The organism is Micromonospora sp. NPDC007230, from assembly GCF_042869115.1.
Lineage (GTDB): Bacteria > Actinomycetota > Actinomycetes > Mycobacteriales > Micromonosporaceae > Micromonospora.
Genome location: NZ_JBIAFE010000016.1, coordinates 115344 through 173014, shown reverse-complemented (window position 1 = coordinate 173014; position 57671 = coordinate 115344). Strand labels below are relative to the sequence as shown.

Annotated in this window: 47 protein-coding genes (2 of these 47 cut by a window edge); 18 read left to right on the top strand and 29 right to left on the bottom strand. The window is 73.3% G+C overall.

All coding sequences use genetic code 11. The features are described 5' to 3' along the window. Both ACFYML_RS22825 and ACFYML_RS22820 read left to right on the top strand, forming a co-directional pair. Window positions 1-133, top strand: partial view of a glucose 1-dehydrogenase gene (locus ACFYML_RS22825; RefSeq protein ID WP_387422574.1) — the end only. The gene continues 635 nt to the left of window position 1, outside the view; 133 of the gene's 768 nt are visible here — the last part of the coding sequence; the start codon falls outside the window, past its left edge; it ends in the stop codon at window positions 131-133. Between the two features lie 174 nt (window positions 134-307). Next, the gene (locus tag ACFYML_RS22820) at window positions 308-838 is read left to right on the top strand and encodes a cyclophilin-like fold protein (protein WP_387422573.1); all 531 of its coding nucleotides are present in this window, start codon (window positions 308-310) and stop codon (window positions 836-838) included. 93 nt (window positions 839-931) lie between these two features. Here ACFYML_RS22820 and ACFYML_RS22815 read toward each other — a convergent pair whose 3' ends face one another. Both ACFYML_RS22815 and ACFYML_RS22810 read right to left on the bottom strand, forming a co-directional pair. Continuing rightward, window positions 932-2215 (bottom strand): hypothetical protein, encoded by a 1284-nt coding sequence (locus ACFYML_RS22815; protein ID WP_387278564.1) that lies wholly within the window; start codon window positions 2213-2215, stop codon window positions 932-934. 248 nt (window positions 2216-2463) lie between these two features. Continuing rightward, the gene (locus tag ACFYML_RS22810) at window positions 2464-3141 is read right to left on the bottom strand and encodes a Crp/Fnr family transcriptional regulator (protein WP_387422572.1); all 678 of its coding nucleotides are present in this window, start codon (window positions 3139-3141) and stop codon (window positions 2464-2466) included. Window positions 3142-3366: 225 nt separating this feature from the next. Here ACFYML_RS22810 and ACFYML_RS22805 point away from each other — a divergent pair, with 225 nt between their 5' ends. Next, window positions 3367-4434 carry an LLM class F420-dependent oxidoreductase gene (locus ACFYML_RS22805; protein WP_387422571.1) on the top strand — a complete coding sequence of 356 codons (1068 nt, stop codon included), beginning with the start codon at window positions 3367-3369 and terminating at the stop codon, window positions 4432-4434. Window positions 4435-4486: 52 nt separating this feature from the next. On the opposite strand, the gene ACFYML_RS22800 is transcribed toward ACFYML_RS22805, so the two are convergent. From ACFYML_RS22800 to ACFYML_RS22710, 19 genes are all read right to left on the bottom strand, one after another. Then, the gene (locus tag ACFYML_RS22800; protein ID WP_387422570.1) at window positions 4487-5815 is read right to left on the bottom strand and encodes an NtaA/DmoA family FMN-dependent monooxygenase; all 1329 of its coding nucleotides are present in this window, start codon (window positions 5813-5815) and stop codon (window positions 4487-4489) included. 66 nt (window positions 5816-5881) lie between these two features. Beyond that, a complete protein-coding gene (locus tag ACFYML_RS22795) occupies window positions 5882-6562 on the bottom strand; it encodes a peroxiredoxin-like family protein (protein ID WP_387422569.1) in 681 nt (226 codons plus the stop codon). 34 nt (window positions 6563-6596) lie between these two features. Next, window positions 6597-7850, bottom strand: a complete 1254-nt coding sequence (locus ACFYML_RS22790) for a cytochrome P450 (RefSeq protein WP_387422568.1) — start codon at window positions 7848-7850, stop codon at window positions 6597-6599. 5 nt (window positions 7851-7855) lie between these two features. After that, entirely contained in the window at window positions 7856-9418 is a 1563-nt protein-coding gene (locus tag ACFYML_RS22785; protein ID WP_387422567.1) for an AMP-binding protein, read from the bottom strand. 2 nt (window positions 9419-9420) lie between these two features. Further along, complete coding sequence (locus ACFYML_RS22780) at window positions 9421-10155, bottom strand: class II aldolase/adducin family protein (protein ID WP_387422566.1); 735 nt, start codon at window positions 10153-10155, stop codon at window positions 9421-9423. Then, a complete protein-coding gene (locus tag ACFYML_RS22775) occupies window positions 10155-10886 on the bottom strand; it encodes a 2-hydroxychromene-2-carboxylate isomerase (RefSeq protein WP_387422565.1) in 732 nt (243 codons plus the stop codon). Before ACFYML_RS22775 ends, ACFYML_RS22780 begins: the two co-directional genes overlap by 1 nt. Further along, entirely contained in the window at window positions 10883-11821 is a 939-nt protein-coding gene (locus tag ACFYML_RS22770; RefSeq protein ID WP_387422564.1) for a thioesterase family protein, read from the bottom strand. The genes ACFYML_RS22775 and ACFYML_RS22770 overlap by 4 nt, the downstream gene beginning before the upstream one ends. After that, window positions 11818-12615, bottom strand: coding sequence for an alpha/beta fold hydrolase (locus ACFYML_RS22765; RefSeq protein WP_387422563.1), 798 nt, complete (start codon window positions 12613-12615; stop codon window positions 11818-11820). The genes ACFYML_RS22770 and ACFYML_RS22765 overlap by 4 nt, the downstream gene beginning before the upstream one ends. Beyond that, window positions 12612-13667 (bottom strand): beta-ketoacyl synthase N-terminal-like domain-containing protein, encoded by a 1056-nt coding sequence (locus ACFYML_RS22760; protein WP_387422562.1) that lies wholly within the window; start codon window positions 13665-13667, stop codon window positions 12612-12614. The genes ACFYML_RS22765 and ACFYML_RS22760 overlap by 4 nt, the downstream gene beginning before the upstream one ends. Next, complete coding sequence (locus ACFYML_RS22755) at window positions 13664-14782, bottom strand: beta-ketoacyl synthase N-terminal-like domain-containing protein (RefSeq protein ID WP_387422561.1); 1119 nt, start codon at window positions 14780-14782, stop codon at window positions 13664-13666. The genes ACFYML_RS22760 and ACFYML_RS22755 overlap by 4 nt, the downstream gene beginning before the upstream one ends. Before the next feature lie 3 nt (window positions 14783-14785). Beyond that, entirely contained in the window at window positions 14786-15859 is a 1074-nt protein-coding gene (locus tag ACFYML_RS22750; protein ID WP_387422560.1) for a beta-ketoacyl synthase N-terminal-like domain-containing protein, read from the bottom strand. Continuing rightward, window positions 15856-17061, bottom strand: a complete 1206-nt coding sequence (locus ACFYML_RS22745; RefSeq protein ID WP_387422559.1) for a beta-ketoacyl-[acyl-carrier-protein] synthase family protein — start codon at window positions 17059-17061, stop codon at window positions 15856-15858. The genes ACFYML_RS22750 and ACFYML_RS22745 overlap by 4 nt, the downstream gene beginning before the upstream one ends. A gap of 3 nt (window positions 17062-17064) precedes the next feature. After that, a complete protein-coding gene (locus tag ACFYML_RS22740) occupies window positions 17065-17319 on the bottom strand; it encodes an acyl carrier protein (protein WP_357441751.1) in 255 nt (84 codons plus the stop codon). Beyond that, a complete protein-coding gene (locus ACFYML_RS22735) occupies window positions 17309-17860 on the bottom strand; it encodes a 3-hydroxyacyl-ACP dehydratase FabZ family protein (RefSeq protein ID WP_387422558.1) in 552 nt (183 codons plus the stop codon). Before ACFYML_RS22735 ends, ACFYML_RS22740 begins: the two co-directional genes overlap by 11 nt. Beyond that, entirely contained in the window at window positions 17857-18318 is a 462-nt protein-coding gene (locus ACFYML_RS22730) for a 3-hydroxyacyl-ACP dehydratase (RefSeq protein WP_387422557.1), read from the bottom strand. Before ACFYML_RS22730 ends, ACFYML_RS22735 begins: the two co-directional genes overlap by 4 nt. Next, complete coding sequence (gene fabG / locus ACFYML_RS22725) at window positions 18315-19055, bottom strand: 3-oxoacyl-ACP reductase FabG (RefSeq protein WP_357441758.1); 741 nt, start codon at window positions 19053-19055, stop codon at window positions 18315-18317. The genes ACFYML_RS22730 and fabG overlap by 4 nt, the downstream gene beginning before the upstream one ends. 163 nt (window positions 19056-19218) lie before the next feature. Beyond that, window positions 19219-20412: a CaiB/BaiF CoA transferase family protein gene (locus tag ACFYML_RS22720; protein ID WP_387422556.1), complete on the bottom strand. Its 1194-nt coding sequence runs from the start codon at window positions 20410-20412 to the stop codon at window positions 19219-19221. 1 nt (window position 20413) lies between these two features. After that, the gene (locus ACFYML_RS22715; protein WP_387422555.1) at window positions 20414-21589 is read right to left on the bottom strand and encodes a steroid 3-ketoacyl-CoA thiolase; all 1176 of its coding nucleotides are present in this window, start codon (window positions 21587-21589) and stop codon (window positions 20414-20416) included. Beyond that, entirely contained in the window at window positions 21586-21819 is a 234-nt protein-coding gene (locus ACFYML_RS22710; RefSeq protein ID WP_387422554.1) for a ferredoxin, read from the bottom strand. Before ACFYML_RS22710 ends, ACFYML_RS22715 begins: the two co-directional genes overlap by 4 nt. Window positions 21820-21956: 137 nt before the next feature. On the opposite strand from ACFYML_RS22710, the gene ACFYML_RS22705 reads away from it, so the two are divergent. From ACFYML_RS22705 to ACFYML_RS22685, 5 genes are all read left to right on the top strand, one after another. Beyond that, the gene (locus tag ACFYML_RS22705; RefSeq protein WP_387422553.1) at window positions 21957-23588 is read left to right on the top strand and encodes a (2,3-dihydroxybenzoyl)adenylate synthase; all 1632 of its coding nucleotides are present in this window, start codon (window positions 21957-21959) and stop codon (window positions 23586-23588) included. Between the two features lie 12 nt (window positions 23589-23600). Beyond that, complete coding sequence (locus ACFYML_RS22700; RefSeq protein WP_387422552.1) at window positions 23601-24983, top strand: NAD(P)/FAD-dependent oxidoreductase; 1383 nt, start codon at window positions 23601-23603, stop codon at window positions 24981-24983. Window positions 24984-25006: 23 nt separating this feature from the next. Then, entirely contained in the window at window positions 25007-25498 is a 492-nt protein-coding gene (locus ACFYML_RS22695) for a VOC family protein (protein ID WP_357441769.1), read from the top strand. Beyond that, window positions 25495-26703, top strand: a complete 1209-nt coding sequence (locus ACFYML_RS22690; RefSeq protein ID WP_387422550.1) for a cytochrome P450 — start codon at window positions 25495-25497, stop codon at window positions 26701-26703. The genes ACFYML_RS22695 and ACFYML_RS22690 overlap by 4 nt, the downstream gene beginning before the upstream one ends. Before the next feature lie 65 nt (window positions 26704-26768). Then, window positions 26769-28178: an NAD(P)/FAD-dependent oxidoreductase gene (locus ACFYML_RS22685; RefSeq protein ID WP_387422548.1), complete on the top strand. Its 1410-nt coding sequence runs from the start codon at window positions 26769-26771 to the stop codon at window positions 28176-28178. 97 nt (window positions 28179-28275) lie between these two features. On the opposite strand, the gene ACFYML_RS22680 is transcribed toward ACFYML_RS22685, so the two are convergent. Continuing rightward, on the bottom strand, window positions 28276-29364 hold the full coding sequence (locus ACFYML_RS22680; protein ID WP_387422547.1) for an MBL fold metallo-hydrolase: 1089 nt from the start codon (window positions 29362-29364) through the stop codon (window positions 28276-28278). 150 nt (window positions 29365-29514) lie between these two features. Here ACFYML_RS22680 and ACFYML_RS22675 point away from each other — a divergent pair, with 150 nt between their 5' ends. The 3 genes from ACFYML_RS22675 (at window position 29515) to ACFYML_RS22665 (ending at window position 35489) form a co-directional block, all read left to right on the top strand. Further along, a complete protein-coding gene (locus ACFYML_RS22675) occupies window positions 29515-31041 on the top strand; it encodes an aldehyde dehydrogenase family protein (protein WP_387422546.1) in 1527 nt (508 codons plus the stop codon). A 44-nt stretch (window positions 31042-31085) separates the two neighbouring features. After that, window positions 31086-31322, top strand: coding sequence for an acyl carrier protein (locus tag ACFYML_RS22670; RefSeq protein ID WP_073834367.1), 237 nt, complete (start codon window positions 31086-31088; stop codon window positions 31320-31322). Between the two features lie 249 nt (window positions 31323-31571). Beyond that, complete coding sequence (locus ACFYML_RS22665; protein ID WP_387422545.1) at window positions 31572-35489, top strand: amino acid adenylation domain-containing protein; 3918 nt, start codon at window positions 31572-31574, stop codon at window positions 35487-35489. An 84-nt stretch (window positions 35490-35573) separates the two neighbouring features. On the opposite strand, the gene ACFYML_RS22660 is transcribed toward ACFYML_RS22665, so the two are convergent. After that, window positions 35574-36599, bottom strand: coding sequence for an acyl-CoA dehydrogenase family protein (locus ACFYML_RS22660; RefSeq protein ID WP_387422544.1), 1026 nt, complete (start codon window positions 36597-36599; stop codon window positions 35574-35576). 203 nt (window positions 36600-36802) lie between these two features. Between ACFYML_RS22660 and ACFYML_RS22655 the strand changes: the two genes are divergently transcribed. Continuing rightward, window positions 36803-37156 (top strand): VOC family protein, encoded by a 354-nt coding sequence (locus ACFYML_RS22655; RefSeq protein ID WP_073834315.1) that lies wholly within the window; start codon window positions 36803-36805, stop codon window positions 37154-37156. A gap of 88 nt (window positions 37157-37244) precedes the next feature. On the opposite strand, the gene ACFYML_RS22650 is transcribed toward ACFYML_RS22655, so the two are convergent. Beyond that, on the bottom strand, window positions 37245-38519 hold the full coding sequence (locus tag ACFYML_RS22650; RefSeq protein WP_387422543.1) for a condensation domain-containing protein: 1275 nt from the start codon (window positions 38517-38519) through the stop codon (window positions 37245-37247). 155 nt (window positions 38520-38674) lie between these two features. On the opposite strand from ACFYML_RS22650, the gene ACFYML_RS22645 reads away from it, so the two are divergent. From ACFYML_RS22645 to ACFYML_RS22620, 6 genes are all read left to right on the top strand, one after another. Further along, window positions 38675-39874 (top strand): cytochrome P450, encoded by a 1200-nt coding sequence (locus tag ACFYML_RS22645; RefSeq protein WP_387422542.1) that lies wholly within the window; start codon window positions 38675-38677, stop codon window positions 39872-39874. 52 nt (window positions 39875-39926) lie between these two features. Continuing rightward, complete coding sequence (locus ACFYML_RS22640) at window positions 39927-41084, top strand: acyl-CoA dehydrogenase family protein (protein ID WP_387422541.1); 1158 nt, start codon at window positions 39927-39929, stop codon at window positions 41082-41084. A gap of 30 nt (window positions 41085-41114) precedes the next feature. Then, window positions 41115-42218, top strand: a complete 1104-nt coding sequence (locus ACFYML_RS22635) for an acyl-CoA dehydrogenase family protein (protein ID WP_387422540.1) — start codon at window positions 41115-41117, stop codon at window positions 42216-42218. A gap of 35 nt (window positions 42219-42253) precedes the next feature. After that, window positions 42254-42601: an MmcQ/YjbR family DNA-binding protein gene (locus ACFYML_RS22630; protein WP_357441789.1), complete on the top strand. Its 348-nt coding sequence runs from the start codon at window positions 42254-42256 to the stop codon at window positions 42599-42601. Window positions 42602-42667: 66 nt separating this feature from the next. Further along, window positions 42668-43684, top strand: coding sequence for a methyltransferase (locus tag ACFYML_RS22625; protein WP_387422539.1), 1017 nt, complete (start codon window positions 42668-42670; stop codon window positions 43682-43684). Continuing rightward, window positions 43681-45306 (top strand): AMP-binding protein, encoded by a 1626-nt coding sequence (locus ACFYML_RS22620; RefSeq protein ID WP_387422538.1) that lies wholly within the window; start codon window positions 43681-43683, stop codon window positions 45304-45306. The genes ACFYML_RS22625 and ACFYML_RS22620 overlap by 4 nt, the downstream gene beginning before the upstream one ends. 7 nt (window positions 45307-45313) lie before the next feature. Here the strand turns inward: ACFYML_RS22620 and ACFYML_RS22615 are convergent, their stop codons facing one another. The 5 genes from ACFYML_RS22615 to ACFYML_RS22595 all read right to left on the bottom strand — a co-directional run. Further along, window positions 45314-46081 (bottom strand): thioesterase II family protein, encoded by a 768-nt coding sequence (locus ACFYML_RS22615; protein ID WP_387422537.1) that lies wholly within the window; start codon window positions 46079-46081, stop codon window positions 45314-45316. Beyond that, window positions 46078-47211, bottom strand: a complete 1134-nt coding sequence (locus ACFYML_RS22610; RefSeq protein WP_387422536.1) for a Gfo/Idh/MocA family oxidoreductase — start codon at window positions 47209-47211, stop codon at window positions 46078-46080. The genes ACFYML_RS22615 and ACFYML_RS22610 overlap by 4 nt, the downstream gene beginning before the upstream one ends. Next, complete coding sequence (locus ACFYML_RS22605; RefSeq protein ID WP_387422535.1) at window positions 47208-48326, bottom strand: saccharopine dehydrogenase NADP-binding domain-containing protein; 1119 nt, start codon at window positions 48324-48326, stop codon at window positions 47208-47210. The genes ACFYML_RS22610 and ACFYML_RS22605 overlap by 4 nt, the downstream gene beginning before the upstream one ends. A gap of 79 nt (window positions 48327-48405) precedes the next feature. Beyond that, entirely contained in the window at window positions 48406-53529 is a 5124-nt protein-coding gene (locus ACFYML_RS22600) for an amino acid adenylation domain-containing protein (RefSeq protein ID WP_387422534.1), read from the bottom strand. Beyond that, a protein-coding gene (locus ACFYML_RS22595) for an amino acid adenylation domain-containing protein (protein ID WP_387422579.1) crosses the window boundary here: on the bottom strand, window positions 53526-57671 show its 3' portion. Its footprint extends 2361 nt past the window's final position; only the last 4146 of its 6507 coding nucleotides appear in the window; the start codon falls outside the window, past its right edge; its stop codon occupies window positions 53526-53528. The genes ACFYML_RS22600 and ACFYML_RS22595 overlap by 4 nt, the downstream gene beginning before the upstream one ends.

Genomic DNA, 57671 nt, shown 5'->3' with positions numbered 1-57671 from the left:
CGCCAACCAACCCATCAACCGGCTCGGCGAACCCGAAGAGATCGCCGCTGCGGTGTTGTGGCTGTGCAGCCCCGGTGCCAGCTTCATCATCGGCGTCGCACTTCCTGTCGACGGCGGCTACACCGCCCGCTGACATCGCGCCTCTGACCAGCCGACAGTGGCGAGATCGTCTGCCGGGCGGCCGTCAGAGGTGCCCTGCCAGTACGTCTCTCGACAGGGACTCCCTGCGTGCGGAGGAGGCAGGTTGGATAGCAGCGGACTGTCCACGGCCAGAACGGACGAGGCCTGACTGGAAGGGTTTCATCGCATGCGGATGAAGAATCTCAGGGCGGCGGCAGCGCTCGTGCTGACCCTTTCCCTCGCCGCGTGCGGTGCGCCTTCCACCGGCGAGGCCACTCCCACCGCCGCGCCGGGTTCCTCGTCAGCACCCCGGAGCAGCACAAGCATGTCACCGCCCAGCACCGATCAGGCCATTGTGGGCACGGTTGTCCGGTTCACCGCGGGCTCGGAGGCGGTGGACGTGACCATCAGTGAAGACAGCCCCGCCACCCGTGACTTCCTGAGCATGTTGCCACTCACCCTCACGCTCGAGGAATTCAATGGCCGCGAAAAGATCGCCGATCTTCCGCGAGCTTTGAGGTACGAGGGATCGCCAGGTTCAGACCCGAAGGACGGCGACCTCATCTACTTCATTCCGTGGGGCAACATCGGCTTCTACTACAACACCGCCGGCATCGGGTATTCCGATCAGACCCTCCACCTCGGCACGTACGACGCCGACGTCGAGGAACTCGAACGCCTCGAAGGCCAAGAGGCGACCGTAGCGATCGTGCGCTGAACCCAACACTCCGCCTTCCCCTCCTGATCGCAATCCAGTAGCCCAGGAGCGCCGGGACGCCGGGCCCGCACGGGCCCGGCGTCGTCGGGCGGGTCAGCCGGCTGCGGTCTGCCGAGCGAGCATCTTGACGTCCTCGGCGCGCCGGCGGCGCCAGCCGCGCCACAGGTTGCGGCCCCACATCGCCAGGCCGCCACCGTTGAGCAGCCCAGCCAGCACCGCCACTGTTGCGAAGTCGGCCGACGAGAACCGCGTCGGCTCTCCCATCGCCAGCAGCACGAACTGTTCGAGATAGACCCACAGCACCGGCAGGATCGTGAACACCAGGGCGAACAGTGAGAAGATCCGGCCGAACACCCAGATCGCTCCGTATACCCGCACCTTGCGCATTTCGTTGCGCGGGATACCCGCCTGCGAGACCACCTTGTCTCGGCGGAAGGTCAACCGCTTGATCCCGTTGGACAGGAACCGCTCGGTGTCCGACATCAGATTGCGGCAGTTCAGGGCAGTCGCGATCACGTAATAGATATCGGTCCGCAGGTAGAAGAAGAACTGGAATCCGATGCGCACCAGAAAGGTGAGCAGAGCCGCACTGGCCAGCAGGACCGACCAATTGGGCGCATCGAGGACGCCGTGCCGGGCGGCGAACAGGAACGCGACCAGCAGGGAGCTGAAGAACGCGTCCACGAAGAACCCGGCGAGGAATGCCTTGTACCGCGCGCGCTTCGATGCCATCCAGATGCCGCTGATGTCCGTCTGAGCGACCAGGATGTACATCAGGTTGCTGATGCCGAGGGTCGCCGACACACCCACGGAACGAGCCGCCAGCGCGTGCGCGAATTCGTGCAGCGACAGCCCGATCATCGCCAGCGTGACGCTGACCACGGTGAGCACCGCGAAGTTTCCGCCTGTGAACAGCAGCGCCCGCGCGCCGGGCAGCAGGCCCGGATCGCTGGCCGCCATCACCACGCCGGCCAGGATGACCGCGAGGCCCGGCACGATCACGGCAGGACCGGTGAGTCGGCGCGCGGTGGCGGGCGAGATCCAGTCGAAGCTCCACCGCTTGATCGCCTGATGCCCGTGCTCGTGGGCGGGTTCGGTGGCGGGGGCGGGCTCACCGCCGCGGGTGACGAAACCCTCGTCGGCCAGCACGGCGACGAAATCCTCGATGTCCGCGCTCTCGCCGTGCTTACGCTCGTAGATCCGGGCGGTCTCGGCGATGGTCCGGCCCTCGGCGAGCGCATGCAGAATGTCCAGCCCCTCGGCCGGAATGGCGAGATAGACCTTGCGGTCGGTGTCGCCGATGATGACCTCCGCGCCGTCAGTGGTCGAGACGAACGGGCGGACGGTGACGACGGAGTCAGCCGTGTTGACGGCCATGGGGTGATCCCTTCACTTCTGCGGTGCAGACGGCGCTCGGCGGGAACCGGGCGATTGCTCGCGCCGGTTCCCGCCGATCATCGGGCCTTGTCAGGCGGCGGACGGAACGCAGTCCGCGGCGGCGCTGGTCTTGATCGGCTCCAGCTTGCGAACAACAAGCTTCTTCATGGCTAACCTCCCTTACGAGTGAGCTGTTGCAAGGCATCTTCTACCGTTGCCCGCCCGGCAGTCTGCTCACTAATGAGCAGTCAATGCGCTGCGGTCGCAATCCACTCGGAAAGGCGCTCGTCGTGCACCGTCAAATGTGACCGAGGGGTGAAATCCACCATTTCCAGTTCGCGGAATCGCTTGAGGAACTGGCCGACTCGGGTCCGCGTGGTACCGACCATCTCGGACAGGTCCTCCTGGGTGAGGGCGATGTCCACCCGGGTGCCATACGGGCCGCGCCGGCCGAAGCGCTCGGCCAGATCCTGCAGGCGCACCGCGAGGCGCAGTTCGCTCGGCATCGTCACCATGTCCGCCACCACCTTCTGCTGGTGCTGCAGACGGATGCTGAGGTGACGTGCGAGCACGCCGGCGGAGCCTTCGGCGGTCAGCACGGCGGCGGCGCGCGCTGCCGGGATCCGCCGCAGCACGGTACGGGTCAACGCGATCGCGGACTCCAGCCGCTCCAGTCCGAGCAGGGCGGTCTCGCCGAACAGGTCACCCGCCAGGTGCACTGACAGCAGGCAGCGTTTGCCGCTCGCGGCTACCATCTGGGTTTTCACCTGGCCACGCTCGACGACGTAGACGTGGGCATCGGGTGATCCAGCACGGTAGATGTGATCGTTGCGGGAGAGCTCGATCAGCGAGGTCCCGGGCACTCGCCCGGTCAGCGCCCGGAGATCCGAGATGTTGAGTCTCGGCAGGGGCTCGGCTTGTGTCACGTCGGCTCACCTTCCGCCCGGCACAGCACACGTAGAGGAAACCACATCCTCGCCCATGGATACTAGCTAAGCCTGCTAAACACTAGAGAACACGAGGAGGCGGCCCGCCTGATCGTCGACCGGTTCTGTCTGCTCGGACACCGGCCCCGGAACTTGTGGAAACCCTTCCGGATGACGTAGGAAGGCTTGCACATACTCATACATACGACCTCGGGAGCGTCGCCGATGCGGCTGGGCATGCCTCTCAACTATCGCGCCGGCATCACCGACATCGCCGACGAGCTGGTCGACTTCGAGCAGGCGGGCCTGGACCTGGTGCTGGTGGCCGAGCTGTACACGTTCGACGCCGTCAGCCAGCTGGGGTTCATCGCCGGACGGACCCGGCGGCTGGGGATCGCCTCCGGGGTGATGCAGCTGTACACGCGCACCCCGACGCTGATCGCCACCACGGCCGCCGGGCTCGACCACGTCTCATCGGGCCGGTTCACCCTCGGCCTGGGCACCTCCGGCCCGCAGGTCATCGAGGGGTTCCACGGCGTGCCGTTCGACGCGCCCGTCGCCCGTACGCGCGAGGTGATCGACGTCTGCCGCCGGGTCTGGCGCCGGGAGCGGCTGGTCCACCAGGGCACCCACTACCGCATCCCGCTCCCCGCCCACGAGGGCACCGGCCTGGGCCGACCGCTCAAGCTGATCAACAAGCCGGTCCGGGAACGGATCCCGATCACCCTCGCCGCCATCGGGCCGCGCAACGTCGAGCTGGCCGCGGAGTTGGCGGAGGGCTGGCAGCCGGCCTTCTTCTACCCCGAGCGGTCCGCCGCGGTGTGGGGCGAGAGCCTCGCCCGCGGCGCCGGGCGGCGCGACCCGTCGCTCGGGCCGCTCGACGTGAACGTCAACGCCCTGCTGGCGATCGGCGACGACGTCACCCACCTGCGCCGGCTGGCCCGGCAGGAGCTGGCGCTCTATCTCGGGGGCATGGGCGCGGTGGGCGCGAACTTCTACAACACCCTCGCGGCGCGGTACGGGTTCGGCGCGGCGGCCCGCACCGTGCAGGAGTTGTACCTGGCCGGGCGACGAGACGCGGCGGCCGAGGCGGTGCCGGAGGAGTTGGTGGAGGGCACCTGCCTGATCGGGCCCGCCTCCTGGGTGGCCGAGCGGCTGGCCGCGTACCGAGAGGCGGGGGTGAGCACCCTCAACGTCACCCCGCTGGCCCGCACACACCGGGACCGGCTGCGCCTCGTCGAGCGGCTGCGCGACCTGCTCGCCGAGCCGTCTGCGACTGGCGACCCCCGTTGACCACGAACGACTGGCTACCCGCGTGCGCCCACGCGCCGTCGGCGCTCGGCCGTCAGGCGTCCGGGCCGAAGTAGCGCTGCCGCAGCGTCTCGCCCTTCCGGTAGGCGGTGCGGAACATGCCGCGCCGTTGCAGCTCCGGGACGAGCAGGTCGCAGATGTCGCCAAGGCCGTCCGAGGGGCTGCACGGGATCAGGTTGAAACCGTCGACGTCGGCGACCTCCAGCCACTGCTCCATCCGGTCGGCGATCTCCTCGGCCGTGCCGAACAGGGTCATCGGCGCGTCCCGGCGGGCCCGCCGGGGGCGGGACACCAGGTACCGCACGTCGCCGATGGTCCACGACCGCTCGGGGCTCAGCCCGCGCAGGAAGCCCAGGAACGACTGGCTGCCCTGGTTCTTCACCTCGTCGACCGGGGTTTCATCCGGATACGCGGCCAGGTCGATGTCCATCCAGCCGCACCACTTCGCCAGTTGCCCCTCCGGGCTCCACAGGTCGTGATACTGCGCCGCCTTGCGCTTCGCGTCCGCCCGGTCGGCGCCGACCATCACCATGGTGCCCTGTAGGGCGCGCACGCCGCGCGGGTCGCGTCCCGCGTCGGCCACCCGCTGGCGCAGCCGCCGGACCGTCTCGGCCCCGCTCTGGGGATCGGCCATGGTCAGGAAGATCACCTCCGCGTGCCGGGCGGCGAACGCCATCCCCCGGCCCGACGCGCCCGCCTGGTACAGCACGGGTGTGCGCTGCGGGGACGGCTCGCACTGGTGCGGCCCGCGTACGGTGAACCAGTCGCCCCGGTGGTCGATCGCGTGCACCCGCGACGGGTCGGTGAAGACGTCGGCGTCGGTGTCGCGGACTACCGCGCCGTCGTCCCAGCTGCGCTCCCAGAGCGCGCGGACCACCTCGAGGTACTCGTCGGCCCGGTCGTAGCGCAGGTCGTGGTCCAGATATTCGCCGAGCCCGTTGTCGGTGGCCGAGCGCAGATACGAGGTGACGATGTTCCAGCCGATCCGGCCCCGGGTGAGGTGGTCGAGCGTGGAGAACAGCCGGGCGCACTCGTACGGCTGGTGGTAGGTGGTGGAGTATGTGACCGCGAAGCCCAGGTCGGTGGTCGCCAGCGCCGCCGCGGCGACGACTGGCACCGGGTCGATCGAGGGGATCTGCACGGCGTGCCGGACCGCGGTCGCCCACGACCCCTGGTAGACGTCGTAGGTGCCGTGGATGTCGGCGAAGAACAGCGCGTCGACGCAGGCGGCCTCCAGCCGCCGGGCGACCGCCGCCCAGTAGTCCAGCGACCGGTAGCCGGTGCCGGTGGCGTCGCCGGGCGCGCGCCACATGCCGACGAACTGGGGCGACGGCGAGCATTCGGTGAACACGTTGAGATGCATGTTTCCCCCTTCGCGAGGGTCGCGCCGCCACCCGGCGCAAGGTGGCGACGCGACCGGTGACGCTGGTCAGGACCGGACCGAGCGATCCGGGCTCAGGCGTTCGATGGCCGCGAGCAGGTCGGCCGGCTCCGTTCGCTCCCAGTGGCGCGCGTACGCCGTTGCGAAGCGCAGCACGCCGTCGGTGTCGGCGAGGAACACCCCGGGCATCGTCATGCTGTTGCTGTCGTCGCCGTTGATCTTCGAGAAGTCCATCCCGAAGCTGCCCCACACGTCGAGCAGGTCCTGGTTCATCCTGTAGGTCAGGTTGAACCGCGCGGCGTAGACGTTGCCCCGGTCGCTGAGGATTCGGTACGAGAGATTGTTGCGGCGGATGGCCGCGCGCAGCATGGGCATCGTGACGGGCGAGATGGCCACCAGGTCGGCGCCGAGTTCCTTGATCCGCGGGTAGACCTCCTCCAGCGCCTCCAGCTCGAAGTTGCAGTAGTCGCACCAGACGCCCCGGTAGAAGACCACCGCGAGCGGCCCCCGGGACAACAGGTCTGCGGAGGAGATGAGCTCGCCGTTTTCGTCGGGCAGCTCGAAGGACGGGAACGGCGCGCCCACTTTCAGCACCCGGTCCTCGGCACCCGAGGCGGCCAGTGCGTGCGCCTCCCGGTAGATCACCTCGAGGTGGTCTGGTGTGATCGGTGGCACCTCGCCCGCCTCCTGGCGGGACTTGTACTCTCGCAGCCGTTCGTTGAGGGACATCGAGCTCTCCTCTCCGCTGGTCCGGCCCTGGATCTCAGGTCCAGCCCACAGGCATCGACTTGATGCCGTTGACAAAGTTGGACTCCAGTCGGACGACCGGGCCCGTGGTGGCAAGTCGAGGAAGGTGCGGGACGACGGCGTCGAGCAGCGCGGCCATCTCCATCCGCGCCAGGTGGGCGCCCAGGCAGAAGTGCGGGCCCATGCCGAAGCTGAGGTGCGGGTTGGGTGCCCGCTCCAGGTCCACCCGATGGGGGTCGGCGAAGACCGCGGCGTCGCGGTTGGCGGAGGCGTAGAACATGACGACCTTGTCGCCCTCGGCGATCTTTGTGCCGGCCAGGGTGGCGTCCCGGGTGGCGGTCCGGCGGAACTGCATGATCGGGGTCACCACCCGGAGGAACTCGTCGACGGCGGTGGCGGTGGGCAGCGGCGCGCCGAGCCAGCGCCGGCGTAGCGCTTCGTCGTGCAGCAGCAGGTGCAGGGCGCCGGAGATCAGGTGGCGGGTCGTCTCGTTGCCGGCGACCACCAGCAGCAGCCAGAACTGGCAGAACTCCCGGTCGGTCAGCCGCCGCCCGTCGACCTCGGCGGCGGCGAGCAGGCTGATCAGGTCGTCGCGGGGCGCGGCCCGCCGCCGTACGGCTACGGCCAGCGCGTATTGGAACGCCTCCGCGAACGTCTGCCGGTAGACCTCGACGTCGCCGCCGCCGTACTCCGGGTCGTCGAAGCCGACCAGGTTGTTGCTCCAGCGGTACAGCAGATGCCGGTCGCCGCGGGGCAGGCCCAGCAGGTCGGCGAGCACGAGCAGGGGCAGTTCCGCCGCCAGGTCGGTGACCGCGTCGAACGTGTCCCGCTGGCGCACGGCCTCGACGAGGTCCCGGGCGTGCCGGGTGACGGTGTCGGCGAGCGAGCGCACGGCGCGCGGGGTGAACACCGAGGTCACCAGGCGGCGGATCCGCCCGTGCTGCGGGGCGTCCATGTTCACCAGCAGCTGCCGCATGAATTCCAGGTCCGCCGGGGTGCGCGGGTCGTGCAGGAACGCCCCGCGCAGCGCGGAGGAGAACACCTCGGGCTGCCGGGACACCTCCACGACCGCCTGGTGGGTCGTCGCCGCCCAGAACCCGGCACCCCGCTGCTGGATGCGGCCGGCCGAGCTGTGCCGCCACAGCGCCGGCTCCGGCACCCACCCGACCGGCTCCTCGCGGCGGCGCCGGTCGAACTCCTCGTGCGGCACCCCGCCGGCGTAGGTCGCGGGGTGGGCGATGTCGACCGGGGCCGACCGCGTGGCTGGCATGTCCTTCAGCGCTCCCATCGGTCGTCCCCGCAGAGCGTGCGCAACTGGTCGAGGCGGACCTTGCCGGTCGGCTCGCGGGGGACGGCGTCGACCGACCGCCAGCAGCGGGGCACCTTGAACCCGGCCAGGTGGCGCCGGCAGTGGGCGTCGAGCGCCGACCAGGACCGTTGACCGCCGCCCGGTTTCCACTCGACGACGGCGGCCACCCGCTCGCCGTACTCGTCGTCGGGGACGCCGAGCACGACGGCGTCGTGAACGTCCGGGTGCCGCAGCAGTATCTGCTCGACCTCGGCCGGGTAGACGTTCACGCCCCCGGAAACGATCATGTTCTGGGCGCGGCCGGTGAGGTACAGGTAGCCGTCGTCGTCGAGGTGCCCCACCTCGCCGTACGTGAACACCCCCGGCGCGAGGTGCGCGGCGCGCGTCTTCTCCGCGGCGTTGTGGTAGCGGAAGCCGCGGCCGGGCCGGCGGATGAAGATCCGGCCCCGCTGGTGCGGGCCGAGCTCGCGGCCGTCGTCGTCGACGACGAGGATCTGGTTCGGCGGCACGGCCCGCCCGACGCTGCCGGGGTGGGCGAGCCAGTCGGCCGAGTCGATGAGGGTGACCACTCCCCCCTCGGTGGCCGCGTAATATTCGACCAGCACCGGGCCCCACCAGTCGATCATGCGGCGCTTGACGTCGGGCGGGCAGGCGCCCCCGCCGTGCCAGATCCGGCGCAGGCTGGCTCCCGAGAAGCCGGCCCGGCTGGCCTCGTCGAGGCGCAGCATCCGCACGAACTGGGTCGGCACGAGATGACACTCGGTGATCCGCTCGGCGTCGATGGCGGCCAGCGTCGCGACAGGGTCGAACCGTTCCCGCAGCACCAGTGCGGCCCCGTTGAGCAGCGGCAGCAGCGCGAAGAACAGCTGGGCGGAGTGGTACCAGGGCCCGACCAGCAGGACCCGGCCATCGGTGGGCACGCCGAGCGTGCCGGTGGCGTAGTCCAGCAGGCGGGTGGCCCGCTCGAACGGCGCCCCGGTGACGAACAGCCCGTTCAGCACGCCCTTGGGTCGTCCGGTCGTGCCCGACGTATAGATCATCAGCTGCCCGCACTTCTGCGCCAGCGGTGGGGCGTGCGGGTCGAGCGCCGCGAGCGCCGGCTCCGCCGCGGCAAGGCCGTACGCGTCGCGGTCGCCGGTGACCAGTGCTCGCACGGTGCCCGCCTCGGCCGCCGCCTTGGCGCCCACCTCTGCCCGGGGCGGGTCGACCAGGAGCAGCCGGGCGCCGGAGTCCTGCAGCAGGTACGTCACCTCCGGCGCGGTGAGGTGCCAGTTCAGCGGAACTGCGGTAACGCCCGCGTGCAGGCAGGCCAGCAGCGCCTCCACGGCCTCCCGGCGGTTGCCGAGCATCAGCGCGACCGCGTCGCCGGCGGCGACCCCTACCCCGGCGAGCAGGCCCGTCCACCGGTTGACCCGGCGGGCCAGCCCGTCCCAGCTGAGGGCACCGGCCTCGTCGGCGAGCGCCGGCGCGTCGGGGGCGGCGGCGACGCGGGCGGCGAGCAGGGCGGGCGGTAGCTCCACGCGCGGCATCCTCAGTCCAGCAGGTCCGGGTGGCGGCGCAGGACACCCTCGTACAGCGGCTTGAAGTTGTACCGGCCGATGCCGGGCGAGCCGATCACCTCGCGGGTCCGCTCGGCCTCCTCGTGGTCGATGAGCACCGGCTTGCCGGCGGCCTCGGCGGTGAGCTGCACCTGGCAGGACCGTTCCATGGCGACGAACCACCAGGCGGCCTCCTCCACGGTCCCGCCCACGGTCAGCAGGCCGTGGTTGCGCAGGATCGCGGCCTTGGCCGGGCCCAGCGCGTCGGCGAGGCGCTTGCCCTCGCGCTCGTCGAGCACCACCCCGCTGTAGTCGTCGAAGAGGGCGTGGTCGCCGTAGAAGGCGCAGGCGTCCTGCGTGATCGGGTCGAGCAGGCGGCCCAGGGTGGCGAACGCCCGGCCGTACACCGAGTGGGTGTGCACGGCGCAGATGACGTCGGGCCGCGCGGCGTGCACCGCCGAGTGGATGACGAACCCGGCGGGGTTGATCCGCCCGTTGCCGGCGAGCACCTGCCCGTCGCTGTCGACGAGCAGCAGGTCCTTGACTTTGACGTGGCCGAAGTACATGCCGAACGGATTGATCCAGAAGCAGTCGGGCCGTTCGGGGTCGCGGGCGGTGATGTGCCCGCCGGCGCCCTCGTCGTAGCCGAGTTCGGCGAACAACCGCAGCGTCGCGGCCAGCCGTTGCATGCGCTGCTGCCGGATGGCCTGTGTGTCGAGGGGAAACATCATCCACACCCGCCCGTCGTGTCGGTGTCGTAGCCGCCGGAGGTCACGATGGCCTCCGCCCGGTCAGGAAGCCCCGCGTCGTCCGTCCCGGCGCGAACGGGAATGGGGGGCGCGTCGGGCCGCCACAGCCGCAGGAACCCGTCGAGGCGGTCCAGTCCCCAGAACCGGTGCCGCCCCCACTTCAGGTACGGGATCCCGAAGACGTCGTCGAGGTAGGCGCGTTCGAGGCAGGCCGCGCCCTCCGCCCGCAGCTGTGGGTCGTCGACCGCGTCCGTGACGACCTCCGGGTCCAGGCCGCTGCGCTCGGCGCACCCGGCCACCACCTTCGGCTCGCAGATGTTCTCGCCGCGTTCCCATCGGGCGGCGACCACCTCGTCGTAGAACGCCTCCGCGCGGCCCGCGCGGCGGGCCGCCAGCCAGCCCAGGTGCGGCACCTCCCAGTGCGGGTCGACGTCGATCGGCCACGCCATCGGCACGCCTTCGCCCTGCACCAGCCGTTTCGTGTCCATCAGCAGATAGAGGTGCTTGGCCCGGCTCATCTGCACGTAGTGGAACTCCGCGCCGCGCTCGTCGAGGGCGGCACAGGTGCGCGCGTCGGGGTCCCAGTAAGGGAACCAGTCCAGCTCCGTGAAGGCCTGGGGCACCGCTGCGCGCAGCCGGCGGATGGTGAGCCAGCTGTACGGGCTGCGGAAGGAGAAGAAGAGCCGCGGGCGGGCGGGCGGGCGGGTCACGGATGCCCCCCGGTGAGGATCGCGCACACCTCGGCGTCGAGCCGGGCGAGCTGACCGGCGTTCGGTCCCCGGCTGATCGCGTACCCGTGCAGGATGCTTGCCGTGGCGACCAGCACCAGCCGGTCGTCGCGCTGGACGTAGCAGTCCATCCGGCCGCTGAACATCATCGACCGCAGCACGTCGTCGACCTGGAAGACGGTGTGCACCGTCTCCTCCATGTGGGCCGGCTCGGCCAGGCGTACCCGGGCCCGCGACACCACCGGGATCCACGCGCGTTCCCGCAGCATGCGTCCGACGGAGATGCCCCGGTCGGCGAGGAACCGGTCGACGACCTCCTCCAGGGCGCGCACGAAGCCGGAGTGCTGCACTCGGTCGGAGAAGTGACAGTAGAAGTACGGCGCCCGCCAGGACCACAGGAAGGCCGCCGAGCCGGCCGGGGTCAGCACGGAGACGGGGTCGGCGCCGGCCGGCAGTGGTAGCTCCGCGCGCAGGCCGGTCGCCGCGCCGAGTCCCGGGGCCTCCCATGTCGCGATGGCGGCCGGGGCGGGCCGGTGCACCGGCGCGTCGGTCTCGGGTACCAGGGCGACCGTGACGTGTCCCCGTAGCACCACGACGTCCTGCCCGTCACGGCTCACCGACAGTTGCACCCGCAGCCGGTTCCCGGTGCCGGCGACCACCTCCGCGCGGACCTCGTCGTCCACCTCCAGCACGGCGGGCAGCTGCACCGAGCAGTCGATGATCTCGGTGCCGAGGCCGTGCTCGTGGAAGAGCGCGCGGGCGCCGTGACCCTGGTCGAGCAGCCACTGCAGGACCGCCTCCTCTACCAGGTACATGAAGTGTTTGAAACCGATCCAGGTGCGGATGTTGGCGCCTTCGTAGCGCGGCCGGGCGGACAGGACGCTCGGGGTGGGCGGGTGCGGGGCGAGGGTTGTCACGTGGCTGCTCCTTTGGGATGACCGGTGACGACGGGGATCGCGTCGACGAAGGCCCGCAGGCGGGACGCGACATCCTCGGGCTGGCGGGCGTAGCAGAAGTGGTCGTAGCCGTCGCCGACCGACAGCGATGCGTGCGGCATGCCGTCGGCGAGGGTCCGTGCGGCCGCCGGGGACAGGGTCGGGTCGGACCCGCCGGCGAGCACCAGCACCCGGGCCGTCACCCGGTCCAGCCGCAGTGACGCGCTGGCGCAGAACTGGTCGAACACGGTCAGGAAGCCGGCGGGGCCGACCCGGTCGACCGCCTTGGCGATCATCAGGTCCACCACCTCGGCCTCCATGGCTCGCAGCCGCTTGCCGAGTCGGCTGCGCAGCGAGTCGTGGATGTGCCGTTCGAAGGCCCGTCGGGCGCGTTCGAACACCCGCCAGGTCACGGCGACGTCCGGCGGCCGGTACAGCGGGCAGATCAGCATGACGGTGTCGGGCACCCGTTGGTCGCGGACGCAGAGCAGTTCGAGCAGGGCGTTGGCGCCGAAGGAGTGGGCCACGAGGAGGTCCGGGCGCCGGCCCAGCCGGTCGAGGCCGTCGGCCAGCCACTGGGCGGAGGGGCGGCGCCGCCACTGGTAGTCGTTGCCGGGCCGCCACGGCAGGTCGAGGGCGACCGGGGACCACGCGGGCGGCAGTGCGTGGCTCAACGGCAGCCAGCTCTCCCAGGAGTCCTCCAGCCCGTGGACGAAGGCCACGAGCGGGCCGCCCGGCGTGGGCCGGCGCAGTTCCCGTACGGCCGGCGTCGTCACGGCTGCCTCCCGGTTGTGGTGGCCGGGGTGAGCAGGGCGCTACGCCAGCCGTCGTCGTCGCCGCCGCAGAGCACCGCGACGCCGTCCGCGCCCTCGGCGACGAGCCGCGCGGCCAGCGCCGTCTGGAGCACTCCCTGCGCGCCGTAGCAGTCGCCCCACGCGGCCGCGGGGTCGAGGTGGCCGGGGCCGACCACGACCCGGGGCCCGGCCGGCCACGGGGGTACGTCCGCGCGGCGGCGGACGGCCGGCCCGACCGTCAGGGTGGCCAGCGGGGCGGCGGCCCGCGCGGCGGGTTCGAGGACCACGCAGGCGGCCCCGGCGCGCAGCGGCGGCGCGGCGGTGCCGGCGGCGGGGCCCCGGCGCACCGCGACGGCGGTCTCGTCGTCGGGTTCCGCGCCGACGACCAGCACTCGGTCGGCCCGGCCGGCACGCAGGAGCAGGGCGCCCAGGGCGAGCGCGTCCAGGCCGGCGGTCTCGCCGGAGCAGACCATCAGGTTCGGCCCGCCGAGCCGGAACCACAGCGCGACACTGCTGGCGATGACGTTGCTGGACGCGTTGGGCGCCGCCATCGGGCTGACCCCCCGGCTGCCCTCGCGGGCGACGGCGCGGGTCACGTCGATGACCGTGCCGACGTTGCCGAGGTTGCTGGCGGCCACGACAGCGGTGCCGGGGTCGAGGGTGGCATCGGGGCGGACGCCGTCGGGCAGGCCCAGGGCGCGGTGCACGGCGCACAGCGCGAGCCGGGTGGCCGGCTCCTTGTACAGCAACCCCTTGCGGCCGAGCAGGGTGTGCGCGCGATCGGACGGGCAGGCGGGGTCCACCGGCGGCAGGCCGGCGACGGCCGCGCCGAGTGCCGAGGTCGCGCCGACGCGCCCGCCAGGTGAGGTCGGCGCCGCAGCGCACGGCGTGGTCGTGGACGCCGGCGGCGCGGGCAGGTGAATGCTCCAGGAGGTGACCGCGACGGCGGTGGCCGGGGTGGATCGCGGTGCGGCGCCGACGGCGAGCGGGGCCGGCGCCGCACCGGCGGCCGGCGGGGCCGGCGTGCCGGTCACGGCGCCTCCACCAGGGTCACCGCGTTCACGCCGCCGAAGCCGAAGGCGTTGACCTGGGCCAGGGTGACGCCGCGGCGGGCGCGGACGTCCCGGACGAAGGTGAGCCCGTCGCCCTCGGGCAGGGGGTCCACCAGCCCGACGACCGGCGGCACCATGCCGCTCGCCAGGCACCGCAGCGCCACGTCGAGGTTGGCCAGGGCGGCGGCGCCCGACAGGTGGCCGACGGCCCCCTTGACGGCGGTGATCAGGGGCGCTCCGGGCCGGGGCAGGCACCGCAGCAGCGCGGCGCACTCCGTGGGGTCGTTCAGGGCCGTGCCGGTGCCGTGGGCCACCACCAGGTCCACCTGTTCCGGGCCGCGGCCGCTGCGCGCCCAGGCGTCGCGCATCGCCCGGCAGATGCCGTCCAGATCGGGAGCTGTCTCGTGCACGGCGTCGCAAGACAGCCCGGTGGCGAGCAGCCGGCCGACGGCCGGCCCGGTCCAGTCCTCGGGGACCACGACGAGCGCGGCGGCGCCCTCTCCGAGCAGCACGCCGGTGCGGTCGCGGTCGAACGGGCGGACCTGGGCGGTGGGCGTCGGGGCGACCTTGCCGATCATCGCGAGCATGGAGGCGGTCATCGTGTCGGCGGCGCCGACGACGACCGCGTCGGCCTCGCCGGCGTCGACCAGGTCCTGGGCGAGCGCGAGGGCGTGCCCGCCCGCGCTGCACGCGTTGGCGATGGTCACCACCTCGGCCAGGCCGGGCGCGGCGTCCCGGACGGCGGGCCCGAAGTGCAGGCGGGACGGGGCCGTGGCGGCGCCGGTGAGCGCCAACTCCTCGACCGCGGCGAGTTCCCGCAGCCCGGTGCCGACGAGCGCCACCACCCGGCCCCGCCGAGGGTCGACGGCTGCCCGCGCCAGCGCCTCGGCGACGCACTCCCGCAGCCAGGCGCCGGCCCGCAGCGCCGCCCCGGGGGCGGGCTCGTCGATCTGGTAGCCGGCCGTCACGTTGAGCCGGCCGGCCAGCGGGTGTCGCAGCTCGCGCACCCCCGTACGGCCGTCCAGCAGCGCTGCGAAGGTGCGCGCACCGTCGCCGAGACAGGTGCGCAGGCTGCTCGCCGCGATCAGCGCCGGCACGGGCTACCGCCGGACCAGGGCGGCGCCGACGCCGCCGTCGGTGCCCTGGGCCGTGAGCAGGACCAGGCCGGACGGGAGCCGGTCGCCGTGGCCGGGCAGCCGCAGCGCGACGGCCAGGGCGAGGGCGGGAGTGGCGGCCCCGCAGTCCCCCGCCGCCCGGCTGACGACAAGGTCGGCGGGCCGGTGCCCGCCGAGCGCCCGCAACGCGGCAGCGCGCTGCGGGCGGCGGCCGGAAACGGTGGTCTCGTTGGTGACCAGGAGAGTGACGTCGGTCGGGGCAGTTCCCGCGACGTGCAGGGCACGGGCGACACAATCGGTGAGCGCCTGCTCCGCCGTGCCGTCGGGGCCGTACCCGGTCGCCACGGCGCAAACCGCGGCGCGCCCGGCGGAGCCGGCGTCGCTGCCGATCACGAACACGCCGGAGCCCTCGCCCGCGGCGACCTCGCCGCCCGCCGGGCTCAGCGCGGATGCCCAGGCCCGGTGCGCCGAGAACTCCTCCACCGCGCCGACGAGCATGGTGTCGACGTAGCCGCGGCGGATGGCGTTGCCGGCGTATCGCAGGGCGTTGAAGAAGGCCAGCGGCCCGCCGGTGACCGTGGCGTTGATCCCCTTGAGCCCGTGTCGGATGGCCGCCTGGCCGGCGGCGCAGTTCATCACGGTGTTGGGGAACAGCATCGGGTTGACCAGGTACGGCTTGTCCTGGACAAGGGTCTCGCGGGTGTAGTCGCTGGTGGACTTCAGGCTGCCGACGGTCGTGCCCAGCACCACGCCGACGCGGGCCCGGTTGGTGTCGTCCACCGTCAGCCCGCTGTCGGCGAGGGCGTCGCCGCAGGCCACCACGGCCAGGGCGGTGGCCCGGTCGTAGAAGCTCGTGCCGCGCCGGCCGAGCCGTGCCCGCACGTCGAAGTCGGTGAGGGCGTGGCCCTCGGCGCGCGGCAGCGGTTCGGTGACGATCCCGCCGACGGGAACGCCCGGATGGCGTTCCCCGGCGAGGGCGGCGACCCGTCGAGCGAGCGCCTCCGGTCGGTCACCGGCGGCGCTCAGCGCCGCGAGGCCGTTGATGGTCAGCGGGGTCATCGGGCGGCTCCGAGCAGCACGATCGCGTTGTTCCCGCCGAAGGCGAACCCGTTGTTCTGCACGAGCCGGACGGTGGCCGGCCTGGCCATGTTCGGCACGGGATCGATGTCGGCCAGCTGCGGGTCCGGGTGCGACCAGTTGATCGTGGGGGGCAGGAAGCCCTGGTCGATCGCCAGGGCGGAGGCGATCGCGCCGAACCCGCTGGCGGCACCCATGGTGTGCCCGATCATCGACTTGATCGAGCTCATGGGCGGCGGTTTCGGCCCGAACACCGCCAGCACGGCCTGCGCCTCGACCAGGTCGTTGGCCGGGGTGCCGGTGCCGTGGGCGCAGATGTAGTCGACCTGGTCCGGGGTGACGCCGGCGTTGCGGTGGGCGATGCGGATGCACTCGGCGATGCTGTCCCGGTCCGGAGCCACCGGATGGTTGGCGTCGCAGTTGAGGCCGTAGCCGAGCACCTCCGCATAGATGTGCGCGCCCCGCGCCTCGGCATGCTCCCGCGTCTCCAACGCCAGCACCGCGCCGCCCTCGCCGGTGAGGATGCCGGAGCGATCCCGGTCGAACGGCGAGCAGGCGCTCTCGGTGAGGGCGCCGAGCCGGTAGAACCCGGCGTGCGCCCAGCGGCAGACCGAGTCGGCGCCGCCGGCGAACACCACGTCCGCCTCGCCGGTGACGAGCAGGTCGTAGGCGTACCCGATGGCGTAGTTGCTGGCGGAGCAGGCGGTGGCGAGAGTCAGCGACTCGCCGCGCAGGCCCAGCTCCTCACTGACCGCGTGGGCCAGTCGGCCGGCGGGCAGTTGCTCGACGAGTTGCGCCGGCACCGCGTCGAAGCCCGCCTCGACGAGCCGCGCGGTGAACGCCTCGACGACGACGGACTCCCCGCTGGTGGTGCCGATCACGGCGTGCGCCCGGCCCCGGTCCACCGTGTCCAGGTCCAGTTTGGCGTCGTCCGCCGCGAGCCGTGCGGCGGCCGCCGCGAACTGGCTGGACCGGCCCCACCGTTCGGGCGGCAGCCGGTGCAGCCAGGCGGCGGGGTCGAAGTCGCGGACCTCACCGCCGTTGCGGTGCGGGAACCCGGACGGGTCGAAGCTGGTGATCCGGGAAATGCCGGACCGGCCCGCCCGCAGGGCCGCGCCGAACGCGGTCACTCCCGTTCCGATGCTCGACACCGGGCCGAGGCCCGTCACGACCACGCGCCGCACCGTTCAGTCCTGCCAGCCGGCGTGCCGAGCGACGGCGTCGTAGGTGGCCTTGAGGTTGCGCAGCTCCGGAAGCTCCGACTGCGGGATCTCCACCTTGAACTCCTTGTCGATGCGGGCCAGGATCTCGATGGCGCGCAGCGAGTCCGCCTGGTATTCCTCGGCGAAGTCCCCGGTGTCGGTCAGCTCGTCGGTCTCGACCTCCAACACCTCGGCGATGATCTCCCGGAGCTGCTCGTACCGCTCATTGTCACCGGACATGTCGGCCTCCTTGGGCACTGGTGTTAGCGGGGATGGTGCGGTCGGCGCCCGTGCCGGTGCGGCCGGGTGCGGGTTCGGCGACCGCGGCGCGGGGGCGGCGGGCGGCGATGAGCGAGCCGACGGTGGCGATGCGCCGCTCGCCGGCCCAGCTCTCGCCGGTGGCGAAGGCGGTGTCGGCGACAACGCGTTCCAGGCGTACGACGTGCCGGACGACGTCGCCCGGGTACGCCCGGCCCTCGACGGTGTAGTCGCGGGCACCCACGAAGAGCAGCACGGCGTCGTCGGTGAGCCGGTGCGACGGGGCGGAGCCGTCCAGCCACAGCAGCGCGGCGCTCTGCCCGAACGATTCGATGAGCAGCGATGCCGGGTAGGCGTAGTCCTCGGCGGTGGCGTCGTCGCCGAGATGGGCGTAGCAGGGCTCCGTCGCGGTGATCGCCTTGACCGTTTCGATGACGACCCCGGGCTCCAGACTGGTCACCCGGTCCACCAGCAGCAGCGGGTGGCGCTGTGGCAGGGCGGCCCGGATCTCGGCGGCGTTCACGCGCCCGCTCCGGCGTCGAAGACGGCGCGCAGCTGGGCGGTGACCGTGCCGTCGTGCCGCCGGCCGGTGCCGCGTACCGTCCAGCCGGGCTCCGCCGGGGAAGCGGCGCCAGCGGCGGGGGTCGCCGGATCCACGTCGAGGATGAGCTCCATCTCGTCACCGCCGAGCAGCGCCGCGAGAAACCGGATCGAGGTGACCGCGCGCAGCCGGGGGGCGCCGGGCACGGCCTGGGCCATCGCCTGGCACAGGGTCTCGACCACGAACACGCCCGGGTAGATCGGCTGGCCGGGGAAGTGCCCGGCCAGGTTCGGGTCGCGGGGGTCGACGGCGACCCGGGCGGTGACCGTCCATCCGCCGCCACGGGGAGCGACCCGGAGCCGGTCAACGGCCGGCAACGGGGCGGCGCAGGGAACGGGGGCAGCGGGCCGCCAGGCCGGCGCCGCGGTCGCGGCGGTCACAGGGTCATCCCCCCGTCCACCTGGAACACCTGGCCGGTGACGTAGCCGGCCTGGTCGGCGAGAAGGAAGTCCACCATCGCCGCGACGTCCTCGGGGCGGCCGAACCGGCGCAGGCCGATCATGCCCAGTGCCCGGTCCCGGGCCTTGGCGTCCAGCGCGTCGGTCATGTCGGTCTCGATGAACCCGGGCGCGACCACGTTGACCCGTACGCCGTAGGGGGCGAGCTCCTTGGCCAGCGACCGGCTCAGCCCGATGATGCCCGCCTTGCTGGCCGCGTACGCGGTCTGGCCGGCGTTGCCGTGGATGCCGGCGATCGAGGAGAGGTTGACGATGGCCCCGGCGCGGCGCTTCATGAACCGGAAGGCCATGGCGCGGCAGAAGTTCCAGGTGCCGCCGAGGTTGGTGTCGATGACCGCCTCCCAGTCGGGGCGACGGGCCAGCACCAGCGGGCTGTCCCGGGTGATGCCGGCGTTGTTGACCAGCCGGCTGATCGGGCCCAGCCGCCGCTCGGCCGCGGCGATGAACGCGTCCACGGCCGCGTCGTCGGCGACGTCGCAGGGAGCGAAGTAGCTGGGCACCCCGGTCGCGGCGACCTGCGCCTCGGTCTTCTCGGCGGCCTCACTCGGGTTGCTGTAGCAGCAGGCGAGGCCGTAGCCCTGCTCGGCGAGCCGGACGGCCACCGCACGGCCGATACCCCGTGAGGCGCCGGTCACCAGTGCCAGCGGTTGCTCGCTCACACACGCCTCCTTCGCCCGCCGCGCCCACGCCGGGTGCCCCCGATCGGCGACGGGAACTCGTATCCCGTGCTCCTATGTTGAAGCATCTTCGGCTCGACATCAATAGATGCACCAGGAGACACGGAAGACACTCGTAGATACTATGCAGACAGCAGCGAAAAGCCTATGACCCGTCGGGGCGCGGGGCGGCGTCCCCCAGCACGTCGCGGCTGTCCGCGCCGGCAGCCGGCGCGCCCCGGCGGATCCGGGTCGGCGTGCGGGAGAACTTCACCGCCGGGCCGGTCAGCGGCGCGGTGGCACCGTTGTGCAGCACCGTCGGCTGGAGCATGTCCCGCTCCCGCACGTGCGGATCGGCCGCGACCTCGGCCAGCGTGCGCACCCGCTCGGCCACCAGGCCCGCGGCGCGGAAGGCCGCCATCACCTCGCCGACCGGGCGGGGCCGGCACCAGGCGGCCACGAGATCGTCGACCGCGCCCCGGTTCTGCCGGCGCTGCGCGCCCCGCCCGTAGCCCGGCGCGCGGCCCAGCTCCGGCCGGCCGATCGTCTCCGCCAGCGCCCGCCAGTGCTTGTCGAGGGCGACGGACAGGTAGATGTCGCCGTCGAGACAGCGGTAGACGTTCGACGGGACCGCGAAGTCGGTCTGGTTGCCCCACCGCGCCGGCGGCGCACCGGCCGCGGCCAGCGTCAACAGGCCGCAGCTGCTGGCGAGCAGGCTGTCGAGCATGGCCACGTCGACGTGCTGCCCCTCGCCGGTGCGGTCGCGGTGCGCCAGGGCGGCCAGGGCGCCGACGGCCGCGTGCAGGCCGGCCAGCTCGTCGGCGAGGAACGTCGGCGCCCGGACCGGGCGGCCCGCCGGGTCACCGTTGAGCGACATCCAGCCGCTCGCGGCCTGCACCACCGGGTCGTATGCCGGCCGGTCGACGTCCGGGCCGTATTGTCCCCAGCCGGTGATGGAGACGACCACGATGTCCGGCCGGACGCGGCGGCAGTCGGCGTAGCCGACGCCCCAGCCGTCCAGCGTGCCGGGCTTGTAGTTCTCCACCACGAGGTCCGCATCGCGCACCAACTCCAGGAACGCGTCCCGACCGGCGGGCTGCCGCAGGTCCAAACCCACGCTGCGCTTGTTCCGGTTCACCGTCTCACGGAACCAGGACAGCCCCGTGCCGGGGATCTCCGGCGGCACCTCGCCGTCGCGGCCGTACGGCAGCTCGACCCGGACCACGTTCGCGCCCATGTCGGCGAGCACGCTCGTGGCCAACGGGCCCGACCACACCTTGGTCACGTCCAGGACGGACAGGCCGTGCAGGGGGCCGTCCCGGTCGTCGCGGGCCTCCCGGTAGAACTCCTCGCGCCGCACGTCACACCCGGGCCAGGATCGTCGCGGTGCCCAGCGATCCCCCGCAGCACATCGTGACCAGCGCCGTCTGCGAGTCGCGGCGCTCCAGCTCGTGCAGCGCGGTGACGAGCAGCCGGGTGCCGCTGGAGCCGAGCGGATGGCCCAACGCGATCGCCCCGCCGTTGACGTTGACCCGCTCCAGGTCGGTGTCGTGCTGCTGCGCCCAGTTGAGCACCACGCCCGCGAACGCCTCGTTGACCTCGACCAGGTCGAGGTCGGCCAGGGTCATGCCGGCGCGCTCCAGCGCCCGGCCGGTCGCCGCCACCGGCCCGTCGAGCAGGTAGTACGGATCGGCTCCCGTGACCACCTGGGCGACCAGCCTCGCCCGGGGCCGCAGCCCCAGCGCCCGGGCCCGGGCGCGGGACATCCACAGGATCGCCGCCGCCCCGTCCGACACCTGGGAGGTGGTGCCGGCGGTGTGCACGCCATCGGGCACGTTCGGCGCGAGCTTGGCCAGGCCCTCCATCGTGGTCTCGCGCAGCCCCTCGTCCCGGTCGACCCGGCGGCGCCCGCCGGAGCTGACGTCGCCCGGCACCGGCGCGTCGAGACCGACCAACTCCCGGTCGAAGCGCCCGGCCGCCCAGGCCGCCGCGGCCCGCGCCTGGGAGAGCACCCCGTACGCGTCGGCGTCGGCGCGGGTGATGCCCTGCCGGGCGGCGATCCGCTCGGCGCCGCCGAACTGCGCGCGCGGCGGGTCGTCCCACGGGTAGTCGGCGGTCTTGTAGTGGCCCGGTCCGTTGTAGAGGTTGACGCCGATCGGGACCCGGCTCATGGACTCCACCCCGCAGGCGATGCCCACGCTGATCGCGCCGCTGCCGATCAGCGCGGCGACGAGGTGGTTGGCCTGCTGGGCGGAGCCGCACGAGACGTCCACCGTGGTGCAGCCGACCGCCGGATCCCACCCGGTGCTCAGCCACGCGTTGCGGGTGACGTTCAAACTCTGCTCGCCCGCCTGGGTGACACACCCGCCCACCACCTGCTCCACGGCGTCGGGCGCGACGCCCGCGGCGTCGACGACGGCTCTCAGCACATGCCGGAGCAGCTCGACGCCCTTCAGCCCGGCCAGCGCCCCGTCGCGTTTTCCGATGGGGGTGCGGACCGCCGCGACGACGACCGGCTCGCGGTCCTCCGCGGTCACCGGTCCTCCAAGCTGATGGCAAGCTTCGGACAGGCGTTGGCGGCCTGCGTCACCTCGTTCCACAGCTCCGGCGGCGGGTTCTCCTGCAGCACGTGGAGAAAGTCGTCGTCGCGCACCTTGAAGACCGCCGGCGCGGCGAGCTCGCAGAGGCCGTTGCTGTCGCACCTGTCGAAGTCCACCCGTACCCGCATCGCCGCCATCCCCTCTCGGTCACGGTGCTCGTGTTCCACCGTAGTGGAGTACTCGTATCTGGGAAATACGAGCATCGTCTTTGTGAAGGCTCTTGTGTGTCTTCGGGACCGTCGATACCGTGCGTACGGATACCAGCTGGCCGGCTCCAGCCGGTGATCGGCGTACGGGAGGCTCCGTGGCTGCTCGTAAAGGCTTCACCCCTTGGCCGGCGGAGTTCGCCGACCGCTACCGCAAGGCCGGTTACTGGCGCGGCGAGGTGCTCGGCGACCTGCTCCGCCCCTGGGCCGACTGGGACGCCGAGGCCCGCGATCCCGGGCGCACCGCCGTCGTCACCCGACATGGTCGGCACACGTACGGCGAACTCGACGCACGCGCCGACGAGCTGGCCGCGGGCCTGATCGAGCTGGGTGTGCGACCCGGTGACGCCGTGGTCGTCCAGTTGCCCAACACCGTCGAGTTCGTGGTGACCTGTGTGGCGCTGTTCCGCACGGGCGCCCTGCCGGTGCTGGCCCTGCCGGCCCACCGGCGGGCCGAGCTGACCTACCTGGCGCAGTACGTCGGGGCCGTCGCCCTCGTCACCTCCGACCGGGTGCCTGGGGTGGACCACCGCGCGGTGGCGCAGGAGGTACGCGCCGCCTGTCCCACCCTGCGCCACGTGCTCGTGGTCGGGGATCCCGGGCCGTTCCTGGCCTGGTCGGACGTACGCGCCCCGGCCCGGGAACTGTCCCGGCCCGACCCGCAGGACGTGGCCTTCTTCCTGCTCTCCGGCGGGACGACCGGGCTGCCCAAGCTGATCCCCCGCACCCACGACGACTACGCGTTCCAGCTGCGCGCCACCGCCGAGGCGATGTCGTTCGACCACCGGCACGCCTACCTCGCCGCGGTGCCGGTGGCGCACAACGCCGCCCTGGGCTGCCCGGGCGTGCTCGGGGCGCTACGGGTGGGCGGCCGGGCAGTGCTGTCGTCCAGCCCCAGCCCGGACGAGGCGTTCCCGCTCATGGCTCAGGAGGGGGTCACCCTCACCACCGTCATGCCGGCCGTGCTGTCGCTGTGGGTGGAGACCGCCGGCCTGTTCGACGTTGACCTGTCCGAGCTGGTCATCGAGGTCGGTGGGGCCGTGCTGCACCCCGACCTCGCCCGCGCCGTGCGCCCGGCCCTGGGTGCCACGCTCACCCACTGGTTCGGCATGGCCGAGGGCATGCTCTGCTTCACCCGCCCCGGCGACGGCGACGAGGCCGCGGCGACCACCCAGGGCACCCCGATGTGCGCCGACGACGAACTTCTCGTGGTCGATGCCGATGGCACCCCCGTCCCGCCCGGCGAGGTCGGCGAGCTGCTGGTGCGCGGGCCGTGCGCGCTGCGCGGCTACTACGCCGTACCCGAGCACAACCGGACGGTCTTCACCCCCGACGGCTTCCTCCGCACGGGCGACCTGGCGCGGATCGACGCTGAGGGCCGCCTGGTCATCTCCGGCCGGATCAAGGACGTCATCAACCGGGGCGGGGAGAAGGTGATGGCCGACGAGGTCGAGGGGCACCTGCTGGCCCACGACCGGGTCCGGGCGGCAGCCGTCGTCGGGATCCCCGATCAGCGGCTGGGCGAGAAGACCTGCGCGGTCGTCGTCGCCGACGACCCGGCGCCCAGCCTTATGGAGCTGCGCAAGCTGCTGTGGGATCGGGGACTGGCCGACTACAAGCTGCCGGACCGGCTCGAGATCGTCGAGGCGTTGCCGCTGACCACCGTCGGCAAGGTCGACAAGCGGGCACTGGCCGCCGCGGTCCTCGGCGACCTGAGCGTCACCCGGTAGCGGCGGCCCGGCATGACGGCTTCCCCCGACCGGCGTCGGCCGGCGAGCCTGTGGCTGGACACGCTGCCCGCGCCGCTGCGCGAGCGGCGGCCGGCCCTGTCCGGCGACGTGCGGACGGATGTGGTCGTCGTCGGCGCCGGATTCACCGGCCTGTGGACCGCCTATTACCTGACGGAACTGATGCCGCAGGCCTCCGTGCTGGTCATCGACGCCGAGCGCGTGGCCTACGGGGCCAGCGGGCGCAACGGCGGCTGGTGCACCACCGAGATGCCCGCCCTGCTGGCCAACCTGGTGCAGCGCTACGGCCCGATGGACGCCATGCGCTTCTACCGTGCGGGCCGGCGCACCCTCGACGAGATCGAGCGGATCCTCGCCGCCGAGGACATCGACTGCGGGTGGCGGCGCGACGGCTCGCTCTACGTCGCCCGCACCCAACCCCAGGTGGCGCGGCTGCGAAACTGGCAGGACATGCGGCTCAAGCTCGGCATCACCGACATGGCGCTGCTGTCGCCCGCCGAGACCGCCGACCGGGTCGGCGTCGCCGGGGCGCTGCTGTCCGGCTTCACGCCGCACTGCGCGGCCGTGCAACCCGCGGTCATCGCCGCCGGGCTGGCGCGGGCCGTCGAGCGGCGCGGGGTGACCATCGTCGAGGGCACCCGCGCGGTCGGGCTGCGGCCGGGCGTCGTGGTCACTGACCGGGGCACGATCCGCGCCCGCAGTGTGCTGTGCACCACGGAGGCGTACACGGGGGGACTTCCCGGGCACGCCCGCCGGGTGCTGCCGGTGATCTCTCGAATAATGGCCACCGAGCCGCTGCCGGAATGGCGGTGGCGCGAGGCCGGCTGGCGGGACCGGGTCACCGTCGCCGACTCCCGCTACCAGTTCGCCTACTTCCAGCGCACCGCCGACGGCCGATTGCTGGTGGGCGGCCGGGGGGCCGGCTACCGCGCCGGCTCCCGGCCGGACGCGACCGCGCGCTCCGGCGCCCGGGTCTTCGCCCGGCTGCGCGAGTCCCTGGCGGAGAGTTTCCCCGCCCTGGCCGACGCGCAGGTGAGCCACCAGTGGAGCGGCGCGTACGGAATGCACCGCGACGGCGAGCCCGCCGTGGTGTACGACCGCGACAGCGGCCTCGGCCACGCCGGCGGCTACGGCGGCGAGGGCATCGCACTGAGCAACCTCGCCGGCCGCACGCTGGCTGCCCTGGTGGCCGGGGTGAACAGGCCCGAGACGCGGCTGTTCTGGACCGGGCACCGGCCACGCCGCTGGGAGCCGGAACCGTTGCGGGCCGTCGGCGTCCGCACGGTCAGCGCGCTGGCCACCGCCGCGGACCGGTACGAGGACCGGCTCCGGCGTACGGCGCCCCTGGCGGCAGCCGTCATGCGAACCGTCCTGTGATCGTCTTCTGCGAGAGGAACCCCGTGGTCAACGACTCCGTACCCCCGCTCAACGGCGGTACCCACATCAACCTGACGGTCCGGGACCTCGACCGCAGCACCGAGTGGTACTGCCGGGCACTGGGCTTCACCGTCGTGCGCGACGCCCGGCCGGCCGAATCGGGGTTCACGTTCCGAACGCTGCTGCACTCCCGCGCCCTGACCTCCATCGTCCTCGGACAGGCCGAACGGCCGGTCGAGGAGCCGTTCGACGAGCACCGGGTGGGGCTGCACCACCTGGCGTTCCACGTTCCCGAGCGGGAGGACCTGCACACCTGGGTGGCGCACCTGGACTCCGTGGGCGTCAGCCACGGCGGGGTGCAGGAGCTGTTCCTGGAGGCCGGGCACGGCGTGTGGCTGCGCGACCCGGACAACATCTGGCTGGAGCTGTACTGGCTCAACGCCGACTACTTCATGCGGCAGATGCGGAAGCACCACCGGGCCCGGCGGGCCGAGCGCGTCGGCGGGCAGCCGTGACGCTCCCCGACGCCGTCCCACGGCCCCGGATCGCCGCGGTCGACCTGGCCTGCGCCGACGATCCCTATCCGGAGTACGAGCGGCTGCGTGCGCAGGGCCCGGTCGTGCGGGGCGAGTTCGGACAGTGGCTGGTGGTCGACCACGCCGCGGTCAGCGCCCTGCTGCGTGACGGCCGGCTGGCCAGCCATTTCCCCCGGGAGTTCATCCGGCTGACCCTGGGCGACGGGCCCGCGGCCGAGTTTCCCTCCCGCATCGTCCTCACCCAGGACCCGCCGGAGCACACCCGCGCCCGCCGGTTTCTCGGGCAGGCGTTCGGCCTGCCCCGGGTGCGGGCGATGACCCCGGCGGTGACCGCGCTCGTCGCGGACCTGCTCGCCCCGGCCCGCGACGCCGGCCGCCTCGACCTCGTCGCGGACCTGGCCGTGCCGCTGCCGGTCACGGTGATCTGCCGGCTGATCGGCATCCCTGACGCCGACCGGGCGGAGGTGCTGCCCCGGGTGATCGACCTGGCCCGGGTGTTCGACGCGGCGAACCTCCAGCCCGACGAGCGCGGCGGCGTCGACGCCGCGGTCGCCTGGCTGCGCGAGTACGTCACCGACCTGCTGCGGGACGCCCCCGCCGGCGACGCCACCCTGGCCGGCATGCTCGCGGCGGCTCCGGCCGAGGAACGCGGGGACGTCGCCGGGATCGTCGACAACCTGCTGTTCCTGTTCCACGCCGGGTTCGAGACGACCATGGGGCTGGTCTCCAACGGATGCATGGCGCTGCTGGAGCATCCCGACCAACTGGACCGGCTGCGCCGGGACCCCACGCTGGTCCGGTCGGCCGTCGACGAGTTCCTCCGGTTCGACTCGCCGATCCAGAACGCGATCCGGGTGGCCCGGGAGGCCGTCGAGATCGGCGGGCACAAGATCAGGGCGGGCCGGTCGGTGATGCTGCTGCTCGGCGCGGCCAACCGCGACCCTTCGGTTTTCGACCGGCCGGCCGAGCTGGACCTGTCCCGGGCCCCGAACCCGCACCTGGGCTTCGGCGGCGGCCTGCACCACTGCCTGGGCACCGCGCTGGCCCGGCTGATGGGCGAGCTGACGTTCACCGCGCTCGCGACGCGGTTCCGCGACATCGCCGCCGACGGCGACGCCCGCCGCCGCCAGCACGGGAGCCTGCGCTCCTTCGAGCGCCTTCCGCTGGCCGTCCGCCCCGCGTGACGCCGCCACCCGCCCACCCCGCGACAGCCGTTCCTGCCCGCGACAGCCGTTAAGGAGAAACCCGCATGGCGCAGTTGTCCACAGAGATGTACTGGCACTCCACGCAACCGACCGACGTCGGCCCGCCACTGGACGGGGATGCCTCCTGCGACGTGTGCATCGTCGGCGCAGGCTACACCGGCCTGTGGGCGGCCCACTTCCTCAAGCAGGCCGACCCGGGCATCTCGGTGCGGGTGGTGGAGGCGGAGTTCGCCGGTGGCGGCGCGTCCGGGATGAACGCCGGGTTCGTGCAGATGACCGCCGGCAAGGTGCTGCGCCGGATGCTCTGGTACTACGGGGCGGAGAAGGCAGGTGGGGTCTACCGGGCGGTCGCCCGGTCGATCCTGGAGATCGGCCGGTTCTGCCGGCAGAACGGCATCGACGCCCAGTACGAGAACACCGGCATCCTCCAGGTCGCCACGGACACCAAGCAGCTCGCGCGACTGGAGCTGCAGATCAAGCGGGCTCAGCGGGCCGGGGTGACCTCGTTCCGCCTGCTCGACCGGGCGCAGGCGCAGGAGCGGATCGGCTCGCCGACCGTCGTCGGGGCGCTGAAGGTCAGTGGCGCGCTGCTCAACCCGTACCGGCTGGTGCGCGGGCTCGCCCGCGTGGTGCAGGAACAGGGTGTGGTGCTGCACGAGCAGACCCCGGCGCGGACGATCCGGAAGGTCGACGGAAAGTGGCAGATCAGCACCCCGCACGGCACGATCACCGCGGACGAGGTGGTCGTGGCGACAGAGGCCATGCAGGGCGCGTTCCCCGAGCTGTACCCGCGCCAGATGCCGGTGTGGAACTACCTGCTGGTCACCGAGCCGCTGACGGAGGAGCAGTTGGGCCGGGTGGCCTGGCCGGGGCGCGAGGGGGTGGCGAACTCGCTGTCGTTCTCCACGGCGGCCCGACTGACGGCCGACAACCGGGTGCTCTGGGCGGGCGGCCTGTGGTACATGTTCGGCAACCGGGACACCGATCCCCGCCACCGCCGCAACGACGAGGCGTTCGACAAGCTGGGCGAGTCGTTCCGCGAGTTCTTCCCACAGTGGCGGGACGTCCGGTTCAGCCACGGCAACGGCGGGCTCATCAGCTGGAGCCACAGCTTCATCCCGCAGTTCGGCCGAACCGACTCGGGCATGGTCTACGGCCACGGGTACACCGGCAGCGGGATCGCTGCGAGCCACACCGGCGGCAAGATCCTGCGCGACCTCGTGCTTGGCCGCAAGACCGAGTTCACCGAGCTGGCGTTCGTGACGGTCAACCAGCCCAAGTTCCTGCCCGCCCCGTTCGGCGACAAGGGCGGTGAGTTCTTCATCTGGCGGCAACGGGTCGGCGACCGGCTGCCGCTGCTGCTGCCGTACCGGGCGGCGCTGGCACCCAACCGGTTCTTTGCCCGCCGTACGGGGAGCCCCGGCCGAACCGTCGCGGGACGCGGCAGCGACTGACCCGCGACCGGCGACTGAGGCCCGCCCGGCGGCGGCGCCCGCGTGCGATGGCGCCCGCACCCGGGCGCGGGCGCCATCGCGAGCCGTCCTCGGCCGGTCAGCCGGCGGCCGGCGTGGTCACGGCGCGGTGCAGGGTACGGCTCTCCCCCACCGCCAGGTCCCACAGGTCCTCGGCGGCCCGCGCGCTGGCCTGCCACGCCTGCCTGGCCTGCTCCAGCGGCGCCAGCGGCGCCTCGGCGGAGAGCGCGAAAGCCCCCCAGTGCATGGTGGCCATCCGTCGGGCGCCCAGGTCGCCACAGGCGCGCACGGCCTCGGGCGGGCTCATGTGCAGCGGCTTCATGAACCAGCGGGGCAGGTAGGCGCCGACCGGCATCAGGGCGAGGTCGACCGGGCCGTGGCGGCGCCCGATCTCGGCGAAGTACGGCCCGTAGGCGGAGTCCCCGGCGAAGAAGACACGCAGGGGTCCGGCCCCGGCGGTGGGGCCGGCACCGGCGCCGGCGGCCGGGCCTACCGGGTCGGCGCCGGCCGGGGCGGCGCCGGCCGGGGCGGCGCCGGCCGGGGCGGCGGGGCCGGCGTCGGCCTCCAGCATCCAGCCGCCCCACAGGCTCTGGCAGCCGTCGAAGAGCGTCCGGCGGCTCCAGTGGTGCACCGGGACGAAGTGGAACTCCACCGCGCCGAGGCGGGCGCTCTCCCACCAGTCCAGCTCCACCACGGCGGTGAACCCCAGCCGGCGGAACCACCAGCCGAGGCCGCCGGGCACGAGCATCAGCACGCGGCGCGGCAGCCGGCGGATGGTGGGCGCGTCGAGATGGTCGAAGTGGTTGTGACTGATGACGACGGCGTCCACCGGGGGCAGGGCCTCCCAGCGCAGGCCGGGCGGAGTGAACCGAGGCCGCACCCCGGGGATGCGGCGCGACCACACCGGGTCGGTGAGCACCACGAGCCCGCCGATCTGGAGCACGAACGAGGCGTGGCCGACCCAGGTCGCCACCACCTCGCCCGTGCCGGCGGGCGGCAGTCGGTCGGCGGCGGGGTGGACGGGAATCCGGTCGACCTGGCTGAGGTCGGGCCGCATCCCTCCCTCGGTGATCAGCTTGCGGACCGCCCGGGAGTCGGGCACCGGATGGGTCAGCCGGTCGGCGAAGCTGGTCGGCCAGCTGCGCCCACCACGCTTCTTGGCAAGCATCCTGTCAAAGACGCGATAAACACTCCGCGGATACCTCATGCCCTACCCCGATGTTTTCGTCGGAAAGATTGAGTCTGGCGGCCTGTTACGCACATAGCTACGTCCGATTGACCGTATGCCGAGCGTGGTATTTGCGCTAGCGTGTCGTGCATGTCGGCGACCACAGACACCGACAGGCCACGTATGTCCTGTCTGGACGAATTACCTCGAGAGTTGTTCATCGGAGGCAAGTGGTCGCCCGCGAACGACGGTCGTCTGCTGACGTCCGTACGTCCGTCCACGGGGGAGACACTTGCGACGGTCGCCCACGCCCATGCCACGGACGTGGCCCGAGCCGTCGCCGCGGCGCGCGCCGCCGGCCAGCCCGGATCCCGGTGGCACCGGATGTCCCCAGCCGCCCGGGCCCGGCTGCTGCACCGGGTCGGGGACCTGATCCTCGCGCACGCCGACCGGCTGGCTCTGCTGGACTGCCTCGACAACGGCAAGCCGCTGCGGGTGGCCCGGGCGGGCGACGTCCCGGCCGCCGCCGCGGTGTTCCACTACATGGCCGGCTGGCCCGGCCGGCTGAACGGCGAGAACACTTCGCTCTACACCGCCAGCCCGGAGCGGCATGTCGCCCTGACCGTGCCCGAGCCGGTGGGTGTGGTGGCGGCCATCATCCCGTGGAATTTCCCGCTCTACATGGCCGCGGCGAAGGTGGCGCCCGCCCTGGCAGCGGGCTGCACCGTGGTGCTGAAGCCAGCCGAGCAGACGCCGCTTTCCGCGCTGCTGCTCGGACAGCTGGTGCGCGAGGCCGGCGTGCCGGCGGGCGTGCTGAACGTCGTCACCGGCGACGGTGACACCGGCGCCGCGCTCGCCGCGCACCCGGGCGTCGACAAGGTCACGTTCACCGGGTCGACGGAGGTCGGGCGCAGCATCGTCCAGGCCGCGGCCGCCGACTTCCGCCGGGTGACCCTGGAGCTGGGCGGCAAGTCACCGAGCATCGTGTTCGCCGACGTCGACCTGGCTCGGGCGATGGACGGCGCGGCCCATGCGATCTTCTACAACCAGGGCGAGACCTGCGTGGCGGGGTCCCGGCTGTACGTGCAGCGGCCGGTGTTCGACGAGGTCGTCGCGGGGATCCGGGAGCGGGCCGCGGCGATCAGGCTCGGCGACGGCCTGGACCAGGACACGGACATGGGGCCGTTGATATCCGCGGAGCACCGGGCGAGGGTGCTGTCCTACCTGCGCTCGGCCCGGGACGGTGGCGCGCGGGTCACCGGCGGCCAGGCGCCGGACTCGCCGGGCTTCTTCTGCACCCCGGCCGTGGTGACCGGGGCCGACCCGCAGGCGCCGGTGGCTCGCGAGGAGGTCTTCGGCCCGGTGCTGGTGGCGCAGGCCTTCGACACTGTGGAGGATGCAGTGGCGCTGGCCAACGGCAGCCCGTACGGGCTCGCCGCCGGCGTCTTCACCCGCGACCTGGGGCTGGCGCACCAGGTCGGCCGCCGGCTGCGGGCCGGCACCGTGTGGATCAACAGTTGGCACGTTCTCGATCCGGCACTGCCCTTCGGCGGAATGCGGGAATCGGGCTGGGGACGTGAAATGGGCAGGGCGGGCGTTGACGCCTTTCTGGAGACAAAGACACTGATCAATGACCTGGGCACCCGCCCATGGGGGGCGGTACCTGCTCCGAGGTGAGCACCGGCCGCATTCGGCGGCCGGGCACGTCATGGGGAGGCATCGTGACAAATGAACAGCAGATGGTCGACATCTGGGAGAACATCTTCGGCCGCCAGGTGCGGCCGGATACCGACTTCTTCGACGACCTCGAAGGCGACTCGATGGCGGCGGCGGCCATCGTGCACTGGGTGAACATCGTCTTCGGCGTACAGCTGCCGATGATCGAGGTTTTCGACCGGCCCACCCCGGCGGAACTGACCGAGGCGGTGCACCAGTTACGGGCCGCCGCCGCGCGATAGCCCGCGCTGCTCGCCTCCCGCGCTCCCTTGCCCGGTCGCCGGGCATCGCCGGTCGACCACATCCCACGGGACCGTCCGGAGCATATCTCCGGTCGGCCTATTTATACCAGCTTGTCCACAATCGACCATCCTGGGGGGAACATAATGGACATCACGGGACCGGAGCACCACCCATCGTCAGCCAGCGTCCCACCGGCCCCGCCGTCGGCAACGTCCCGCGCGGACGCCTCGGGCACCCGCTCGGCGCCGATGAGCGACCTGCAGTACGCGTACCTGCTCGGCGAGCTGGGCGACTTCCAGCTCGGCGGCCCCGCCCTCTTCTACGAGGAGTACGCCTGCCAGGAGCTGGATGTCCGCTCGTTCAGCGCGGCCCTGCACCAGCTCATGCGCCGGCACGAGATGCTCCGGGCGTCCTTCGACGAGACGGGTCTGCTGCACGTCCAGGATGAGCTTCCCGTACCGCTGATCTACCGGTCGCTACGCGGCCAGCCGGAGCATGTGTGGCGACGGATCCTCACCCGCAATCGGGAGCGCTGTTACGACGAGGGGCCACCGCGTGACGGGCACGCTCCGTTCGAGGTCTTCGTCTTCGCCCTGGACACCCACGTTGTGGTGCAGGTGTGCGCGCGGCTGCTGGCCATCGACGGGTTCTCGGGCGAGATTTTCGCCCAGGAGCTGCGGGCCCTGCTGAACGGCGAGGCGCTGCCTCCGCTGCGGTACACCTTCCGGGAGTACCGCAGCGAGTTCGAGGGACGCAAGGACAGCGACGAGCACGAGCGGGCTCGCCGCTACTGGCTCAACCGGCTGGACAGCCTGCCTGCGGCGCCGGAGCTGCCCCGCCGCCGGATGACCGGCGACCCCAGCCCCCGCCTCGTGCGCCGGGTCTTCAAGCTCACCCCCGAACAGTGGACCAGCCTGGCCGCGCGCATCAGGAAGAGTCGACTCACGGGCACCATGGTGCTCGGCGCGGCGTTCTGCGAGGTGCTGCGGCACTGGTCGAAAAACCCCGACTTCACCATCAACATCATGTACGGCGACCGGCTGCCGTTTCACCCGGACGCTGACAAGATCATCGGCAACTTCAGCAGCACCCTGCTGATGGAGTGCCGCCAGGGCGGCGCGGGCGACACCTTCCTCGACCGGGCCCGCGCCTGGCGCCGGCAACTGCTCCAGGACATGGAGCACTCCTCCTTCAGCGGGGTCTCCGTCATCCGGCAGCTCAACCAGCGGCAGGGCAACGCCCGCAACGCGCTGATGCCGGTGGTGTTCACCAGCATGCTCGGCGTCGGGGAGGCCGACACCGGGGTCTTCCTGGAACACCTCGGCTGGCAGCGGCTGGAGGGCAAGGTCCGCACGCCGCAGGTCGCGTTGGACCACCAGGTGTTCGTGGCCGGCAACGCTCTGGTCACCACCTGGGACAGCGCGGACGACCTCTACCCGGCGGGCATGATCGACGACATGTTCGCCGCGTACCGGTCCCTGCTGATCCGGCTGGCCACCGAGGACGAGGCGTGGGGGACGGAATCGTTCGATCTCACCCCGGCGGCCCAGCTCAAGATCCGCGAGCAGGTCAACGACACGGCGGCGCCGGCCCGGGTGGTCACCATGCACGAGCTCTTCGAGGAGCAGGCCGAGCGGCAGCCGGACCGGCTCGCGGTGATCGCCGGCGGCCGGGAGATCACCTACGCGCAGCTGCGCGACCAGGCCAGCGCCGTCGCGGCGGAACTCGTCGCTGCCGGGGTACGGCCCGGCGAGGTGGTCGGCGTGCAGGCGCTGCGCGGGGCGCACCAGATCATCGCGTTGATCGGGGTTCTGATGGCCGGGGCCGCGTACGTGCCGGTCTCGCCGCGATGGCCGCGCCGACGTCGGGAGCAGGTGGCCGAGATCTGCGGACTACGGGTGCTGCTGGCCGACCGTAGCGTCCAGGGCGAGGAGCCGTACCCGGGCGCGCGGACCGTCGACATCGCCACCGCCATCGCCTGTCAGGACGGCGCGGCGCGGCCGGCGGTGGACGTCGACCCGGAGTCGCTGGCGTACGTGATCTTCACTTCCGGCACCTCCGGCACGCCGAAGGGGGTGATGATCTCGCACGGCAGCGTCGTCAACACGCTGGTCGACATCAACGAGCGGTTCGGCCTCGGCCCCCGCGACCGGGTGCTCGCCGTCTCCGACTACACATTCGACCTGTCGGTGTGGGACGTGTTCGGGATGCTGGCCGCGGGCGGGGCGGTGGTCGTGCCGACACCCGGGCAGGAACGGGAGGTCACCCACCTCTACGAGCTGTGCCTGGCCGCCGGGGTCACGGTGTGGAACAGCGTCCCGGCCTACCTCGCGATGTTCGTGGAGTTCGTCCGCACGAGCGGCCGGCACCCGCTCACCGAGCTGCGGCTGGCCATGGTCAGCGGCGACTGGGTGCCGATCAACCTCGGCGCGGAGCTGGCGGAGATCGCGCCGCACGCCGCGTGCGTGAGCCTCGGGGGCGCGACGGAGGCGTCGATCTGGTCCAACTACCACCCGGTGCCGGTGCGGGTGCCCCCGCACTGGATTTCGATCCCGTACGGCCATCCGCTACGCAACCAGCGCTTCCAGGTGCTCGACGCCCGCCTGATGGACCGCCCCGACTGGGTGCCGGGCGAGCTGTTCATCGGCGGGCGTGGCCTCGCCCTGGGCTACCTGGGCGACGGGGACCTGACCGCCGCGTCGTTCCTCGTGCACCCCCGGCGGCAGGAACGGATCTACCGCACGGGCGACTGGGCCCGCTACTGGCCCGACGGCACGCTGGAGTTCCTGGGCCGGGAGGACCCACAGGTCAAGGTCAACGGCTTCCGGGTGGAACTCGGCGAGATCGAGGCGGCGCTGCTGGCTCATCCGGCGGTCGCTGACGCCGCCGTGGTCACCCGTACCGACGGACGGGCCGTGTCGCTGGTCGCCTTCGTGGCCTCGCAGACCCCGGCCGAGCAGCTGGTCGCGCAGCTGAAGGCCCACCTTGAGGCCCGGTTGCCGGACTACATGGTGCCGCGCAGCATCGACGTGCGGCTTCGGCTGCCGCTGACCGCCAACGGCAAGGTCGACCGGCGGCAGCTGGCCGAGCGGGCCGCCGCCGTGGGGGCCGTCCGGCAGGTCGGCGACGACGCGCCCCGCACCGCCACCGAGCGGGCCCTGGCCGCGCTGTGGCAGGAGCTGTTGGACGTGCCGGAGGTCGGCCGCGCCGTCGACTTCTTCGCCTACGGCGGCAGTTCGCTGCTCGCGGCGCGCCTGATGAACCGCATCGAGCAACAGTTGGGGCGGCGGCTGCCGCTGGCCACGCTGTACACCTCGGGCACCGTCGGGGAGCTCGCCGCCCTGCTCGACGCCGCAGGCGGCACCGGGCCGGCGCGCAGCCTGGTCACGCTGGCCGACAACGGGCACCGCCCGCTGGTCCTGGTGCACCCGGTCGGCGGCGACCTGCTGTGTTACCGCCCGCTGGTGGCCGAGCTGGCCGAGCGGCACCGGGTGCTCGGCCTGTCCGCGCCGTCCCCGGCGCAGCCGGGCGTGACGATCGAGGAGTTGGCCACCCGCTACCTGGCGGAACTCGCGCCGGTCATCGCGAACGAGCCACCGGACCGGACGGTGCGGCTGGCCGGCTGGTCGCTGGGCGGCGTGGTGGCGTACGAGATGGCCCGGCGGCTGCGGTGGCAGGGACGGAATTGTGCGGTGGTGCTCATCGACCCGTGGGTCGGCTGCGGCACCGGCCGCCCGGTCGACGACGCCACCCTCGTGCAGGCGTTCCTGCACAACCTCGCCGGCGCGCCGGTGGCGGTGCCGAGCGACCCGTGCGCCACGGACACTGTCCAGGAGACGCTACGCCGGACGTGGGCGGCGCCGCCGCCGCAGCTCAAGGAGCTGAAGTCGGTGACGTACGCCGAGCTGCACGACATGTACCGGGTTTTCGAGGCCAACACCCGGGCGCTGCTGCGGTACTCGTTCGTCGCCGAGCAGGGTCTGGAGCTGGACGTGGTGGAGGCGGCGCGGGGGCTGACCGGGCCGGCGGCGGGCTACCTGTCGCCGCTGCGGCACGCCGCGGCGGCGCTGCAGGCCCGCTTCCACGTGCTGGAGGGCGACCACTTCACGGTGGTGAACCGCGATCAGGCGCAGGCCGTGGCCCAGCTGGTCGACCGGATGCCGTAGGCCGGACGCGCAGGCCCGCGACGCCGGTCGTGCGCGTCGCGAGCCCTGCCCCGGGGCGGCGCCCGGCGACGCCGCCCCGGGGTGTCAGGCGACGCCGCCGGAGGTGACGAACGCGGTGTGCAGGGCATCGCGGATGCCCGGGCGGGAGCCGAAGACCAGCAGGAAGGTCGCCTCCCGCACCAGGCGCTGGGCGTGCTGATCGAGCAGAACCGCGCGGCTGCCGGCGGCCACGGCGAGGTTCGCGCTGGCCCGTAGCGCCAGCTCCGAGGCGGCAGCCCGGGCCGCGGGCATGGTGTCCGGGTCCGCGGCGTCGAGGCGGTCCCGGACGGCGTCGAGCTGCTGGCGCAGCCGCGGCTCGTCGGCCAGCTCGATCGCCCGGTCGGCCAGCCCGAGCGCGAGGGAACCGTTGAACCGCAGCGTCGCCGGGTCGCGCTGCCGCCACGCCTCGAGCGGCATCTGGTTGGCGACGCGGTCGGCGGGCACGAAGTGGTTGTCGAAGGTGACCGTCACCGTGCTGCTGGCGTTCACCGCCGACATCCGCAACGGCTCGACGGCCAGCGTGCCACTCGTCGCGGCGTCGACCAGGGCGAAGACCAGCGTGTCGTCGGGCAGCCGGGCGGCCACGTAGATCGTGTCGATCAGGCCCCAGCCGCTCACCCACGGCGCGGCGCCGGAGAACAGGAACCCGCCGTCGGCCGGTGTCGCCGTCAGCGCTGACGGACCGGGCCGCACCGCCGCGCCGATCGCCAGTCCCGCCCGGCGTCGCCCCGTGGCCAGCGGCTCCAGCCAGGCCGCACGAAGCTGAGCGTTGCCGGTGTTGGCCGCCGCCATCACCGCGTTGTGGTGCTGGGCCCAGACGAACGTGGTGGTGAGGCAGCCGCTGGCGAGCGTCTCGATGACGCGGCACACCGCTGGGAAGCTCGGCAGGTCGAGGCGGTTGAACTCCGGGGGCGCGGCCAGTCCGTAAAAGCCCTGCTCGGCGAGCAGGTCCAGGTGGGAGATCGGGACGCGGTCGGCGCCGTCGACCGCAAGCGCGGCGGGGAAGAGCGCCTCGTCGGCGATCTCGCGCGCCTGCCGCAGGCTCGTGGACTCGTCGATGGAGACAGTCACAGCAGTGCCCTCCGTTCATGGGGCCCTGGGGGGCCGGTGGTGCGGGCCCACGGGCCCGGCGGCGCGTCGGCCGCCGCGGTGGCTGACCCGCCAGCCACCGGAACTCGCCTTCACTAGCATCCTCGTGCGTCTGCGGAAGACGAGCCAATACCCGTTATGATGCTAGGACATCTCCCCTGACAGATCACGCACCGGAGGGCGCCGTGGCAGGAGAACCTTCGTTCATCGAGTTCGCAGTTCCGGTCCCCGAACGCACCCGGGAGTTCTACGAGGCGCTGTTCGGCTGGAAGTTCACGATGCTCACCCACGGGTCGTACATCGAGATGCCGGGCGCGGCCCCGGGCCTGGAGGCCGGCTCCCACCCGGACACCGACCCCCCGCACATCATCGTCTACTTCGGGGTGGACGACCTGGCCAAGGCCGTCGAGCGGGTCAAGGAGCTGGGCGGCGAGGTGGGCCCGCTGCGGCCGCCGAGCCCGCAGTACGGCGCGTTCGCCGAGTGCCGCGACAACCAGGGCGTGGCCTTCGGCCTGCGGGAGCTGCCCAAGGCCGGGTGACCGGCCGTCCGGATGCGACGGGGGTGGTCGGCGGCGCGCCGGCCACCCGCCGGCCCCGATGCATCGCCGTGCGGCACGCATCGGCGCCTCAGGAAGGCGTGCCCGGCAGGCGGCCCGGGTCCGTCACCACCGCCGCGGCCAGCTCCACGTAGTCCTTGACGAGCTGCCGCGCCCAGTCCGGAGTGAACCGGTCGCGGTCGCACATGACGACGGCGGTGAGCGCGTCGCCCTGGGGTACGACGACGAACTCCAGCGCGAACCGGCTGCGCTCCAGCTGCGCCTCGAGGTCCTCCAGCTCGTCGCCGCTCATGTCGGCCCTCGGCACGAACGACCCGAGCAGCTGGAACATGACGTCGTCGGTGCGGCCCTCCCCCGTGACCGTCCCGGGCGGCAGCAGCTGCGCCGGCAGCTCCTGGTGGCGCAGGCCCTCCATCACCACGTTGCGCACCTGCCGCAGCAGGTCGGTGAACGGCTCGGCGGCCACCACCCGGCCCCGCAGCAGCACCATGGACACGAAGAAGCCGACCGTGTCGCGGACCTCCGGCCGGCTGCGGTTGGCGAACAGCGACGCCACCGTCAGGTCCGACTGGCCGGTGGCCCGGTGCAGCACCAGGTAGAACAGGGAGAGCATCACCGGGAAGAGGGTGGTGCGTTGCTTGCGGGCGAGCTGGTGCAGCCCTTGCGCCACGTGCGGGTCGATGGTCAACTCCACCGACACCCAAGCCGGCTCGCCGGGGCCCCGGGGGACCTCTGCGTGCTCCGGCAGGCGCACCAGCCGTGCCCCGTCGAGCTGCCCGCGCCAGTGGTCGAACAGCGCCCCCGAATCCGGCCCGGAGATCAGCTCCCGCTGCCATGCCGCCCACTTGGCGTACTGCCATCCGACCTCCGGCAGCTCCTCGCCGTGGTAGAGCGCACGGACGTCGCGCGACAGCAGCGCGTTGGACCAGTCGTCGCTGACGTAGTGGTGCATGGTCAGCACGAAGATGTGATGCTCGGGGCCGACGGTGATCAGCGTGGGCCGGGTGGGCCACACGCCGATGTCCACGGCGGTGGTCAGCTCGGCGGCGATGTGCTCGCGGGCGGCCCGCCGGGGATCGGCCTGCCCGGACACGTCCACGCCAAGCAGCTCGACCGGGCGCGGCGGATTGATCACCTGGACGAGCTGGCGCCGCCGAGCGACGAACGTCGTCCGCAGCGACTCGTGCCGCTCGTGCAGCCGGTCCACGACGCGGCGCAGGACGGCGATGTCGCAGTCCCCGCGCAGGTGCCACACCACCTGCTCGTTGAGTGCGTTCTGCTGCCCTCGATAGTGGTCCATCAGCCACAGGAGGCGTTGACCCACCGAAGCCGGTTCCTCTCGCATGCCGGCGACGCTACCGCAGCAAGCGCGTGGTTACGAGTGTTCGGCAGATACTTCAACAGTCTCCGCAAACACTCCTTGACACGAGTTTCGGGGAGCCCGAATAATCGGCGGCGGACGCGGGCGGTGCACGCCGTACCGGTCGCCGGGAGGCCCCTATGACAGCCGTTCGCGCGCCACGGGTCAGCTTCGACGTCTCGGACCCGCAGCTGCTGGCCGACCCGTTCCCGACGTACGAGCGGCTGCGCCGCACCGGCGCCGTGCTGAGCAACGGGCCGGGGCAGTGGGTCGTCCCCGGCTACCGCGAGGTGGCCGCCCTGCTCAGGGACCAGCGGCTGACCAAGACCCTGCCGGAGCAGTACTACCGCTTCACCGTCGGGGACCCGGAGCTGAGCGGCTTCTTGTCCGGGCAGAACCTCGGCCAACGCAACCGGCTCGCCAGCCGGGTCCTGGTCAGCTCGTTCAGCCCCGGCCTGGTCCGGCGGCTCGGCGAACGCATGACCTCCCTCGTGGACGACCTGCTCGAACCCGTTCTGGCGACCGGCCGGATGGACCTGGTCGCCGACCTCGCGCTGCCCTTCCCACTGATGGTCATCTGCGATCTGCTCGGGGTGCCGGCGGCCGACCGGGCCCTGCTGTGGCCGCACGCGGCGCAGCTGGTCAGGGCCTTCAGCGACGTGGCGTTCCGCAGCGACCGCGACGTCGGCGAGGCGGTTCGCTCGCTGCGCTGGCTGCGCGCGTACCTCGGCGACCTCGTCGAGGACGGCCCCGGCGGCGACAACCTGCTGACCCGGATGGCCATGACCGAGTCGGACGGGCAGCGGCTGCGCCGCGAGGAGATCGTCGACAACGCCATCACGGTCTTCTACGCCGGCTTCGAGACGTCGATGGGCATGATCTCCAACGGCATGGTCGCCCTGCTGGAGCACCGCGACCAGCTTGCCCGGCTACGGGCGGGTGCCGCCAGCACCGCCACCGCGGTCGAGGAGATGCTGCGCTACGAGGCGCCGATCCAGGTGACCATGCGCAGCCCGGTGGAGCCGGTGGAGGTCGCCGGCCGGACGGTCCGCCCCGGCCGGGTGCTCTACCTGCTGGTCGGGTCGGCCAACCGGGACCCGGAGCAGTTCGGCGAGCCGGACCGCTTCGATGTCGGCCGCCGACCCAACCAGCACCTCAGCTTCGGAGCCGGCGTCTACCACTGCCTGGGCGCCGCCCTGGCCCGCGCCGAGGGCGTCGCCGTGTTCGACCGGCTGCTGCGCCGCACCAGCGCCATCGAGTTCGACGGCGAGCCGGTACGCCGGCCCCGCTTCAACTTCCGCACGTACGACCAGGTGCCGCTCACGGTGCGCGCGGCGTGACGGTGACCAGCACGAGGCGCCCGAACGCGGCCGCCAGGAAGCGAGGACGGCGTTGAACCTGCACGACGACCCGGCCGAGGCCGCGTTCCGCGCCGGGCTGCGCGAGTGGCTACGGTCCCGCCTGCCGGACGACGACCCGTCCCGTACCTGGAGCACCGCGCAGCTGCGCGAGTGGAGCCACGACCTGTCCGAGGCCGGCTACGCCGGCATCACCTGGCCGAAGGAGTACGGCGGCCAGGGCCTCACCGCCGCCCACCAGGCCATCTTCGCCGAGGAGACCGCCCGCGCCGGCGCGCCGGACCACATCAACATCATCGGAATGAACATGGTCGGCCCGACGCTCATCGCGCACGGCACCGACGAGCAGAAGGCGCGCTACCTGTCCGGCATCCTGTCCGGTCGTACCCTGTTCTGCCAGGGGTTCTCGGAGCCGGAGGCCGGCTCGGACCTGGCCGCGGTGCGCACCACGGCCCGGCGGGCGGAGCCGGACGGCTACCTGCTCGACGGCGAGAAGGTCTGGTCCTCCTACGCCCACCTGGCCGACCACTGCCTCCTGCTGGCCCGCACCGGGCCCGCCGAGCCGAAGCACCAAGGGCTGACGTGCTTCCTGCTGGACATGCGGGCGCCGGGGGTGAAGGTGTCGCCCCTGCGGCAGCTCAACGGCGACACCGACTTCAACCAGATCATCCTGACCGATGCCCCGGTCGGCGACGCCGACGTCGTGGGCGAGGTCGGCAGGGGCTGGTCGGTGGCGCTGTCCACGCTGGCCCACGAGCGGGGAACGTTCGGGGTCACGCTCACCGCCCGGTTGGTCGCGCAGTTCGACCGGTTGCTGCGGCTGGTGCGCGAGGTCGGCGCCGACGGCGACCCGGCCGTCCGCCGCGAGCTGGCCACGCTGCACGCACGGTTGCAGGGGCTGCGGTACACGGGCTACCGGTCGCTGGCCGCGTTGCGCCGCTCCGGCGAGCCCGGCGCGGAGGCGTCCATCCTCAAGCTCGAATGGTCGCTGCTGCACCAGCGGGTCTGCGCGCTCGCGCTGCGCGTCCAGGGCCCGGCGGCGCTGCTCGACAGCGGTGACGCCGCCTGGCACGGGTACTGGCAGCGGCAGCGGCTCCGCAGCCGGGCGAACACGATCGAGGGCGGCACCTCCGAGATCCTGCGCGGGATCGTCGCCGAGCGCGTGCTGGACCTGCCCAGATCCCGCCAGTGACCACCGGCCGGCGACGACACGGAGAAGACCATGGATTTTGCCCTCACCGATGAGCAGCGGGAGATCCGCCGGGCCGCCCGCGACCACCTGGCGCGACGCTACCCGGCGACGCGGGTGTGCGCGCTGGCGGAGGGCCCCGGCGGGAGCGAGGCGGGTGCCTGGCCCGAGCTGATCCGGCAGGGCTGGCTGGACGACGACCTGGGCATGGTCGAGCTGGCGCTGCTGGCCGAGGAGAGCGGGCGGTGCCTGCACCCGACACCGTGGTGGACCACGGTCGCCCTGGCCGCGCCGTACGCGCGGGCCGCCGGGGAGTCCCTGACCGTGCCGGCGACCTTCGCCGACGGCGCCCCGGACGGCGCCGCGCCCGCCGGCGCCGGGACCGTGCGGGCCACCCGCTCGCGTCGGGGCTGGTCCCTGACCGGGCAGGTGCCGGCGGTGCCGCAGGCGGGCGCGGTGCGCTGCGTCGTGGTACGGGCCCGCACCGAGGAGGGGCCGGCCGTGTTCGCCTGCGACACCGGGTCCCCAGGGCTGGTCGTGGCGGAGCTGTCGACGCTGGACACGCTGCGCCGGATGGCCCAGGTCCGGTGGGACGGCACGCCGGCGCGGCTGCTCACCGAGCCGGGCCGCACGCCGGAGGTGGCGCGTCTGGCCCGGCTGCGTGGCGGCGCGCTGCTGGCCGCCGAGGCGGTCGGGGTCGCGGCGGGCGCGCTGGACATGGCCGTCACCCACGCCCGCCAGCGGGAGCAGTTCGGGCGGCCGATCGGCAGCTTCCAGGCCGTGGCGCACCAGCTGACCGACGCGTACGTCGGCACCGAGCTGGCACGGTCGCTGGCGTACCGGGCCGCTTGGCTGGTGCAGAACGATCCCGAGGGGTCACTGGCGTGCGCGCAGGCGGTCGACGAGGCGGTGCTGGTGGCGCGCGACGCGGCGGTGCGCACCTGCGAGACCGCCGTCCAGATCACGGGCGGGATGGGGGTGACGTGGGAGTACCCGCTGCACCGGTGGCTGCGCCGGGCGCTGTGGCTGGACGCCTTCCCGGGGTTCGGCGACGATCCGCACGGTCGGGTGGCCGAGCGGCTGCTGCGGCGCGACGACGCGGGCGGGATCACCCCGACCACGCTGGACGGGCGTTAGCGTGAAGCCGTCCGTCGACAACCGAGGAGGTCGGAGTGGTCAGCCCCGAAACCGTCAGCAGCATCGCCCTGTCGCTTCCCGGAGCGCACCAGTCGGCGCACTTCGACGTGACCGACTTCCGCGTCGGCAACAAGATCTTCTGCACCCTCCCCAAGCCCGGGGTGATGGGGATGCGCATCGACGTCGCCGAGCAGGCGGCGCTCATCAGCGAGGACCCGGCGACCTTTTCGGCGCCGAACAACAGGTACGGGCAGAACGGCTGGACGTTCGTCGAACTGGCGACGGTCGACCCGGCGCAGCTGCGAGAACTGATCACCGATGCGTGGCGCCGGCTCGCGTCCAAGAAGTTGCAGGCCGAGTTGGACGAGGCCGGCGCTTCCTGACGCCCCGCCACGCGACTCCGGCGGCCCGGGGCTGCCGGATCGTCATGCGAAGGGACGGAGACACCCTTGGGCACCAGGCGCACCATTGACGCCGAGTCGATCTTCAAGCTCCTCGAACTCGGTGACTATCTCCTGCCGTACACCATCCGGGCAGTCTGCCTGCTCGGCGTGGCCGACCACCTGGTGGACGGGCCGGTGCCGATGTCCCGGCTGGCCCGGGCGACCGGGACCCACGAGCCCACCCTCCGCAAGACGCTGGAGTACCTGGCGACGCGGGAGCTGTTCGAGCTGGTGGAGCCGGATGGCGTGGCGCTGACCCCGCTGTCGGACCTGTTGCGCGAGGGGCACCCGTACTCGGCGCGTGACATCTTCCTGTCCCCCGTGGCGTGTACCCGGGCGATGGAGGGGCTCGCCGAGTCGATCCGCACCGGCGGCCCCGCGTTCGACGTGGTGCACGGCCGGTCCATGTGGGAGCACCTGAGCGCCCAACCCGAGGACGGGGAAGCGTTCGACAAGGTGATGAGCGGGGTCACCGGGATGGAGCTGCTGGCGGTGCTGCGGGCCTGCGACTGGCGGCGCTTCGCCAGCATCGTGGACGTCGGCGGCGGCAACGGCGGTTTCCTGGCCAGCCTGCTGCGCCGGGTCCGGGGCGCCCGGGGCGTGCTGTTCGACCTGCCGGGCGTCGTGGCCAACGCCCCCGAGGTCCTGGCCGCCGCAGGGGTCGCCGACCGGGTGGAGGTGGTGCCGGGCAGCTTCCTGGAGGGGCCGATTCCGCCCGGCGGCGACGCGTACGTGCTCAAGCGCATCCTCTACAGCTGGAGCGACGAGGAGGTGGTGGGCATTCTCGGCCGGGTCCGGGCCGCGATGACGCCGCACAGCCGGCTGTTCGTCATGGAGGCCGGACGGCAGGACGCCGAGGTGCCGATCCTGGCGCGCCGCATGGACCTGCTCATGCACACCCTCACCGCGGGCGGCGCGCGGACCCTCGAGCAGCAGGGCGAGCTGCTGGGCCGGGCCGGGCTACGGCTGGTCCGCAACGTCTCCACCCCCATGTTCCCGATCATCGAGGCGGCGACCGCGTGACCGGTCCGCTCGGCTGGCTGGACCGGCCCGACCGCCGGCGCGGCATCCGGTTCGCCGAGCCCGACGGGTCGTGGCGGCTGTGGTCGTACGCCGAGCTGGCGGACCTCGTGCGCCGGTACGCGGGCGCGTTGCGCGGCGCCGGGGTGGGCGCGGGCGACGTGGTGTCGATCGTGGAGACCACCGGCCCCCGGTTCGTGGGGCTGCTGTTCGGCACCATGCTGGCCGGCGCCGCCGCCTCGCCGGTGGCCCCACCGCCGCCCTTCGGGGACCGGGCACGCTGGGCCGAGCACCTGCGCGGCGTGCTGGGGGCCAGCAGGCCGCGGCTGGTCGCGCACGACCCCGCGCTGTCCCTGGTGGCCGACGTGTGCGCCGGGGCGGGCGTGCCCGCGCACGACGGCGAGGGGTTGCTCGCCGCCGCCGACGGCCGCTGGGCGCCGGCGCCCGGGCCGGCCGGGCTGGCGCTGGTGCAGTTCACCTCGGGCAGCAGCGGCCGGGTGCGCGGGGTGCGCGTGCCCCATCCGGCGCTGGCGGCCACCGTCGCCGGCATCCAGCGGTGGCTGCGGATGACGCCCGACGACCCGACCGCCTCCTGGCTGCCCGTGCACCACGACATGGGCCTGGTGGGCTGCCTGCTGGCGCCCGTGGCCACGGGGTCGGACCTGTGGCTGATGTCGCCGGGCGACTTCGTCCGCCGGCCGCTGCGCTACCTGGAGTGCTTCGGCCGGCGGGGCGCGCGGCTGACCGCGATGCCGGCGTTCGGACTGGACCACATCGTGCGGCGGGTGCCCCGTGAGGCGCTGGCCGGGATGGACTTCTCGGCCTGGCGGGCGGTGATCGTCGGCGCGGAGCGGATCCCGCCGGCGCTGCTGGCGGAGTTCGCCCGCTTCGCCGCTCCGCACGGGCTACGCCGCGAGGCGCTGCTGCCCGCGTACGGGCTGGCCGAGGCGACGCTGTCGGTGACTGGCGTGCCGCTGGACAGCGGCTGGCGCACCGCCACTGTCGACCGGGGCGAGGTGGTGGGCTGCGGACGCCCGCTCGCCGGCGCGCGGGTGACGGTGGTGGACGACGACGGCCGAGCCGTTCCCGACGGCGTGGTCGGCGAGATCGTGGTGCGCGGCCCGTCCGTGGCGGCGGGCTACCTGCCGGCGGTCGCGGACCGCACCGTCGGCGGCACCCGGCTGCTCGATGGCGAGGTGCGCACCGGCGATGCGGGTTTCCTCGCCAGCGGGGAGCTGTTCGTGCTGGGCCGCCTCGGCGACGGCGTCAAGGTGCGCGGCCGGATGCTGCTCGCCGAGGACGTCGAGGCGGCGGCGGTTTCGGCCTGCGGGGCGCCGGCCGGGCGGATCACGGCCCTGCTCGGGCAGGTCGGCGACGCGCCTCGGGTGGTCCTGCTGCTGGCCCGGCCCGAGCCGGGCTGGCTGCCGGCGGCGTGCGACGCGGCCACGGCCGCCGCGGAGGGGGTGCCGGTGGAGCCGGTGGTCGTGCCGGTGGGCGCGGTGGCGCGCACGAGCAGCGGCAAGCCGCGCCGCCGGCTCATGTGGCAGGACTACCTCGCCGGCCGGCTCGACTTCGGCGCGCCGGCGACGGACGACCGACCGGCGGGGGTGCCGGCGGCGACGTGACCTGCGGTCAGCGGTACTGGCCGGCGGGCAGCCCGAGCGCCTCGCGGACGTGGTCGAGCACCTCGGCCTGCCGGTCGATCAGATAGAAGTGGTGCCCGGGAAGCACCCGGAGCTGGAATTCCCCGGTGGTGCAGCGCCGCCAGTCGGCGACCTCGGGCACGTGCGCCTCCGGGTCGTCGTCGCCGGTGATCGCGGTGACCGGCACCGACAGCGGCGCGCCGAGGGTGGGCCGGTATGTCTCGACGAGGCGGTAGTCGGCCCGCAGCGCGGGCAGCAGTGCGTTGCGCAACTCCGGGTGCGCCAGCGCCTCGTCGGTGGTGCCGCCGAGGCGGCGCAGCTCGTCCCACAGTTCCTGGTCGCTGCCGAGGTGCTTGATGCCCGGCCGGTGGTGCTGCGGGGCCGGGCGGCCGGAGACGACCAGCCGGCGCGGCGAAACGCCGAGGCCGTGTTCGAGCCGGTGCGCCACCTCGTACGCGACGGCGGCGCCCATGCTGTGGCCGAACAGGGCGAAGTCGGTGTGCAGCAGCGGTTGCAGCGCGGCGACGATCCCGTCGACCATCGTGGCCATGTCCCGCACGCACGGCTCGTGGATACGGTCCAGCCGGCCGGGATACTGCACCGCGACGACCTCGGCCTCGGCGGACAGCCGCACGGCCCACTGCCGGTAGAAGGTCGCGTTGCCGCTGGCGTACGGGAAGCAGACCAGGCGCCGGGTCGCCGCCGGACGCGGCCGGTAGCGGCGCAGCCAGGACGCGGCCTCCACGGTGGCCCTCACGGCCGCGCCGCCTCGTCACCGGCGGCGGCGATGGCCTTGAGGTCGTCGTCGGTCAGCGGCCGCGGCGGGGTGGACGACAGCAGCTCCGGCGGCCCGAGCCGCAGCGTCAGGTCCTGCCACAGCTTGCACAGCGACAGGTGGTACTGGCCGCGGCGCAGCGGGTCCTGCCGTTCCCGGGCGGCCTGGTAAAGCTCGGTGAGGGCGTGTGCGATGCCAGCCGGCCACAGGCTGCGGAAGATGTGCCGGTACGACGGCACGGTGTCCGGTCCGAGCACGACGGCGCTGGGCGCCTGCGCGTCGTCCGGCATGGTGGCGTAGTGGGGGTCGGCGTTCGGGTCGGCGACCTCGCGGGGGAAGTCGGGGCGGGCGGACCAGACGACCGGCCCGTGGGTGTTGACCAGGGTCAGGTTGCCGGCCTCCGTGCCGATGCTGATCCGGTGCATCAGGTGGGCGTAGTTGTCCGGGTCGGCGGGGTCCATCTGGTTCTGAATACGCAGGGTGGCGGGTACCCCGGCCAGCACCCCGTCGAGGCTGCGGAACGGGATGTCCAGGGTGGTCGCGGCGCGCACCGGGGGGGCCGACTCGGGCAGGTCACCGAAGGCGAACGGCCGCACCCCGCTGAGGGCCTGCCCGAGGATGTCCAGCATGGAATAGGCGAGCTGGAAACCGGCCGCCGCGTCGACGTAAAGCGGGCGTTGCCGCCGCGTCAGCTCCTGCGCCGCCGCGACGAACCGGCGTACGGGGGCGACGTGGGTATAGAACGGGTTCAGGTGGTAGACGACGCCGTGCCGGCGGGCGGCGCGCAGGTTCTCCGCCAGTTCGTCGTGGTGCAGGGGGTGTTCCTGGAGCACGTGGATGCCGCGGGCCATGAGCGCGCGGGCCAGTTCCGAACCGCGGCCGCCGAGCAGGCCGCCCCGGATCACCACGCACGCCATGTCGATGTCGTCGGGCAGCTGCTCCGGGTCGGTGTACAGCGGCGCGTCGTAGCGGCGGGCGCAGGCGCGGGAGCGTTCGCTGCCGGCGCCGAGCACTCCGGCCAACTCGAAGGGCAGGTCGGGGTTGCGGAACGCCTCCAGGTAGACCTGGCCGAATCGGGCGCCGCAGACGACGACCCGGGGACGCTGCGTCAAAGTGCCTCCTCCACGTGGCCGCCGGCGTGGGCGGCTTCGCCGTCGAACACCGTCAGGCCGCTCACCGCGGCCGAGCCGGCAAGCAGGTCTACCGCGAGCTGCGGGTCGAGCGCCTCCCCCGCGTGGTGCAGGCCGGCGGCCAGGGTCCCCTCGGTGAGCGCCGCCACGGCGACGGCCGCGAACGCGCCGGTGAGCGAGCTGGCGCTGTCGCCGCGCAGCACGAGGGTGTGCGCGGCACCGGCGACGGTGGTCAGCTCCACGACGATCAGCTGGTAGGTTGCGCGGCCGAAGGCGTCCAGCTCGGCGGCGCGGCGCAGTGCCTCGGGGGCGTTCCCGCCGGCTGGGGGCTGCCGCAGCACCTGCGCGACGTGCGGTCCGGCGAAGACGGAGTGCCAGGTGGCGTCGGTGACGCCCAGGAGCCGGGCCACCCGTTCCAGCTCGGTGCTCAGATACGGCACGGCCGTGGCCAGCTCCGGGAAGAACGGCAGCTCGGCGTCGGTGCGGGTGGGCAGCGGGTGCCGCGCTCGCACGCCCCCGGTCAGCGCCGCCCCCGCCTGGCCGAACCCCTCTCCCACGCGCAGGTAGTCGGCCGCGGCGGTGGCGGTGAACCGGTCGCGACCGCCGAGGTAGCCGAGCAGCGCGCGCGGCGGGTCCAGCAGGGTGGCGGCGAGATAGCGGGGTAGCAGTGCGCTCAGGCCGGGCATCATGCCGGCGGAGATCACGGCGGTCCGCCCCGGCGTCCGCGCCGACAGGGCCCGCGCCTGCTCCCACAGAACGTCGTCGCCAGCGGCGTCGACGTAGTCCGCGCCGGCGGCGAGCGCCGCCCGCGCCACCCGGTCCTCGACGAGGTAGGCCGGGCCGGCGCAGTTGAGCACGACGTCGCAGCCCGCGCAGTAGCGGTGCAGCGCGTCGGTGTCGGCGATGTCGAGGACCTCGGCGGTGGGCGGGGAACCGCCGGTGGCGGCGAGCCCGTGGCACAGCGCGTCGAGGGGGGCGCGGCGGCGGCCGGCGAGGCGCAGCGCATGCCGGCCGCGACGGTGCAGCTCGGCCACGGCGGCGGCGCCGACCGCGCCGGCCGCGCCGACGACGCCCACCACGGGGGCCGGCCCGGTCACCGGGAGCCCTCGCCGACCGCGCCCGGTGTGGTGGAACCGCCGGGCCCCGAGGGCGGTCCTTCGCGGGGCACCGGGCGGCTCATCGCGCCGGGCCCAGCGCGGCGGCCAGCGCGGCGGGCTCCGCCGACCAGCGCAGCCGCTCCGCCGGCAGATCCGTGTCGACCACGTCGAGGCTGCCGAGGCACAGGTCCTCCCAGAACTCGATCTCCGCGTCCCGCGCCGGCTGCACCAGGGTGATGTCCCCGGCGTAGATGGCTGGCTCGTGGCGCGCGAGGGCGTCGCGCACCGGGGTGGCGGGGTCGTCCGCGGTGCCTGGGCCGGGCCGGTGGCCGGCGACCAGGCGCAGCCCCTCGACGAGCACCCCGCGTTCGGCCAGGTTGCGGGCCACCTCGACGGCGAGGACCGCCATCGGTCCGTGGGCGAGCAATTCCACCTGGGCCAGGTCGGCGTCGACGACCGCCTGGGCGTACGCGGCGGCGGCGTTGTCCACCGAGGGCAGCAGCTCCAGCCCCGCGCCGGTGAACACCCAGGCGGGGGCGGCGGGGCGCAACGCCGCGGCGAGCGGCGCGACCCCGTCGAGCGACCCCGACTCGTCAGGCAGGAAGATCCGGGGTACGCCGGTGCCCTCGGCGTGCACGGCGACGAGCAACTCGGCCGGCCGCTCCTGGCCCGTCTCGTGCGGCTGCTCTCCGGCCTCCGCGGCGGTGGTCAACCACTGCGCGAGCCGGGCGACGGTGGCCAGTTCGAGCAGGTTGCGCAGCACCTCGTCGAAGAACAGCGTGCGGGCCGGCGGCAGTTCCTCGATGATGCGCCCGGCCAGCTGGGCGGCGACCAGCGAGTCCCCGCCCAGCTCGAACAGGTTGCCGTCGCGCCCGACCGGCGTGCCCAGGGCCTCGCTCCACAACGCGACGAGGCTCCGTTCGAGCTCGGTCTCGGGTGCCGCGCCGGGCAGTCCGGCCCGGGTACCGCCGTGCCGGCGGCCCAGCCGTCCGGCGAGGGACCGGCGATCGATCTTGCCGTTGTCGGTGACCGGTAGCTCGTCGAGGATTTCCACGGTGCCGGGCACCATGTACTCGGGCAGCCGGGCGCGCAGGTGATCGGTGAGGGCCCGGGGGTGCGCGGGTGCGCGGTCGGCCTTGAACCGGGCGGCGAGCACGCACATGCCCATCCGCCCCACGAAGGTGTCTTCCGCCGGCAGGCAGACGCTGGTGTCGGCGCCCGCCCGGTCGAGGATGTCCCGCCACCGGTCGCGGGCGAGGAAAACCGTCCCGGTCCCGGCGCGGTCGTCGGTGAAGTCTCCGGTGGCGTCGTCGAGCCGGACCAGCAGCTCCAGCGACGTCATGATCTGGTAGTGGTCCCGGGTCATCTCCAGGGCCACCAGCCATCCGCCGGGGGCGAGCAGCCCGCGCAGCCGTTCCAGGACCCGGTCGACGTCGGCGGTGGCGTGCAGCACGTCCCCGGCGACGACCAGGTCAAAGGAGTTGGGCGCGAGGCCCTGCTCAGTGGGGTCGGCGTCCAGGTCGTACAGGCCGAACCGGACGCCGGGCACGTCGGCGAAGCGGGCCTGCGACTGCCCCGCGAAGTAGGGCGACAGGTCGGTGCACAGGTAGTCGATGTCCTGCCCGGCGAGCGCGTCGAGCACCGCGGCGGTGGTGCCGCCGCCACCCGCGCCGACCTCCAGCACGCGTAGCGGGCCGGGGTGCCGGCGGCGGGCGCCGAGGTCCGCCACGACGGCACCGGCGGCCTGGTTGGCCCAGCGGTTGAACACCGCCTCCTCGTAGAGTTGCTGGGAGACGTCCAGCCGGCCCTCGGGGAAGAGCAGCCGAAGCGGGTCCTCGTCGCCGCGCAGCAGGGCTGGCAGGTGGCGGATGCTGGCCCGGAAGTAGTCGAGCAGGCGCTCCTCGCCCGGCAGCGCCGCCGCCTCGACCGCGGCCCACGCAGCGTCGAGCGCGTCGGGTCCGACGGCGCCGGCCAGCCGGTAGCGGTCACCGTCGACGGCCAGCAGTCCCTCGGCGACCAGGGCAGCGAGCCAGCGGCGCAGCAGCCGGTGGTGCCGGGGCGCGGCGTCCGTGGCGGCCACGATCTCGGCGGCGGTGTGGCGGTCGTCGGGCGAGGCGAACATTCCCGCGCGGCGGAAGGTGTCCAGCATGGCGGGCAGGGCCACCTGGTCGAGCCGGTGGGCGTACTCCAGGTAGCGGTCCGGGTCGACGCCGGCGAGCGCGGCGTCGCCGGCCCGGCCCGCGACTGCCTCCAGGTCGGCTAGGTCGCCGGCCGGCGGCGTCGCGGCGGCGGGCTGTGCGAAGGCGACGAGCGTGCGCTCCAGCGGCTGGTCGCCCGCGACCAGCACCGCCGCCGCGGCGACATCCGGATGGCTCTGCAGGGCCGTCTCGATCTCGGCCAGTTCGATCCGGTGGCCGCGGATCTTGACCTGCTGGTCCTCCCGGCCAAGGAACTCGATGTCGCCGTCGGGCAGGTACCGGCCCAGGTCGCCCGTGTGGTACAGGCGCTCGCCGGTGACGGGGTGCACGATGAACCGCTCCGCCGTGCGTTCGGGGTCGTGCAGGTAGCCGCGCGCGAGGCCGGCGCCGCCGATGTACAGCTCCCCGGTCACCCAGTCGGGGCAGGGCCGCAGCAGCGGGTCGAGTACGTGGAAGGTCTGGTTGGCCAGCGGCCGACCGTACGGGATGCTGGCCCAGTCCGCGCCGACCGCCCCGATCGGGTAGTGGATCGACCAGATGGACGCCTCGGTCGCCCCGCCGAGGCTCACCACGCTGAGGCCGGGCACCTGGGCGCGGATCTGGTCGGGCAGGGCCACCGGGATCCAGTCGCCGGAGAGCATCGCCAGCCGCAGGGTGGGCAGCGCGGTGCCGGCCACCCCGAGGTACCCGGAGAGCATCTGGAGCTGGGCGGGAACGGAGTTCCACACGGTCACCCCGTGGGTGGCCACCAGGTCGGCCCAGTGCGACGGGTCCGCGCGCCGCTCTGCGTCGGGGACGACCAATGCCCCGCCGACGGACAGCGGGCCGAAGATGTCGTAGACCGACAGGTCGAAGCCGAGCTGGGACAGGCCGAGCACCCGGTCTCGCTCGCCGACGGCGAACCGGGCGTTGATGTCGAGGACGGTGTTCAGCGCCGCCTCATGGGTGATCATGACCCCCTTCGGCGTCCCGGTGGAGCCCGAGGTGTGGATGACGTACGCCAGGTCCTCGGGCCGCGCCCCGCCCGGTTCGCGGGGCGGGTCGGCCGGCGGCACCTCCTCCAGCGCCACGACGACGACCCCGGACGGCCAGGGCCCGGCGGCCAGGTCGCGGGAGGTCAGCATGTACCGCACGCCCGCACCGGTGAGGATCGTCTCGCGCCGGGCCGCGGGTTGCACGGTGTCCACCGGCACGTACACGGCGCTGGCGAGCAGCGCGCCGAGGACGGCCACGACCTGCCCCGGGCCGCGTTCCAGGGTCACCCCGACGAGGTCGCCGGGTACGCAGCCCGACTCGACGAGCCGGGCTGCGACGCCGGTGGCGCGGGCGGCCAGGTCGGCGTAGCTGAGCGTGGTCGTGCCGTGGATGACCGCCGGGGCGTCCGGGGTCCGTCGGGCCTGGGCGAGAACCGCGTCGTGCAGGCGGGCGCGGGTCAGCGGGGTGGCGGTGGCGTTGACCTCCTCGCGGCGGCGCCGCTGCCGCTGCGGCAGCAGGCTCGACGGAACCCGCTGCCACGCCTGGTCGTCGGTGGCGAGCTGGCGCAGCAGCTGCTCGAACGCGGCGAACATGTCCTCGGCGACTCCGTCGGGCAGCACGCCATCGCGCACGTCCCAGTTGGTCGACAGCCCGCCGTCGCGCTCGGAGTTCTGGCAGTCGATGACGACCTGCGGGGTCTGGCTGATGCCGTAGCCGAGCCGCCCGTGCGACGCCGCTGCCGGGGCGCCGGCTTCGCCCAGGCCGATCGCGCTGGTGAAGACGACGGGGAACAGCGCCGCGTCGGCGCCGCGTCGGCGGGTGATCTCCCGCATCACCTCGATGCCGGAGAACGCCCGGTGGTCCATGTCCTGCCAGAGCTGGGCCTGTACGGCCCGGGCCCAGCGGTCGAAGGTCTCCGCCCCGCTCTGACCGACCGCGAGCAGTTCCACCCCGGTGAAGTCGCCGACGACGGCGGGCACCTGGGGGTGCAGGGGCAGCCGGTTGAGCAGCGTGACGTTCAGGGTGAACGCGGGGCGGCGGCTCCACGCGGCGATGACGTGCGCGTACGCGGCGAGCACCGCGCAGGACGGGCTCACGTCGTGCTGGCCGGCGTGCTTGCGCAGCCCCTCCCACAGCTCGGGTTCCAGGGTGGCGGCCAGCCGACGGAACCGGCCGTCGGTCTGCCGGGCGCGGCTGGTCAGCGGCAGCTCCGGGCCGGGCGGCAGGTCGTCCACGCGGCGCAGCCAGTAGTCACGGTCGGCCTCTCGGTGGCTCGCCGTCCAGTTCCGCTCGGCCTGCAGGTAGTCCCGGAAGCCGATCTCCAGTGCGGGCAGCTGCTCGTTGCCGTGGTAGAGGTGGTGCAGCTCGTCGAGGATGATCTGGATGCTGACGAAGTCGGCGATGAGGAAGTCCACCGAGACGTGCAGCACGGCCTCGTCGTCGCCGCGGGTCACGCGTGCCTCGAACAGTGGCCACGCGTCCGGCCGGAACACCCGGTGGTCCATCTCGGCCCGCACCTCGGCCACCCCGCGGTCGAACTCGTCGCGTTCGCGCCCGCGCAGGTCGCGTACGGCGACGTGGTAGTCGTCGACGTGCGGCAGCACCCGCTGGGAACCGTCGATATCGATCACCGCTCGGAGCATGTCGTGCCGGGCGATGAGCGCCCGCCAGGCGCGGGTCATCCGCTCCGGGTCCAGGTCCGGGTAGTGCAGCTCGCCGTAGCCATGGCAGGCGACGCCGCCGTAGGCGAAGGTGGAGCCGCGGCCCAGCAGGTACGCCGACTGCACCTCCGTCACCGGGAACGGGTCGTGGCGGTGCTCCGGATCCGGCACGACCCGCGGCAGCCGGCCGTTGGCCAGGTGGGCGAGAATCTCGTCGCGGCGGGCCCGCAGTTGCGCGCGCCGCTCGTCGGTCATGAAGCCGGCGGGCGCGCGGAACTTCAGCGTGCCGTCCTCGGCCCACAGCCGCAGTCCGGCCCGTTCGAGGTCGGTGACCAGCCGCTCGACGGGGATGCGGGGGTCGTTGCTCATATGACACCTTCCTCGACGTCGTCGTTGGCCGACGCACGGAGCTGCTCGTCGACGGCGGCCGCGAGCTGGGCGAGCGCGGGTACGGCGAACAGTTGTCGCAATGTCATGTCCACGCCGAGCCGCTGGCGCAGCGTCTCAAGCAGGCGGGTGGCCAGCAGGCTGTCTCCGCCCAGGGCGAAGAAGCTGTGCCGGCGGTCGTCGACCGGCTGGTCGAGCAGCTGCGACCAGAGCCCGGCGAGGAGTTCCTCGGTGGGCCCCTTGGGCGGCTCGGCCGTGTCGTCGAGCGGGTCGGCGCGCAGCAGCGTCGCGAGCCGCTGGCGGTCGACCTTGCCGTTGGCGGTCAGCGGCAGCCGCTCCAGCGTCACGACGTATTCGGGCACCATGTACGCGGGCAGTCGCTCGGCCAGCCAGCCGGCCAGGTCCGGCTCCGTACCTTCGGTGGCGGGTACGACGGCGAGGCCGATGTGCTGCGCCGGCGCCTGGCCGACGACCAGCGCCACCGCCCGCCCGACGAGCGGGTGGGCCTCGGCGTTGGCCTCGATCTCGCCCAGTTCAATGCGGTGCCCGCGCACCTTGACCTGGAAGTCGACCCGGCCGAGGAACTCCAGCGTCCCGTCCGGCCAGTACCGGCCGAGGTCGCCGGTGCGGTACCAGCGCCGGCCCTCGTCGTCGACGCCGAACTGCCGGGCGGTCAGCTCGGGGGCGTTACGGTAGCCCAGCGCCACCCCGGCGCCGCCGATGCGCAGCTCCCCGGGCACCCAGTCCGGGCAGTCCCGGCCGCGCGAGTCGGTCACTCGGTAGCGCTGGTTGCGCAGCGGGCGGCCGTACGGGATGGAGCGCCAGTGCTCCGGCACCGCCGCGACCTCGCACGCGTTGGACCAGATCGCGGCCTCGGTGGCGCCGCCGAGGGCGACGAACCGGGCGTGCGGGGCGACCCGTGCCAGCCGGCCCGGCAGGTCCAGGCCCACCCAGTCACCGGAGACCAGGGCCAGCCGCAGGCCGGCCGGCGGGTGCTCGCCGGCCGCCACGAGCAGCATGTCCAACAGCGCGGGCACCGAGTTCCAGACGGTCACCCCCCACCGGTGGGCCAGCCACGCCCAGCGGCGGGCCTCCCGGCGGTCCTCGTCGGCCAGCACGACCAGCGCCCCACCGGCGGCCAGCAGCCCGAACACGTCGTAGACGGACAGGTCGAAGTCCAGCGCGGAGACCGCCAGCACGCGGTCCTCCGGGCCGACCCCGTACCGGGAGTTGACGTCGGTCACCGTGTTGACGGCCGCCCGGTGGGTGATCTCCACCCCCTTGGGCTCCCCGGTGGAGCCGGAGGTGAAGATCGTGTAGGCCAGGGCGTTCGCGGCGACCGTCACCGGCCCGCGCAGCGGCGGCCCGTCCACGTCCGGGGCCACTGTGGGCAGGTGCTGCGCGCCGGGGCGGCCCACCACGGCGGTCACCTGCGCCTTGGCGTAGATCCGATCGCGGCGGGCGGCGGGCTGGTCGACACTGACGGGCACGTACGACGCGCCGGCGGCCAGCACGCCGAGCACCGCAGCGACCTGTTCCGGCCCGCGGGGCAGGGTGACGGCGACGGCGTCGCCCGGTTCCACCCCGGCGCGTAGCAGCGCCCCGGCGATCCGCAGCGCCCGTGCGGCCAGCTCGCCGTAGCTGATCGACGTCTCACCGTAGGCGACCGCGAGCCGGTCGGGGTCGCGGGCGGCGTGGGCGAAGAACGGCTCGTGCAGGGTGTGCCCGGGTGCCGGGGCGTCGGTGGCGTTGACGGCGGCCCGGACGGCACGCTGCGCCGGCGGCAGCATGTCCGGCAGCGGCCGGTCCCACTCGCCCTCGGCGAGCCAGCACAGCAGCCGGTGGTAGGCGTCGAACATGGCGTCGAGCAGCCCGTCGGGGAACAGCTCGTCGACGCTGTCCCAGTTGAAGGTCAGCCCGCCGTCGCGTTCCATGACCTGGTTGTCCAGCCACACCTGCGGGGTCTGTGAGATGCCCCAGGTCAGCTCGCCGAACGGGAACCGCATGTTGACCAGGTCCGCGGCCACGCCGAGCGCGCTGGTGAACACGATCGGCATGCTGACCGTGCCGCTGTTGCGCCGGCGCGCCAACTCGCGCAGCACCCACAGGGCGGAGACGTCGTTGTGTTCCAGCCCGGCCCACAGGTCCTGCTGGAACCGGTGGGCGGTCTCCCGCCATGGCTCGCCCGCGTCCCCCCGGTAGCCAACCAGGACCAGCGAGGTGAAATCGCCGAGGATCGCGCCGATGTCCGGGTGCACGTCGTGGCGCTGGAACATGGTCAGGTTCAACGTCAGCTCGTCCTGCCCGCTGTACGCGCTGAGCACCTCGGCGTACGCGGTGGCGAGGACCGCGGCCGGGGTGAGCCGGTGGTCCCGGGCGCGGCGGGTGATCGCCGCCCACTGCTCGGGGGTGAGGCTGCGCTCGCGGCGGACGAACCGCGGGGCGACCAGGGTGTCGGGGTCGACGGCCAGCGGCAGCGCGGCGGCCGGGGCGATGTCGTCCAGGCGCCCGCGCCAGTACGCCCCCGCCCGCTCCACCGCCTCCGGCGGCGGCGCCGCGCCGAGCACGTAGTCGCGGAACGACACACCCAGCGGGCGCAGCTCGGCGCCGGGGTCGCGGTAGAGGGTGGACAGCTCGGAGAAGAAGATGACGATGCTCAGCGCGTCGAGCACGATGTAGTCGAAGCTGAACGCGACGCGGGTGCCGCCGGGGTGACGCACGGCCTGGATGTCGATCAGCGGCCACCGGGACGGGTCGGGGACGCGGTGGGACAGCCGCTCGCGCAGCGTCGCCAGGTGCTCCTGCCCCTCGTGCACGGTGATGGTGAACGGCGGCACCTCCGGCAGGATCCGCTGGTCGCCGTTGTCGTCGAAGACGGCGCGGAGCATCTCGTGCCGGGCGATGAGCGCGTCGACCGCCTGGCGCAGCCGGTCGAGGTCGACGTCCCGGCCGTCGAACTCCCAGTACCAGTGGGAGCCGACCCCGCCGAGCGCGAAGTCGTCGGTGCGCCCCAGCCAGTACGCGCGCTGCACGTCCGTGGGCGGGAACGGCTCGTGCCGGTGGGCCGGGTCGGCGGTCAGCTCACGCCGCTCGGTGGGGGTGCCCGCGTCGCCGGCCGTACCCTCGGTGTGCAGCCGCGCCGCGAAGCCGGCCAGGTCGCGGGCGTGGAACAGGTGGTGCAGCTCGGCGCGGGCGATGCCGGCCTCGCGCAGCCGGGCCAGCAGCCGGGTGGCGACCAGGCTGTCGCCGCCGAGGGCGAAGAAGTTGTCCTCCCGGCGTACCTCGGGCACGCCGAGCAGCTCCGACCACAGGGCGGCCACGGCGGTCTCGACACCGCCGCGGGGCGCGGTGCCGGTGGGCGCGGGTCGTGCGGCGAGCAGCTCGGGCAGCCGGGCGCGGTCGATCTTGCCGTTGGCCGACAGCGGGAACGCGTCGAGGACCACCACGACGGCCGGCACCATGTACGGCGGAAGCTGTTCGGCGGCGCGCTGGCGGATCGACTGGGGGTCGGCTCCGGCCCGGGTGACGGTGACGGCGGCGGCGAGGGTGTCCCGCTCGACGACCTGGGCGACCGCCCGGGAGACGTCCGGGTCGCGTTCCAGCACGGCTTCGATCTCGCCCAGCTCGATCCGGTGTCCCCGGATCTTGACCTGGAAGTCGGTGCGCCCGAGGAAGTCCACTGTGCCGTCGGGCCAGTACCGGGCCAGGTCGCCCGTGCGGTACCAGCGCTGCCCGGCGTGCGCTACGAACCGGTCGGCGGTCCGCTGCGGGTCGCCCGCGTAGCCGGCGGCGACCGAGCGCCCGCCGATCCAGAGCTCGCCGGGCACCCAGTCCGGCCGGTCCCGGCCGTGCTCGTCGACGACCCGCATGAGCTGGTTGCGCAACGGTACGCCGTAGGGCACCGACCGCCAGTGCGGCGGCGGGTCGACGGGGGCGGGCTGCACGGTGGAGTGGATCGCCGTCTCGGTGGTGCCGCCGAGGCCGTACACCCGGCTGGCCGGGGCCAGCCTGGCCAGCCGGCCGGCGAGGTCGAGGCCGACCCGGTCGCCGCCGAGCACGGCGAGCCGCAGCGGCAGCGGGCTCTCCCCGGCCGCGCCCGACGCCTCGGTCTCGGCCTGGGTCAG

What these genes read in the sequence shown, in the direction of transcription:
- ACFYML_RS22675 (WP_387422546.1), top strand. Translation starts at nt 29,515, where the DNA reads ATGTCGGCGACCACAGACACCGACAGGCCACGTATGTCCTGTCTGGAC.
- ACFYML_RS22795 (WP_387422569.1), bottom strand. Translation starts at nt 6,562, where the DNA reads ATGTCCCTCAACGAACGGCTGCGAGAGTACAAGTCCCGCCAGGAGGCG.
- ACFYML_RS22790 (WP_387422568.1), bottom strand. Translation starts at nt 7,850, where the DNA reads ATGCCAGCCACGCGGTCGGCCCCGGTCGACATCGCCCACCCCGCGACC.
- ACFYML_RS22805 (WP_387422571.1), top strand. Translation starts at nt 3,367, where the DNA reads ATGCGGCTGGGCATGCCTCTCAACTATCGCGCCGGCATCACCGACATC.
- ACFYML_RS22635 (WP_387422540.1), top strand. Translation starts at nt 41,115, where the DNA reads ATGGATTTTGCCCTCACCGATGAGCAGCGGGAGATCCGCCGGGCCGCC.
- ACFYML_RS22685 (WP_387422548.1), top strand. Translation starts at nt 26,769, where the DNA reads ATGGCGCAGTTGTCCACAGAGATGTACTGGCACTCCACGCAACCGACC.
- ACFYML_RS22750 (WP_387422560.1), bottom strand. Translation starts at nt 15,859, where the DNA reads ATGACCCCGCTGACCATCAACGGCCTCGCGGCGCTGAGCGCCGCCGGT.
- ACFYML_RS22600 (WP_387422534.1), bottom strand. Translation starts at nt 53,529, where the DNA reads ATGAGCAACGACCCCCGCATCCCCGTCGAGCGGCTGGTCACCGACCTC.
- ACFYML_RS22815 (WP_387278564.1), bottom strand. Translation starts at nt 2,215, where the DNA reads ATGGCCGTCAACACGGCTGACTCCGTCGTCACCGTCCGCCCGTTCGTC.
- ACFYML_RS22680 (WP_387422547.1), bottom strand. Translation starts at nt 29,364, where the DNA reads ATGCTTGCCAAGAAGCGTGGTGGGCGCAGCTGGCCGACCAGCTTCGCC.
- ACFYML_RS22665 (WP_387422545.1), top strand. Translation starts at nt 31,572, where the DNA reads ATGAGCGACCTGCAGTACGCGTACCTGCTCGGCGAGCTGGGCGACTTC.
- ACFYML_RS22785 (WP_387422567.1), bottom strand. Translation starts at nt 9,418, where the DNA reads ATGCCGCGCGTGGAGCTACCGCCCGCCCTGCTCGCCGCCCGCGTCGCC.
- ACFYML_RS22800 (WP_387422570.1), bottom strand. Translation starts at nt 5,815, where the DNA reads ATGCATCTCAACGTGTTCACCGAATGCTCGCCGTCGCCCCAGTTCGTC.
- ACFYML_RS22780 (WP_387422566.1), bottom strand. Translation starts at nt 10,155, where the DNA reads ATGTTTCCCCTCGACACACAGGCCATCCGGCAGCAGCGCATGCAACGG.
- ACFYML_RS22740 (WP_357441751.1), bottom strand. Translation starts at nt 17,319, where the DNA reads ATGTCCGGTGACAATGAGCGGTACGAGCAGCTCCGGGAGATCATCGCC.
- ACFYML_RS22645 (WP_387422542.1), top strand. Translation starts at nt 38,675, where the DNA reads ATGACAGCCGTTCGCGCGCCACGGGTCAGCTTCGACGTCTCGGACCCG.
- ACFYML_RS22650 (WP_387422543.1), bottom strand. Translation starts at nt 38,519, where the DNA reads ATGCGAGAGGAACCGGCTTCGGTGGGTCAACGCCTCCTGTGGCTGATG.
- ACFYML_RS22820 (WP_387422573.1), top strand. Translation starts at nt 308, where the DNA reads ATGCGGATGAAGAATCTCAGGGCGGCGGCAGCGCTCGTGCTGACCCTT.
- ACFYML_RS22700 (WP_387422552.1), top strand. Translation starts at nt 23,601, where the DNA reads ATGACGGCTTCCCCCGACCGGCGTCGGCCGGCGAGCCTGTGGCTGGAC.